A 43,699-nucleotide genomic window follows, 5' to 3' on the forward strand; every position below is an offset into this window, starting at 1 on the left:
GGCGGGTCATGGCGTCGGCTCCGAGGCCGGGCAGTCCGAAGGTGATCCAGATGCGCTGGGCGGCGCCCAGGAGCCAGGCGGCGCGCCCGCCGTCACCCGCGGCGGCGGCGACCCGTGCGAGCTGGTCGATGGCGAGGACGCTGCCGACCACGTCGCGCAGTTGCCATTTGACCTCCAGCGACGCCCTGGCCGCCTCGGCCGCCCCGGCGACCTCGCCCCGGTTGAAAAGGGCGAGGGAGAGAACGTAGTCGCAGAGCGAACGCTGGGACAGCTCGCCACAGGCCTCGCAGCGGAGACGGGCCTCCCGCAGGATCTCCACCGCCTCGTCGAAGTCGCCGCCGAAGGTGGCCGCCATGGCGAGGAGCAGGGGGATGGACGGCCCTCTCACGGAATCCGGGTCCGCCTCCCGGAACTTGACCGCTCCCTCCAGCGCGTACGCCCGCGCGCCGCCGAGGTCGGCGGTGAACAGGCAACTGCCGGCGAGGCGAAGGTAGGCGTTCGCCTCGGCGTCGGCGTCGCCGTACCGCCGCGCGTTCTCGAGGCACTCCTCGGCCCGGCTGCGGGCCAGGACCATGTCCCCCTGGATGAGCGCGAGGTGGGCGACGGCCCAGAGAGGCTTGGATCTGGCCGGGTTGGGGCCGGGACAGGCGGCCAGCGCGCGGTCGAGGTAGTAGCGGCCCTCCCGGATGAGGCCCAGATGACACCAGAGCACCCACAGGGCCCCGCTCAGCTCCAGGGCGGCCCGATGGTTGCCGGCGGTGAGACAGCGGTTGAGGGCCGTACGGAGGTTGGGGAGCTCCTTGTGCGCCCAGTAGGCCCATTCGAGCTGGCGCGGGCCGTACCACTCGGCGTCCATGCGGCGGGCGGTGGACAGGTAGTGGTCACGGTGCCGGCGGATCATGAGATTGCCCTCGCCGAGCTCGTTCAGCCAGTCACGCCCGTAGTCCCTGATGGTGTCGAGCATGCGGTAGTGATCGCCCACCCGCGCGAGAACGGACTTCGTCGCGAGCGAGGAGAGCACGGCGGGCACGTCGGGCAGGCGTTCGTCCTGGCAGACGCCGCAGGCGGACTCGACGTCGAAGGCACCCGCGAAGACCGACAGCCGGGCCCAGAGCAGGCGTTCGGCGGGAGTGCACAGCTCGTGACTCCAGCCCGCGGCGGTGCGCAGCGTGTAGTGGCGGATGAGGAGGCCGTCACCGTCGGCCAGCAGCTTGAACCGGTCGTCGAGCTGGTCGGCGAGCTGGATCGCGGACAGGCCGCGCATGTGGCTGGCCGCCAGCTCGATGGCGAGCGGCACGCCGTCGAGCCTGCGGCAGAGCCTGGCGACGGCCATCATGGCCCGTTCGTCCGTGCGCAGCCCGGGGGCCACGGCCTTCGCGCGGTCCAGGAAGAGACTCATCGCGTCGTAGCCGGCGAGGTCGGCGGTCTCGGGCGGCGGGACGGGAAAGGGGTTGACGACCATGACGACCTCCAGGGGGAGGCCGAGCTCCTGGCGGCTGGTGGCGATGATCCGGATGTCGGGCGCATCGGTCAGGATGGAGACGATCAGGTCGCTGCAGGGGCCGACCAGGTGCTCGCAGGTGTCGAGGACCAGGAGCAGGCGCCGCTCGGCGAGGAACTCGGTGAGCGCCTCAAGGACCGAGTGTCCGGACTGCAGGTGCAGGCCCAGCAGCCCGGCGATGCGGCCGGCGAGCAGATCACCGTTGGTCTCCGGTGACAGCTCGACCACCCAGACGCCGTCGGGATAGTCCTTCCGCGCGTTCTGCGCGGCCTTCAGGGCCAGGCGCGTCTTACCGACTCCGCCGGAGCCGTGCAGGGTGAGCAGACGTGTCCGGGCGAGGAGCTTCCCGATCTCCTCCAGCTCATCGGCACGGCCGACGAAACTGCTCATCTCAGCCGGAAGGTTCCCGCGCGAGGTCAAGAAAAGGCCCCCTGGAGTGCGTGTTCCACCGCGGCTCGAAGACCGATCATCCCTCCCTCTTCGTTCAGCCGCTCGAACTCCGCCCTGCCCATCCGGCCGCGCAACCTCAGCTCCGCCTTGCGGAGCAGGGTCGTGATCATGGGCGAACGGCTGGGCGGGACCTCGGCGGTCTCCCAGGCGGCCTGGGCCGCGCCGAACATGGTCGCGGCGAACGTGTCGTTCGCGTCGGTCTCCGCGATCACGACGAACACCTCGAGCGCCTCCATGAGGGAGATCGTGTCTCCGAACAGCCGGGCGCCCCGGAGAGCTCCGCGGGCGGCCACGACGGCGGAGGCGGTGTTGCCGAGAAGGTGCTCGGCCTGGCCGAGGAGAAGGTCCAGGCGGATGAGGGTCCAGTAGTCGCCGCAGGACTCGCAGAGCTCGCGGCCCTCCTCGAGGACGGACACGGCCTGGTCGTTACGGCCCGTGAGCATCATGGCGGTGGCCACGACCGTGTAGGTGGGCAGGAAGCCGGGGAAGACGTTGCCGGTCGAGCGGTGGCGCACCCTGGCGTGCTGAATGAGCTGAAGGGCCTCCACCACATCGCCCCTGACGACCGCCAGGTGGGCCTGGAACTGGCTGACGTAGGCCGTGGCATAGCCGTCGGCGTCCTCGGCGGCGCACTCGGTGAGAATGCTCTCCGCCCGGTCGAGGTCGCCGCGCTGGATCGAGACCCAGGCGTGCACCCACAGTGCCTTGACCCGCTCGGGGCTGGGGGTGTGGTCGAGATCCAGACCACGCTGGAGAAGATCGTCCCCGGGGGCCTGCATGCCGCAGCACGCCCACAAAAACCACAGGTTGCCGACCAGGTCGAGGCCCTTGCGGTATTCCTCGGGCCGGGAGTAGCAGTATTCGATGGCCCCGCGCATGTTGGCGCATTCGAGCACCAGCCTCCGGTACCACTCGAGCTGCCTGCCCTGCCAGCTCATCTCGGCGCGGGCGGACAGGCCGAGGAAGTGGTCGCGGTGGCGCCGCCCCGTCTCCTCCGTCTCGCCGAGGCGCTCCAGCCAGACGGCGCCGAACTCGCGGACGGTGTTGAGCAGGCGGTAGCGGACGCCGCCCTCACCCTCCTCGCGGGCGAGGATCGACTTGTCGAGCAGGCCGAGCAGGGCGTCGAGAACCTCCTCGGAGCCGAGGACGCCGCCGGAGCAGACGCCTTCCGCGGCTTCGAGGTCGAAGGTGCCGGAGAAGACCGACGCCCGAGCCCACAGGAGGCGCTCCTGCGGACTGCAGAGCTCGTGGCTCCAGCCGTAGGCGGCGCGCATCGAACCGTGCCGCCGGGTGCCGGGTGCGGTGGCGAAGATGTCGGCCTCCCCCGGATCGGGACCGGCCGCGGCAAGCTCGATCGCCAGGGGGAGGTTGTCGAGCCGTTTGCAGAGCTCCTCCGGGTCCGTCCCGATGAGCCGGCTGCCGGCGAGAATGGTGAGCAGGTGGGCGGCGTCGGCGTCGGACAGGCCTCCGACCGGGTAGAGGTGCTCGCCGGGCAGCCCCAGCCGCTGCCTGCTGGTGCTCAGGACGCGCAGTCCCTCGACCGACCGCAGCAGCAGACCGATCAGGACGCCCACGGCGCCGACGACGCGGTCGCAGGTGTCGAGGACGATCACGCTGCGGCGCGGGACGAGCTCGTCGATCAGGGATCGCAGCACGGGCACGTCCGGCTGCCTGCGAACGCCGATCGTGTCGGCGAGCATGCCGGTCAGGGCCTCCAGGTCCGCCGAAGCCTCGGACAGCTCGACGACATGGACGTCTCCCGGGAGTTCGTGTTCCAGGGCACGGGCCAGGCGCAGCGCCATACAGGTCTTCCCGGCGCCGGCGGGACCGGTCAGCGTGACGTGGCGCACCCTTTCGAGCAGGGTGGAGACGTCGGCCAGCTCGGTTTTCCTGCCGACGAAGACATCCGCTCTCATGGCAGCCCCTGCGTCGTCCTGACTACACGTGCACCTACGGTCGCACGTAGGCAGTGCCCACTGAAACCCCGTTGCTCACATTTCCTGCGATAAGACTTAACCTGTAATGGGATTCGCACTCCTGCTGTAATGCGAGTCACGCTCCTGATTTTCATGAATGAAACACAATCTGTGACATGTACGGCGCTCTTGCGCACGGAAATTCGGTGGAAACCGGCAGGGGCCACTCATTCGGCTCCGGAGTCGAAACTCCGTGTGATCGAGAAATCGCCGAAGACCGCCCCGTCGAATTCCTCTGGCTGGAGCCCCAGGCCCCGGCTCTGGAAAGCATGCCGGCGCCCTCCCTCATCGACGAGGTCTCCTCTCGATCTTCCCACCTCGCGAACGAACCGTCAGGTTGAGACCAAAAATTGTCAGCGCACGTCAGACCTGCGGCACCATGTTGAAATGCCACGTCCCCTCAGAGAGCTGCCCAAGGCTCACCTGCATCTGCACTTCACCGGCTCGATGCGGCACTCGACCCTGATCGATCTCGCCCGCGAGCAGAACCTGCATCTGCCGGACGCGCTGGAGGACGACTGGCCACCCCGGCTGCGGGCGACCGACGAGCGGGGCTGGTTCAGGTTCCAGAGGCTGTACGACATCGCACGGTCGAGCCTCCAGCGGGAAAGCGACGTCTACCGGCTGTTGCGCGAGGCCGCCGAGGACGAGGCGGCGGAGGGGTCGGGCTGGCTGGAGATCCAGATCGACCCGTCCGGATACGCGCAGAGGTTCGGCGGGCTCACCTCGACCATGGAGCTGATGCTCGACGCGGCGCACAGAGCCGCCGATCACGCACAGATAGGCGTCGCGGTCGTGGTGGCCGCTAACCGGACCCGCCATCCCCTCGACGCCAAGACGCTCGCCCGCCTCGCCACGCACTACATGGACCAGGGTGTCGTCGGGTTCGGGCTCTCCAACGACGAGCGCCGCGGCCGGGCCCGCGACTTCGACGGGGCCTTCCGGCTCGCCAAGCGGGCGGGGCTGCTGTCCCTGCCGCACGGCGGGGAGTTGCTGGGCGCCGAGAGCGTGGCCGAATGCGTGGACGTGCTGAGCGCGGACCGGGTGGGGCACGGCGTCCGGGCGGCCGAGTCGCCGCGGCTGATGGAGAAGCTCGCCCGCCGGCAGATCACGTGCGAGGTCTGCCCGACCTCCAACGTCGGGCTCGGAGTGGCGGCGAGCGCCGAGGAGGTGCCGCTGCGGAGGCTGTTCGACGCGGGCGTGCCGATCGCGCTGGGCGCCGACGACCCGCTGCTGTTCGGAGAGCGACTGCTGCCCCAGTACGAGCTGGCCCGGCAGGTGTACGGCTTCTCCGACGCGGAGCTGGCCGAGCTGGCCCGGCAGTCGGTCCGGGCGTCGGCGGCCCCGGAGTCCGTGCGCAAGGACCTCCTGCAGGGGATCGACGACTGGCTGGCGTCAGAGGGCTGAGCGGGCGATCTCCAGAGCTCCCTGGAGGTCACCGACGCCCTCCAGGCGCAGGCCGACCCCCTTCTGCTGCCAGATGAGGGTGGGATCGGCCAGGCGGGCGCGGGCCGGGGCCTCGCCACCGCCCCGGGGAAGGTAGGTCAGACCGTGCTTGGCCGGAATCCACCACGCCTGCGAGGTGCCCAGGTTGACCTGGTCCGGCCAGGGTGGTCCCAGCTCCTTGCGGAACGCGACCTCAAGGACGCCGTCGTACTCGTCCAGCCTGACGCCCGGCCAGAACAGCGACACCACCCGGCCGCCGTCGCTCACCCTGACCTCGGAGGGCTCGCCCAGCCGGGACGGGACGGAGATCGCGAACGCCACCTGCTCGCGGGCCTGCTCCAGGGTGACCCTCCGCTCTCCCGGCAGCGGGCTCGGCACCCCTGACGGCAGCGGCCCGGGGTCGCCGATCCTGAGCTCGACCCCGGCGAACCGCAGGACCTCCACGACCGCGGCCCTTCCCGCGGGCGTCGCGCCGAAGAACAGGGCGAGGAGGATCGCGACGACGGAGACGATCGCCCGCCTCCGCGGGCGGGCACCGGGCCTCAGCGCGCGCCATGCCCGCCGTACCGGCGCGGGCCGGTCCGCGCCCTCGACCGATCCGAGCCGTGCCCGTACGGCCCCCGCGACCGGTGCGGGCGGCCCGTCCGCGCCCGGGAGCGACTCGAGGCGTGCCCGTACGGCCCGCGCCACCTCGGCGGGGGGCGGGGACGGGACGTCGAGGGTCTCCCCGAGGGCGAGGAGCCCGGCTTCGAGATCGTCAGATGAGGTCACGTGCCACCCCCTCACGCAGGCGGGCCAGTCCGCGGAAGGTCCGCGACTTGACGGTACCGATCGGAAGGTCGAGCACCTGGGCGGTCTCGGCCTCGGACAGCTGAAGGAAGTACCGGCAGACGACGGCCTGACGTTCCCGCTCGGGCAGCGTGCGCACCGCTTCGAGGAGCCGGCTCCGCCGATCGGTCGCGACGGCCGCGTCCTCGGGAACCTCGCCCTTCGCGGGATCGACCTCGGTGAGCTTCACGACGAGCTCGGCCCGACGGCCCCGTGAACGGGTCAGATTGTGGGTCTCGTTGGCCACGATCCGCAGCAGCCAGGGGCGGAACGGCGCGCCACGGCGGAAGGTGGCCAGGTGGCGGTAGGCCTTGACGAACGCCTCCTGGACGACGTCCTCGGCCTCGTCCCCGGCGCCGAGCATGGACGCGGTGCGGTGCGCGAGCGCGCTGTAGCGGGTGACCAGCGCCTCGTAGGCGTCCAGGTCACCGGCCAGAGAGCGGGCTATCGCCTCATCGTCGTCCGTCGGGGCTCCTTCGCGGATGTCGTGACAGATTTCACCGCACGGGAGCACGTAAAGGGAAGACCATCGGAACCCACAGAATTCGCAAAGGCCATGAAGACGTCGAAGTCCATGAGGTCCGTGGAACCTCCATCGATGCCCGTAAAATCCGTGGATTCCGTGGGATCCGTGAGCTCCGTGGAGTCCGTGGAGTCCGTGGAGCCCGTGAGCTCCGTGGAGCCCGTGAGCTCCGTGGAAGTCCGTGAAGCCGGCGGAAGCCCTCGGTGGGCCTCTCGAAGCCGTCAGCCGAGGGCGTAGGCCATCGCGGAGTCGAGGTCGTCATCGTGGCCCTCGGCGAAGATCGCGTCATAGGCGTCGTCGCCGAGCAGTTGCCTGGCCGTGCGCTCGGCCACCGTCCTCGGCTCCGACACGCTCTTCGAGCCGAGGCCCCGCAGCCCGAACGTGTCACACAGCCGCGCCGCCGATCCCTGGAGTCTGGCCGTACGGTGGCCGTCGCCCTCGACCGCGGCGATCACCGCGAGCTGGTCCAGCGCCAACGCCACGCCGGCGGCGTCGCGGAGCCGCCATTTGACGTCGAGCGACTGCCGGGCCGCCACCGCCGCCTCGGCGGCGCGGCCGAGGCCGAGCTGGGCGATGGAGAGCACGTAGTCGCCGCAGGCGCGGACCCAGAGCTCGCCGCGCGCGTCGCAGAGCCGCTGTACCTCCTCCAGCACGGAGACGACCCTGGCGAACTCGCCGCGCCATGTCGCGGCCGTGGCCAGGGTTACCAGGGCGATCGGCTCATCGACGGTCACGGCTTCGGCCTTCCTGAAGTATTCGCGTACGAGATCGACGGCGGGCTCGACCTCGTCGAGAGAACCGGCGAACAGGGAACGGCGGGCCAGGCGGAGCTGAGCGTGCCCGGCCGCCGCGTAGTCGCCCCAGTCGAGTGCCGCGGACAGCGCCGCCTCGGCCCGGAGCCGGCCGAGCTCCAGCTCACCCCGGGCGATGGCCACGCAGCCGTCGGTCCACAGGAGTCTGGGCAGCCCGGGATCGGTGACGGGCGCGGCGTCGATGGCCCGCTTCATGTAGTAGCGCCCCTCCCTCAACCGGCCCAGGCAGAACCAGAGGATCCAGAGCGTCCCCGCGAGCTCGATGGACAGCGAGGTGGACGGGGAGTCGGAGTCGAGCGCGAGACGGAGGTTGGTGACCGAGAAATTCAGGCGGTCCGCCCACTCCTCCTGCCGGGGGCCGTACCAGTCGGCGTCGGCCTGGCGGGCCAGGTCGAGGTAGTAGTAGCGGTGCCGCCGGGTCAGGCGCTCCTCGTCGTCGAGCCGGGCGAGCTGCTCCCTGCCGTGGTCCCTGACCGTTCCCGGCTGCCGGTAGCCGCCGGGAACCCGGATGAGAAGCGACTTCTCCACGAGGTCGGCCAGGAGGTCACGCACGTTGACCAGGCGCCGGTCGCCGCACACCCACACGGCGGCCGCCGCGTCGAAGTCTCCCGCGAAGACCGACAGCCGGGCCCAGAGCAGGCGCTCCTCGGGGCCGCACAGCTCGTGGCTCCAACTGATCGCGGTACGCAGGGTCCAGTGGCGGGTGAGCAGTGCCCGATCGTCGTACAGGGCGTCGAACCGTTCCTCCAGGTGGTCGGCGAGCCGCTCCACCGTCATGGTCTTCAGCCGCCCGGCGGCCAGCTCGATGGCGAGCGGGATGCCGTCCAGCCGCCGGCAGATCCTCGCCGCGGCCGCCAGGGTCGCCTCGTCCGCCTTCAGGCCCGGCACCGCGGCCCCGGCCCGGTCGAGGAAGAACCGGAGCGCGTCGTTCGCGGTCGGCGTCCCGGCCTCCGGTTCGGGCGTCTCGAACGGCTCGACGGGCAGCGGCGTCTCCTGCGGCAGTTCGAGGGTCTGGCGGGAGGTCACGACGATCCGCACGCCGGGGGCGGCGGCCAGGATCTCGGCGACCAAACCGCGGCAGGCGGCCAGGAGATGCTCACAGCCGTCGAGGAGCAACAGCAACCTCTTGTCCGCGAGAAACTCGACGAGCACCTCGATCTGCGACCGCGCCGACTGCTCGCGGAGGCCGAGGACCGCCGCGACCGTGTGGGCGAGCAGGTCGCCGTTGTGCTCACCCGACAGTTCCACCAGCCAGGCGCCGGCCGGATAGGAGTCGCGGCACCGCTCCGCGGCCTTCACCGCGATCCGTGACTTGCCGACGCCTCCGGAGCCGGTGACCGTGATCAGCGATGTCCCGGGCAGGAGCTTCAGCAGCCGTCGCACCTCGCGCTCGTGACCGATGAAGCCGCTCGTCTCCGCGGGGAGGTTCCCGCGCCACCATGGAACCTGTGCCATCGGCTCGCGCTCCTTCCACCTGGTGGAAATACCACTTTGGAGGAATCGCACCTTCTCAGCATCACGAAGCGGTCGGCGGACCGCCCACGGGTGGGGTTTCCTCCTCCTCCAGTGCAAATCTGACCGCCGCATCTAGGTCGGATTTCCCCCCGCGCGCCGTGAAACTCGAGAATTACGACTTTTTGACAGACAACATGGCAGATTCGCCAATCAAAGCCAGAACGGGCAAATCCAGGCGCTCGATCCCCGGCACGGACCAGGCACGGCGAACCGCCGCCCGTGGCGTTCCCTCCTGACAACTTCCCCGCGATCGCCGGTACTCCGCCCGCTCTGCGCCCGGCGACCCCCCGTGTCCCGCCAAACAGAAGAAAGCGCATAAGAATCGACGAACACCGATGAAAGGGAAATGGTTCGCAATCTCCTCGGAGTGCGCGTTCCCACCGAGGGTGACCGACCTTCTAGACGTCCCGGATCCAGGCCACCGCGGCAGATGATTCCATGATCAGTCCCTGGGCGAAGGCGTGGTCGTAGCAGGCGTCGCCGATCAGGGCCCTGGCCTCGGTCTCGGTGTGCTCCCGAGCGGCCTGAAGTCCGTACGGATCGCGCCGGGACTGTTCCGGAGCGATCTCCCGCCGGACCGCCTCGGGCCGCCGGTCCACGCCGCCTCGCGACTGCTCCGCGTCCGTCCGCATCCGCTGTGCCACGCCGAGCAGACCGGCGGCCCTCCGGCCGTCACCGCGGGCCGTGGCGATGGCGGCGAGCTGATCGGCCATCATGGCGCTGCCCGTCACGTCGCCCAGACGCCACTTCACATCGAGTGCCGCCCGCGCGTAGACGTCGGCCGCGTCGAACTCCCCCCGGCCGAGTTCGGTGAGCGACCGGGCTTGATCACCGTTGGACCTCGCCCACAGCTCACCGCGTTCCGCGCACCTCCCCCACTGCCGCACGAGCACCTCCACGGCCCGGCCGGGCTCACCCCGGGCGTCGAGCACCGCCGCCAGTGTCACCTCAGCGACGGGCAGCCCGATGTGGGAGTGGACCGCCCGCTCGAACAGCTCCGCCGACTCGGTGGCCAGGCGCTCGGCCTCGTCGAGGTCTCCGCGGGCGAGGGCGACGGCGGCGGCGCACCGCCTGGCGCATCCCGCGGCGGCGAGGTCTCCGTCCGCCATCGCGGCCGCGTAGGCCTCGCCCGCCCGCTTTCCGGCCGCGACCGTGTCGCCCGCGTCGAGTGCCGTCCACGCGCGCACCCACAGAGCCTTGGTCCGTCCCGGGCTCGGCTCCGGGTGCCGATCCAGCGTCCGGTCCAGGTAGTGGCGGCCCTGCTCCGCCTGGCCCAGGCAGCACCAGACGAACCAGAGCGCCGTCACCAGGTCGAACCCCTCATCGTGATCGAGGATCGCCTTCAGGTTCGGCAGTTCGCGGTGAGCCCAGTCGGCCCACTGCGGCTGGCGTGGGCCGTACCACTCCGCCTCCGCCCGGCGCGCCTGCGTCAGATAGTGGTCGCGGTGCCGCCGGACGAAGGCCTCCTCCTCGCCCAGCCTCCGCAGCCACTCCCTGCCGTAGTCGCGGATCGTGGCGAGCATCCGGTAGCGCGGCCCCTCGGCGATCAGGATCGACCTGTCCGCGAGCCGGGCCGGCTCGAACCCGGTGAGCCGCTCGTCGGCGCACACCACCCGCGCGTCGTCGGCGTCGAACCACCCGGCGAAGACCGACAGGCGAGCCCAGAGCAGACGCTCCTCCGCCGTGCACAGCTCATGGCTCCAGCCGACCGCGGTGCGCATGGTCTGGTGGCGCGCGAACGGAGTACGGCTCCCGCCGACGAGCAGCGCGAAGCGGTCGTCCAGCCGTTCGGCGATCTGCTGTGGCGACAGAGCCCGCAACCGCCGGGCGGCGAGTTCGATGGCGAGCGGGATGCCGTCCAGCAGGCGGCAGACCCGTGCCACCGCCTCCGGATCGAGGCTGAGACCGGGAACCAGCGCGTGAGCCCGCTCGGTGAACAGGCGCACCGCATCCGTGCCGGCGCCCCCTGTCTCGGGCACGGGCAGCGGTTCGACCGGGAAGAGCCGCTCTCCGGGCAACCCGAGCGGCCGGCGGCTGGTCACGAGCACCCGCGCGTGCGGGGCGTCCGCCAGGACACGGCGCAGCAGCGCGGCGCAGGCGTCGATCAGGTGATCGCAGGTGTCCAGGATCAGCATCAGATGTTTGTCCGCGAGAAAGTCGGCCAGCACCTCGCTCTGGGGCCGGACCGCCTGCTCGCGCAGGCCGAGCACCGCGGCGATGTCGTGCCCGACCAGGTCGCCGTTCTGCTGGGCGGAGAGCTCGACCACCCACGCCCCGTCGGCGAAGGAGTCGCGGAGACGGCCCGCCGTCCTGATCGCCAGCCTGGTCTTGCCCACACCGGCGACCCCGGTGACGGTCACCAACGGTGATCTGCCGACCAGTGCGGCGAGTTCGTCGAGCTCACGCCGCCGCCCGACCAGACTGCTCGTCTCCGCCGGGACGTTACCCCGGCGTACGCGTGTCTCCACCACCGAATTTCCAGCCCCTCCGCTGAGGTGGCAAGCCAATCACGGAACCGGTCACACATCCGATGCGATCGGATACCACTGGTTACGGATCTTTCTCCTCCAGTGCATATTTCACCGCAAGTGCCAGGTCAAGCCCTCGCCCCTGAGTGAAAAAGGTGTCGAACTCTCCCCCACCGAGAACCTTGACGGCCTGGATCACAGCCCGTTCGCGGATCCTGATGAAGGTCGGCGAACCGAGCTGCGGTAGCCCCGAGGAGTCCATGATGGCCTGGGCGGCGCCCAGGAGCCGGGCCGCCTTCGCGGCGGACCCCGCCATCACCGCGGCCGTCACCGTCACCGTCACGGCGGCCGTCGCCGTCACCGTGGCCCAGGCGATCAGCTCGACACAGGCGACGGTCAGGATCAGGTCGTCGAAAAGCCGCGCTCCGGTGAGTGCCGCCCTGGCGTGACCGAGTGCCCTGGGCGTACTGCCCCTGGAGTGTTCGGCCCAGGCGAAGACGTACTCCATCTGGGCCAGGCTCCACTTCTCGCCGTGTGCCTCGCAGAGCGCCTGCCCCTCGGACAGCTTCGCCACGCTCTCCTCCAGCCTGCCCGCCGCCAGCAGGCTCAGCGCCGCCAGCGTGTAACAGGGCAGCTGCCCGGAGAGCACGTCGCCCCTGGCCACGTGCCAGGCCATGGCCTCGCCCAGCAGCTTGCCCGCCCGGGGGAACTCCCGCCGCATGAGAGCGAACATGCCCTCCAACTGGATGACGTAGCCGGTGGCGCTCCCCTCGGGATCCTCGGCGCGGCATCGGGCGAGCCGCTCCTGCGCGACGTCGAGCTCACCCTGGAGCCCGGCCACCCAGGCGCAGATCCACAGCGCCCTGGTCCGCTCCGGGCTGGGCCGGGGATCCGCCCGCAGCGCCGCCTCCAGATAGTGGCGACCCTCCCGCTGCATGCCACAGCAGATCCAGAGGAACCACAGGGAGCCGGCCAGGTCCAGACCCGCCCGGGACCACTCGGGGTCGTCCAGGCACAGTTCGAACACCTTGCGGAAGTTGCGCCGCTCGGCACGCATCCGCCCGTACCACTCCACCTGCCGCTCGGACCACTCCGCGGCGTGCCGCCCGGCCAGGCGGAGATAGTGGTCACGGTGGCGGCTCCGGATCTCGTCGACCTCGCCGAGCCGGAGCAGCCACGTGGCGCCGAACTCCCTGACGGTGTCGAGCATGCGGAACCGTACGCCGGTGGAATGCTCCTCCCGCTGCACCAGCGACTTGTCGACCAGACCGGTCAGCGCTTCGAGCACCGTCTCGGCCGGGAGCGGCCCGCCCGCGCAGACCCACTCGGTGGCCTCCAGGTCGAACCCGGAGGCGAACGCCGACAGTCGCGCCCACAGCAGTCGCTCGGCGGGCGTGCACAGCTCGTGGCTCCAGCCCATCGCCGCGCGCAACGACTCGTGCCGAGCCGGTCCGCGGACCCCGGTCAGCAGGCGGTAGCGGTCTTCCAGCTGCCGGGTGAGCTGCTCCGGCGAGCGGGTGCGCAGCTGTACGGCCGCCATCTCGATCGCCAGCGGGATGCCTTCGAGCTTCTCGCAGAGCCGCGCCATGTCGCCCGCACTTCCGGATATATCCGCATCCGCGCCCCCGCCCGTGCCGCCGGGCGGGCCCGCGCTCCGGGACGGGACCATGCGGTCGCGCAGCAGGGCCACCGCCTCCTCGACCGGGAGCGGCGGGACGGGGTAGACGTGCTCGCCGGACACCCCGAGCGGCTGGCGGCTGGTGGCCAGGACCCGGAGGCCGGGCGCGCCGCGCAACAGGGTGTCGACCAGCGAGGCGACCGCGTCGACCAGGTGCTCGCAGGCGTCCAGGATGAGCAGCGCCGTGCGCGGCCTCATCCACTCCACCAGCACCTCCTCCTGCTCCCTGGCGGACTGGTCGGCCACGCCGAGGTCGCCGGCCACCGTCTCCGGCAGTAAATACGGATCGGTCAGGCAGGCCAGCTCGACCATCCAGAGGCCGTCGGGAAACTCCGCCCCGACCTCCTCGGCCACCCGGCTCGCCAGGCGCGTCTTGCCGATGCCCCCGAGTCCGATGAGGGTGACCAGGCGAGACTCTCTCAGCAGGCTAACCAGCCGTGCGGTCTCCGCCGGCCGGCCGACAAAGGTAGTTTCCATGGGGGTGCCCATGCTAGGCCGCGACGCTCCGTCTGGGGGCCGCTCCGCCCGAACCGCCACTAGACTCTGGCTGTCCATAGCCGTGGCCCTCGCGCCACGCTTTCCGTGAGCGAGCTGGACGGAACCGCATGTCTGGGTATGACCGCGTAGTGCAACCCGCGGCCGGTGACGAGGCCCTGGAAAACCACCTCGGTGGGGACGAGGCCAAGAACTACCGGCAGTACGAGCTCGACATGGTCGCCCCGCACGTGGGCCGGTCCATGCTGGAGATCGGCTCTGGGCTGGGCCACTTCGCCGAGGCCTTCCTGCCCCGCCTTGACCGGCTCGTGGCCAGCGACTTCGATCCCTACTGCGTGGAGCAGCTCAAGAAGCGCTTCGCCGGTCGTGACGACATCGACGTGCTGCAGTTCGGCCTGCCGACCGAGATCCCGATCGGCGACAAGGTCGACACCGTCGTGATGATGAACGTCCTGGAGCACATCGAGGAAGACGTCGAGGCGCTGCGGTCCCTCGCCAAGGTCACCGTCCCCGGCGGCCGGATCATCATCTGGGTCCCGGGCTACATGCAGCTGTACGGAGACTTCGACCGCAAGGTCGGCCACGTCACGCGTTACACCCCCGCCACCCTGCGCAGCACGGTCTCCAAGGCGGGCCTCGACATCGACGTGCTCAAGCCGATCAACTTCCTGGGCGGCATCGCCTGGTGGGTCGCCGTCCGCCGCGGCGGCGTCGGCTACCCCGACCCCCGCCTGGTCAAGATCTACGACCGCACGGTGGTCCCCCTGACGCGCCTCATCGAGCGCTTCATCCGCCCGCCCTTCGGACAGACGGTCTTCTGCGTGGCCCGCGTCCCCGAATAGCTCCGAGCAACACCGCCGACACGAGGCGCCGCTCACGAACGGCCGGGAACAGGCCGTGAGCGGCGCCTCGCGTCGGTTGTGCCCCCCTGAGATTTCCGGGCCTCTTCTTCGTTCTCAGGGAATTCCCAGGCTTCTCCTTCGAGGATCCCAGCGCGAGACGGTTGTCTGATCAGCGTCTCCCGTTGGGAAACACCCTTGAAGGAGCTTGATGAAGAAGAAACTCGCCATCGGCGTCGGGGCCGTCACGGCGGCGGTGCTGCTGATGGGCTCCTCCGCCTGGGCCACCCAGTCGGACACCGGGTCGGCCGCCCTCGCGTCGGACGGCGTGACCACGACCGCCAACCGGCCTCCGAAGGCGAACGGCAAGCCGCGCAAGCCCAAGGCGCGCTCCCGGATGGTGGGAATCCACGGGCAGGCCACGGTCGGCGGCAAGGACGCGAAGTTCGTCAACCGCACCTGGCAGCGAGGCGTGATCACCGCCAAGGGCGAGAGCTCACTGACCGTCAAGAGCAAGGACGGGGTCACCTGGACCTGGAACATCGACCAGGCCACCAAGATCCATAAGCTTGGCGCGCGCGCCGATCTCTCCAAGCTGGTCGCCGGGTCCGCGGGGTCCGCTGGAGACAAGGTCTTTGTGATCGGCACCGCGACCTCCTCCAACCCCACGGCGGCCTCGGTGTTCGCACCCCGTAAGGCCGCCGCGCCAGCCACCCAGGAACCACCGATCACCGGGAGCTGATCGGGAAGCGGTGGGGTCACCAAAGACGCGGTGACCCCACCGCTTCATGGCATTTTCATGACATCCATCCAGCCAAAAGTGATGTTCATGCAGGAAGCGGCGGTTTTCGCGTGGGAACGAATGGGCGAGAATTAGTCCTCCATGGACGAAAACGCCATCCTCGTCGTCGAGGACGACCCCAACATCCGCGACATCGTCGAGGTCGCCCTGCGCTTTCACGGGTTCCGGGTGACGGGCGTGGAGACCGGCGATGACGCCCTCACCGAGGTGGACCGCGATCCTCCCGCGCTGATCGTGCTGGACGTGATGCTTCCCGGCATCGACGGATTCGAGGTGTGCCGCAGGATCCGAGCGGCGGGCAAGCACATTCCCGTGATCTTCTTGACCGCCAGGGACACCCCCACCGACACCGTGCGCGGCCTCACGCTGGGCGGGGACGACTACGTCGCCAAGCCTTTTTCCGTCGAGGCTCTCGTCGCCCGCGTCCGGGCGGTGCTCCGCCGGACCGCCCTCTCCGACGAGCCGGGGAGCGGCGTGCTCCGGGTGGCGGACCTGGAACTCGACGAGTCACGGTGGGAGGTGCGGCGCGCCGGAGTTCCCGTGGACCTCTCCCCCACCGAGTTCCGCCTGCTCGCCTTCCTGATGGAGCATCCCGGCCTGGTGCTGACAAAGCGTCAGCTGCTGGAACACGTCTGGGGCTACGAGGGCTCCTCCCAGGTCGTCGAGACCTATATCTCCTACCTGCGCCGCAAGCTGGATCCGCTCGGCCCACCCCTGATCCACACCCAGCGCGGGGTCGGCTACGCGCTGCGCCCGCCCCAGGCCCCCTGATGTCGCTCAGGGCACGCCTGCTCGCGGGCCTGCTCGCGGTGAGCACGATCCTGCTGGTCATGCTGTCCAGCGTGAGCGTCCTCGTCCTGCGCGAGCACCTGCTCGAAAGGATCGACGTACAGCTGCGGGCGGCCACCGCGACCGCCGCCCAGAAGATCGCCGCGGCCCCCAACGGGCGGCTCGCGCTGACGCTGACCGGATCCACCTACGCGGTGGCCTCGATGAACCTCGGCACCGGGCGGACCCGGCTGGTCAACGGCGACGCCCCGGAGGCGGCGGCCGTACCGGGGCTGGTCGAGACCCTCGGCCTCGGCCGGATGAGGGATCACGCCGCGAGGCAGGACCGGTTCACCCTCGCCCCTTCGAGCGGCTACCCCATGATCGCGAGGGTCTCCGAGACCAAACAGGGCAACCGGTTGGTGATCGTCGCCGTTCCGCTGGAGTCGGTCGACGCGCCGGTCCGCCAGCTCGTCATCGCCGAGCTCCTCACCGGCGGCGTGCTCATCCTGCTGCTCGCCCTCATCGGCCGCGCCCTGATCACCAGGGGGCTCTCCCCGCTGGCGCGGATAGCGGTTGCCGCCCACGGCATGGCCGGCAACGGCGACCTGTCGGTCCGCATGCCCGAGGGCTCCTCGGAGATCGGGCGGCTCGGGACGGCCGTGAACCTCCTGCTCGACCGGATCGCGGAGGCCTTCAGGGACCGCTGGGCGTCGGAGGACCGCGTCCGGCGCTTCGCCGCCGACGCCTCGCACGAGCTCCGTACCCCGCTGTCCACCATCCGGGGATACGCGGAGCTCTACAGGACCGGCGCGCTGAGCACCGAGGACCTGCCCAGGATCATGGGCAGAATCGAGAGCGAGGCGACACGGATGGGCGATCTCGTCAGCCAGATGCTCGAACTCGCCCGCCTGGACCGGAACGCGGCGCTGGAGCCGTCGGAGACCGATCTGGCCGCGGTCGTCCGCGACGTGAGCGCGGACCACACGGCGATCGATCCGGGGTCACCGATCGTCGTCGACGCTCCGGACGCGCTGTCCGCCACCGTCGACGAGGCACGGGTCCGCCAGATCCTCGTCAATCTTCTGGCCAACGTGCGGGCTCACACTCCCCGGGGCACCACGGCCACCGTACGGCTCGCGCAGACGCCGGTCGGCGGCGTGCTGATCGAGGTCTCCGACGACGGGCCGGGAATGTCCGGCGATCAGGTGGCCAGGGCCTTCGACCGCTTCCAGCGGGGCGAGGAGCGGCTGCCGGGCAGCGCCGGACTCGGGCTGTCGATCGTCAAGGCGATCACCGACGCGCACGGCGGCCGTTGCTGGATCACCTCCGCCCCCGGCGAGGGCACCTCCGTCCAGGTTGAACTCCCTCGGCGTCAACGTCTTCCCGGACCGGCCACCTGGGCATAATCCCGGCATCATCCGCCCAAGGAGGTCCCGATGACCGATTACGCCAAGGCACGCGAGGTCGCCGAGCAGGCCAGAGAGAAGGAATGGTCCCGTCCCAGCTTCGGCAAACAGCTCTTCCTGGGAAACTTCCGCCTCGATCTGGTCCATCCCGCGCCCGCCCTGCCCGAGGCCGAGACCAAGCGGGGGGAGGAGTTCCTCCGGACGCTGCGGCGGTTCCTGGAGACCCAGGTGGATCCGGCCCTGATCGAGCGGACCTCGCAGGTGCCCGACGAGGTGGTCAAGGGGCTCGCCGAACTCGGCGCGTTCGGCATCACCACCGACGAGGAGTACGGCGGGCTGGGGCTCAGCCACCTCGACTACGGCCGGGCGTTGATGCTGGTCGGGTCGTACAGCCCGGCGCTCAGCACGCTGCTCTCGGCACACCAGTCGATCGGGGTGCCGCAGCCGCTGAAACAGTTCGGCACCCCGGAGCAGAAGCAGAGATTCCTGCCCCGCTGCGCGAAGGGAGAGGTGTCGGCCTTCCTGCTGACCGAGCCCGACGTCGGCTCCGACCCGGCGAGGCTCGCCACCACCGCGGTGCGGGACGGCGACGACTACGTGCTGAACGGTGTGAAGCTGTGGACGACCAACGGGGTCGTCGCGGGCCTGCTGGTCGTCATGGCCCGCACCGGCACGGGGATCTCGGCCTTTGTCGTCGAGGCCGACAGTCCCGGGATCACCGTCGAACGGCGCAACGCGTTCATGGGCCTGCGCGGCATCGAGAACGGCGTGACCAGGTTCCACGACGTCCGCGTCCCGGCCGCGAACCTGATCGGCCGCGAGGGCCAGGGCCTGAAGATCGCGCTGACCACGCTCAACACCGGACGACTCTCGCTGCCCGCCGTCTGCGCGGGCAACGCGAAGTGGGCGGTGAAGATCGCCAGGGAGTGGAGCAACGAGCGGGTGCAGTGGGGGCACCGGGTCGGCGAGCACGAGGCGGTGGCGCGGAAGATCGCCTTCATCGCCGGCACGGCCTACGCCCTTGAGGCGGTGATGGACCTGTCCTGCCGCCTGGCCGACGACGAGAGCAACGACATCAGGATCGAGGCGGCGCTCGCCAAGCTGTACGCGTCGGAGATGGCCTGGAGGGTGGCCGACGAGCTGGTCCAGATCCGTGGCGGGCGCGGCTACGAGACGGCCGCGTCGCTGGCCGCCCGGGGCGAGCGCGGGGTCCCCGCCGAGCAGGTGCTGCGGGACGTGCGGATCAACCGGATCTTCGAGGGGTCCACCGAGATCATGCACCTGCTGATCGCCCGCGAGGCGGTTGACGCGCACCTGACGGTGGCCGGCGAGCTCATCGACCCGTCGCTGGACAACAGGACCAAGGCCCGCGCCGCGGTGAAGGCGGGCGGGTTCTACGCGCGCTGGCTGCCGACGCTGGTCGCGGGCTCGGGCAACCGGCCCGGCTCCTACACGGAGTTCGGCCCGCTCGCCCAGCACCTGCGCTACGTCGAGAGGACCAGCCGTAAGCTCGCCCGCTCCACCTTCTACGGCATGTCCCGCTGGCAGGGAAAGCTCGAACACCGGCAGGGGTTCCTCGGCCGGATCGTGGACGTGGGCGCGGAGCTGTTCGCGATCACCGCGACGTGCATCCGAGCCCACGAGGAGTCCGCCGACCTGGGGCTCAGGCCCGTCGAGATCGCCGACACCTTCTGTCACCAGGCCAGACTCCGCGCCGACGCACTGTTCGACCGACTGTGGGACAACAGCGACTCACGCGACGTACGACTGTCGCGTTACCTGCTCCAGGGCCGCTACACGTTCCTGGAGGAGGGCATCCTCGACCCCTCGATAGAGGGACCGTGGATCGCCGCCGCCGAACCCGGCCCGTCGACCGCGGAGAACGTGCACCGGCCGATCCACTGAGGAGGCGCGGGTACGGCGCGCACACGCGTGCCGTACCCGCCCTTTCCTCGTTCCCTGTCCGAACTCGACACCGGTTCGGACAGGTCCGGGCTTCATAGTGGTCGAAGGCGACTTCGCTCTCACCGATTCGGAGCGCTCCTCAAGCATTCAGTGGTTGTCGGCGACGGCTGCCAGACGGCCGACGTCACGGAACCGACCAATCGGATCTCCGGCCGAGGCTTTCCGGCGGGAACCTGCGTGGGCGACCTTCCGTAAAGCCTGAAACCCAGGAGGACTTGCCTCTGAACCTTGGTGCCCGCGTGAAGAGCCGCAACAGGGCGGCACCTGAAAACCAGCAGGATCCTCAGTGCGGCAGAAGACGGCCCGTCCTCCGAAGAGGGCCGGGCCGTCTTGGTCCCCTACCGCTGGATCGCGTGTCCGCGACGCATCCGACCGGGGAAGCAGAAACCACACTCAACTCCCCGAACCGAGTTCACGTCCGAACCAACGTCCGCGTTCGCCTCCACGCCGAAGCCCGCATCCCTATCGGTGGCCCCTGCTCACGCCGAGACTCCTGTCCGCACCGACTATCCGCACAGGCGGACTCCGTCCGCGTTCGCAAGAAAATAAATAGGTTGCACCGCTCGAAGGGCCGTCGTACGGTCTTCTCATGTGGATTAACTCCTAAGAGCCGGCGTCGATCAGCCTCGCTGATCCGCCCGCACTCAGCGTTCTGGCCCGTTCGTCTGACGCGGCAGCTGAGTTTCCGACCCGGGATTTCGCCGCGTCGTCACAATCTTCAAGGAGTCCATATGCGAATTCATGCCGGTAAAAAGCGCAGCGGTAAGGGCAAGACCACCAAGACCCACACCCCGTTGCCCGAGCGAAACATGCCTCCGGAAGCGCCTCGGCACATGCCGATGCCGCGCACGCCGTCGAGGCCTACCCAGCAGCCGCGCCGGATTCCCGGCAAGGGCGGTCGCTGAGAAGAAATGCCCCGGTCCCGAAAAACGCCAATTCAGGGCCGGGGCATTTCTGTACGTCGCTTCGCTCACAGGCGTTCGCCCACGACCGCCTCATTCACAGGTGTTCGCTCACAGGCGTTCACTCATGAGCGCTTCGCTCACAGGCGTTCACTCATGAGCGCTTCACTCACGAGCGCTTCGCTACAGGCGCTCGATGATGGTGACGTTGGCCTGGCCACCGCCCTCGCACATCGTCTGCAGGCCGTACCGGCCTCCGGTGCGCTCCAGCTCGTGCAGGAGTTTGGTCATCAGGATCGCGCCGGTTCCGCCCAGCGGGTGGCCCAGGGCGATCGCGCCGCCGTTCGGGTTGACCTTGGCGGGGTCGGCGCCGATGTCCTTGATCCACGCCAGCGGCACCGGGGCGAACGCCTCGTTGATCTCGGTGACGTCGATGTCGTCGATGGACAGGCCGGACCTCTTCAGCGCCTTCTGCGTCGCCGGGATCGGCGCGGTCAGCATGTAGACCGGGTCGTCGCCGGTGAGCGCCAGGGTGACGATGCGGGCGCGGGGGGTCAGGTTGTGGTCGCGGACCGCCTGCTCGGAGGCGATCAGGAGCGCGCCGGAGCCGTCGGAGATCTGCGAGGAGGTGGCGGCCGTGATGCGGCCTCCGTCCCGCAGCGTCTTCAGCGACGCCAGCTTCTCCAGCGTGCTGTCCGCGCGCGGGCCCTCGTCGTCCTCGACGCCGTTGAGCGGGGCGATCTGGTCCTTGAAGTAGCCGTTCGCGATGGCCTTGGCCGCCCGCTGGTGGCTCTCGAAGGCGAATCGATCGAGCTCCTCGCGCTCCAGCCCCCACTTCTCACACATGAGCTCGGCGCCCCGGAACTGGGAGATCTCCTGCTTGCCGTACCGCTCCACCCATCCGGCACCGAACGGGAAGGGCATGCCCTTCTCCATCGCGGCGCTGATCGAGGAGCCCATCGGCACGATGCTCATGGACTCCACACCCGCGGCCACGACGAGGTCCTGGGTGCCGGAGAGCACGCCCTGGGCCGCGAAGTGGATCGACTGCTGGGAGGAGCCGCACTGGCGGTCGATGGTCACACCGGCCACGTTTTCCGGCAGACCCGCCGACAGCCACGCGTTGCGCGCGATGTCCATGCTCTGCGGGCCGAACTGCATGACGCAGCCCATGATCACGTCTTCCACCGCGGACGGATCGACTCCCGTACGGTCGATCAGCGCCTTGAGGGTGTGCGCGGCCAGGTCAGTGGGGTGGACGGTGGACAGGCCGCCCTTCTTCTTACCGACCGGGGTGCGAACCGCCCCGACGATGTACGCCTCTGCCACAGTGCCTCCTGCTTATGAAACCGAGCATTGTTCGGTTACTAAGAGGCTACAACAGAACCTTTGTCGTGTCCTGTCCACAACGGTCGACTGTGATCGAGCACATCGGCCGGCCGTCGGGCACCCCCTCCGGCCGGACGGCGAGGTGCTGTCCCCACAGGCCGGCCGGTGATGGCCGGGGCCTCGTCTTCTACGGGCCGGCGGTGAGCCGCGCGGTGATGGCCGGACCTTCGTCGTGGATCCAGGCTTCGGCCCGGGGCAGGCGGTCCTTCACGCCCTCGTCCCAGAAACGCTTGAACACCGGGTCGATCTCGGCGGCGGCGCGCATGTTGACGTGGAAACGGTGGATCATGGTGGTCGCCAGGGGAATCAGGGCGTGGCGCTGGCCCGCGTTCATGCCGTAGGCGTCGGCGAACACGGCGACCCGGTGAGGGATGTCGAGATCCGCGAAGGCGGGCGACCTGTCCTTCGGGTGCAGCAGCGGCGCCCAGTAGTAGACGGCGTTGGCGATGTCGTAGATCCTCGTGGTCGGCTTGGCGAGATCGAAGTCGATGAGAGCCGCGGGCAGCCCGTCGCGGAAGACGACGTTGCCTGGGCAGTAGTCGCGGTGGCTGACCACCGGGGGCTCGTCGTCGGGCGTCGAACTCGCGCCCTGCGTCCCGGGAATCCCTCCCCAGGTCGCGTCCGCGGGCGGCGTCCAGCCCTGGGCGGCGTCGTGGAGCCGGCGAATGAGCCGTGCGAGCTCGACCAGGACCTCTTCGCCCGCCGTGTCCGGCGGGAGTGGTTCGCGGGGAACGTCTCCGGGGACGAACGAGAGCATCTCGCGACCCTGGTCATCAAGGCCGAGGGGGATCGGGGCACCCTCGAAGCCCGCGGCACGCAGGTGCGCCAGGTATGCCTGGATCGTCATGGTGAAGGGCCGGACCGGGCGCCGGACGGTGTCTCCCACGCGCACGATTCCCTGCGTGACGCCGTCACCGACCAGCGGCACCTCGTCCTGCCGGTCGACGTCACGATCCAGGTCTGCCATGGGGCTCCTCTGCCGGTTGCGGTGATTGCCGGTATCCGGGGTGGACGCCCGGGGTGAGGCCCTGCTGGGCGGCGATGGCTTCGAGCAGCTCGGCGAGCTGTGCGCGCTGGGTGTCGTCGAGCGCGGCGCAGATCTCCGCCTCATGCGCGGAGCCGAGCGTGCGCATCTCGCTCATCACGTGCGTGCCCTCGGCGGTGAGATGCAGCGCGTGGTTGCGGCGGTCTCGCACATTCCGCCGTCGTTCGATGAGCCCCTTGCGCTCCAGACCGTCGACCAGTGCGACGACCCGGCTCGGCACGACTCCCAGTTCTTCGGCCAGGGACTGCTGGCTGCGCCCCGGCTGGACGGCGACCATGCGCAGGAGCCCGACATCGGCGGGGACCACCCCGAGTTCGCTGATCCGCTCGGCGAACCGCGCCGAGGCATGGGCGCCCACCTGCGCGAGCAGGAACGCCGTCCCCCTCGGCCGAAGCCGCGACGCCGATCCGGCCTCGCCGCCGGGCTGCCGTTGTGTGGTCATGCGCCGATGGTAGTGGCAGAGAATGGTTCCGTGCTATGAATAGTTCACCCAAGAGAACGGAATTAAAATGCTCAGCGAAGCCAGTGACAGCCCGCCGCACTACCCGGACCTCATCGGCAGAGTCGCGCTGGTGACCGGCGGCTCACGAGGGATCGGAGCGGCGACCTGCCACGCCCTGGCGGCGAACGGGGTCAGCGTCGCGGTGAACGGCCGTGACCTGGCGGCGATCGACGTGGTCGTCGCAGAGATCACGGCAGGCGGAGGCACGGCGGTGGCGGCGCCCGGCGACGTCACCGACGAGGCCGCGGTGCGGGACGTGCGCGACACGGTCGAGCACGCGCTGGGACCGGTGGAGATCCTCGCGGCGTTCGCCGGCGGTCTGGGCGCCCCGACGCCCACAGCCCAACTCGGACTCGATCAGTGGCGCGCGGTCATCGAGTCCGACCTGACCTCGGTGTATCTGACGGTGGCGGCCTTCCTGCCCACCATGATCGAGCGGGGCAAGGGGTCGATCATCACCATGTCCTCCACGGCAGGCCGCCAACCGGGCGGCGCGAACGCCGCGTACGCCGCGGCGAAGGCCGGCGTGGTGATGTTCACCAAGCACCTGGCGAACGAGGTCGGCAGGCACGGCATCCGGGCCAACTGCCTGGCCCCCTCCGCTGTGCTCAACGAGCGTATGCGACGGTTCATGTCCGCCGGGCAACTCGACGAGCTGGCCACGGCCTTCCCCCTCGGCCGCATCGGACAGCCCGACGACATCGCCCAGGCCGCGCTGTATCTCGCCTCGGACGCGTCGTCCTGGGTCACCGGGGTCACCCTCGACCTGACCGGTGGGCGGGTGATGATGTGACAGCCGTCGAGCGCACCCCGCGGCAGAACGAGGCCGGACCACCGCTGGGGATCCTCGCCGTGGTGTTCACGGCGCTGTTCCTCGCCGGGATCATCATCAGCACGGTCATGGCGGGCGGCGTCACCTTCCCGTCGCCCTTCGGCTCCTCGGCCGAGATCCTGGCCTACTTCCACGACCATCAGAGCGCCGTACAGGTCAGCGCGTTCCTGCAGTTCGGCGCCTCGGTCCCGATGGCGATCTACGCGGCCACCGCCTCGGCCCGCCTGCACAACCTCGGCATCCGGGCGCCCGGTGCCACCATCGCCCTGGCGGGCGGCCTGCTGGCCGCCGGCATGCTGGCCCTGTCCGCGCTGTTCGGCTGGGTGCTCTCGCGTCCGGAGGTCCTTACCGAGTCCGCCGTGGTCCGAGCCCTGCAGGACCTCGCCTTCGTCACCGGCGGCGCCGGGCACGTCGTCTTCCTCGGCCTGCTCGTCGCGGGCATCGCCGTACCGGGTCTGCTGGCCGGTCTGCTGCCGCGTCCGCTGGCGTTCGCCGGCCTGGCCATCGCCGTCATCGCCGAGCTTTCCACGCTCACCCTGCTTGTCTCCGGCGCGGCCGTGCTGCTGCCCGTGGCCCGTTTCACCTCCCTGGTCTGGCTCATCGCCGCCGGTTTCCTGCTGCCCCGCAGCAGAGCCGGCAGGACCGGTTCCCGCAGGCAAGCACGTAAGGACGCCGCCGTATGAACACCGCACTGACCGAACGGCTTGTACGCTTCCAGCACCCCGAGAAGGTCCTGGGATATCTGGGAGGGCTGGACGACGACCGCATCGCCGCTCTGTACGGACTGGATTCGGGCTCCTACCGGCAGATCCGCCGATCTCACGATGAGCAGGCACATCGCGCGGCGACGGAGCTGCTCGACGATCCCGAGTTCGCGGGAAAGGTGGACCGGCTGCCTTTCGCGCCCGGTCAGCGCGTCGTGGCCGTTGGCGAGAGCATCACCGATGACCTGCTGTCGTGGTTCGAGATCCTGCGCCACGTCCTTGACCTCCGGCGTCCCGCCGACGGCATCGTCCTGACGAACATGGCGGTCTCCGGGCAGACCACCACCCAGGCCCTGACCACGCTGCCCGGGCTGTCCTTCCAACGCCCGGACTGGGTGCTGTGCATGCTCGGCGGCAACGACGCCCAGCGTCTCGGATCGGCCGACGGACCGACCCTGGTCAGCCTCGCCGAAACCGAACGCAACCTACGCGCCCTGCGCGATCTCATCACGGAGCGAACCCCGGCGCGATGGGTGGGGCTCACCCCGACCAGGGTGGACGAGACCCGTGTCAGGGCCTACCAGCCCTTCCAGCGAGCGGGGATCACCTGGGTCAATCGTGACATCGATGCCATCGGGACGTTTCTGAACGCGCAACCGGACCCCGTGGTCGACACCCGGCCCGTCATCGCCGGACAGGCTGGAGAGCGGTTTCACCTCGACGATGGCCTGCACCTCTCCCTCGCCGGCCAGCAGGCCCTGACCGCCGCCCTGGTCGACACCCTCACGGACCGACCCTGAAACGGACGTCGAGGCTCCCGGCGCTGCCCCGCAACGGGACTCAGAGAAAGGGCGGCGGCCGATCGATATGGCACCGAACCCGGCGGCGAGCGCCGCGGCCGAACCGCCGGAGGAGCCGCCTCCGCATCGCTACGCCTCATCTTCCCGCTCACCGCCGCGCACCAGCGGGCAGGGATCGTCGCCGGAATCTACGTCGTCGCGTACGTCGCGTTCGGTCTGCCCGTTGTCATCGCCGGCCAACTCGCCGCCCCGCTCGGCCTGGTGTCGACGGTCGCCTGGTACGGAGCGGTGACCGTGCTCCTGGCGCTCGTCGGCCTCGTCGCGCAGCGTTCGCTGCTCGGCCGGAGCGATACGGGCCGCCTCAATCCAACGGTCGCCTCGAATGGATCGTGAAGCTTGATCGGCGGCTGAGCGGAGACCGCCCGGGACCACGCCTCAGACAGAAGCTTCCCCAAACTTCCGCATAACTCCCTAATGTTATCTGAATAGGGTAGTTTAGAGAATGTATTGGTGCGCTGCGAGGGGGGTCGGGTGTCTCAACCGCCGTATTCGGTCGAGCAGGTGGCGAACCTGCTCGGCCTCCATGTCAAGACGGTGCGCACCTACGTGCGGGATGGACGGCTGAAAGCGGTCCGCATCGGCAAGCAGTACCGGATCGCCCGCGAGGACCTGGACGCCTTCACCGGCCACCCGGTGGAACCACCCGCCGCCGAGACGGCCGGACGCCGGCGCCACCTCGACGTGTCCAGCATCGTGCAGATCGACGCGATCGGCCCCGAGGAGATGAACCGCCTGAGCACCATGCTCATGGCCCTCACCGCAGGCGGCCCCCACGACGACGGACGCCTGCGCATCGAGACGATCTACGACGAGGAGCGGGCCCGCATGAAAATCATCGTGCTGGGCGGCCTGGACAGCAGCGTCGAGTTGCTCACAATCATCAACAAGCTGGCGAAGGACCGGCCGTGACCGGCATTCACTCCTCCGCCGAAGGCGCCCGCACCCTCGAAAAGCACCGTCGCGACTTCCTGGAGCGGTGGCCGGCACCCGGCGAGCCCGCCCCCTGGCGCGCATGGTCGCGTTCGCAGGCAGGTGCGCCCGCATGCCATTGACGCGGAGCCGACCATGTGGAGGGGACCTGCGATGAGCCTCGACCTGACGCCGCACCAGGCGATCGCCGAGCGCATGATCGAGATCCCCGCCGGGGAGATCGTCCTGCGGGACGAGGGCACGGAGAGGAGGTGGAAGGTCGAGGTCGGGGCCTTCCGGCTGGCGCCGTATCCCGTGACCCGCGAGCTGTACCGCGCCGTTCACGGCGAGGCGCCCACGAGCTCGGCGGGGCCGCGGACGCCGGTGACCGAGATCTCCTGGAAGGAGGCCGTCCGGTTCTGCAACCTGCTCTCGCAGGCGACGGGCCTCCAGCCCTGCTACTCGATGGGCGACAACCCCGACGATCCCGACGCGCAGGACGTGCTCCTCGACGGGAAGGCCGACGGCTATCGCCTCCCGTCCGAGGCGGAGTGGGAGTACGCCTGCAGGGCCGGGACCTCCGGTGTCCGCTACGGAGAGCTGGACGAGATCGCCTGGTATCGCGGCAACTCCGGCGGCGAGGTGCACGACGTCGCGACCAGGGCGCCGAACGCGTGGGGCCTCTACGACATGATCGGCAACGCGTGGGAGTGGTGCTGGGACGTCTACGATCCCGAGGTCTACGGCCCGTACCGCGTGTTCCGCGGCGGAGGTGCGTACGACCCGCCCCGAGGATGCCGGGCGTCGTGCCGCCGCAAGAGCCACCCGACCTTCCGCGTCGACGACCTCGGATTCCGGCTCGCCCGATCGCGGTGAGCGGGAAACACACCAGACCGGTGGCCGTGAGCGGAAAAGGCATCAGACCGGTGGCCGTAAGCGAGAAACGCACCAGACCGGTGGCCGTAAGCGGGAAACGCACCAGGCCGGTGGCCGTAAGCGGGAAACGCACCAGACCGGGCTCTGCCTCCCCGCCGAGGACGACGCGACGCACCACGGCCCGAACGCGGCGACGATCCCGGCCGGGCACCGGGAGCCCGGGCGACGGGTCACCGGTGGCCGGCCTTTAGCTGTTTCACAACGCGTAGCTGTTTCACAACGCGGAGGGGGGAGGCGGGCGCTCGCCGCCGGGGCCGCGCACGTGCAGTATGTCGCCCTGGCGGGCGATCTCGACGTCGAGGCGGTCCGCGTCGGCCAGCTCCTTGCCGAGGACGTCGAGCTCGTTGTCCGTACGGCCCGGCGCGTGGTGGGTCAGGACCAGGCGGCGGGCCCGGCAGCGATCGGCGAAGGCCAGCGCGTCCGCCACGGTGGAATGGCCATAGGCATCGGCCGTCGCCTGCTCGGCGGAGAGAAACTGGGCGTCGTGCAGGAGCACGTCGACCCCGGCGGCGAGCTCCCGCGCCGCCGCCGACCCCAGCTGGGGAGAGTGGTCGGGAAGGTAGGCCACCGAGACCCCGTCGCCCTCTACCCGGATTCCGTGGGTGATCCCGCCCTTGTGCGTGATCTCGGCCCGGCGCACCGTGAAACCCTCGATGACGGCCGGTTCCGTCGTCGCGGGGAGAAACCGCCACGTCCCGAGCAGGCCGTCAGGACCGATCGGGAAGTGCGGCGGCGACATGACCCGGGCGAGCAGCTCGCGGGGGGACGGGCTTGACGGTTCGTGGGAGGACGCGTTCCCAGACAGGTGGGGCGACGTGCTTCCTGGCGGGTGGGGGGACGAGCTTCCCGGGAGGTGAAGATCGACGCGGGCGTCGGGGCGGTCCAGAGAGGGACAGAACGGCAGGCCCTGCAGATGGTCCCAGTGCAGGTGCGTCAGCAGGATCGAGCCGCGGAACGCGGCCCCGCCGAGCAGGTCGGGGAGCCCCCGCAGGCCGGTGCCCGCGTCGAGGATCAGCGCGGGGACATCGGAGTCGTCCGGCAGTACGGCGACGCAGCTGGTGTGCCCGCCGTACCGGACGAACGCGGGACCGGGAGCGGGGGTCGATCCCCGGACCCCGAGCAGGACGAGCCTCACGTGAGGGATTCCTCACGCCGGTGACCTTCGGCAAGACGCGCCAGGGCGGCCTTGTCGATGATGTGCGCGGGTGCCTCGGCGACCCGGATCGGCGTCAGCGCCGTCAGCGTCGCCGTACGGCGTCCGCCCTCCAGCACCGCGCGCTCGCCGAGGATGGCGCCGGGGCCGAGCTCCGGAAGCCGGCGTCCGTCGACCTCGACGGAGAGCACGCCGTCGAGAAGGAGGAACAGCGCGTCGCCCGGGTCCCCCTGGCGGATCAGGGCCTCCCCCGCGGCCAGGGACCGGATCGTCGGCCTGTGGCCGCCACGCATGATCAGCGTCGACATCTCACGTTCCAGGGCGGTCTCGGCGGCGGTGACCAGGACCGGGGAATCCTCGTCTCCCCACGGCGTACGGTGCGCGCCCTCCTGGCCGGCCCACGCCTCGAAGTCGGTGACCCCCGCCTTCTGCGCCAGCACGCCGTCGGCCCCGTAGACCCAGTGCCGGGGGAACGGGCTCGCGCCCTCCAGCGTCGAGGAGGCGTGGCCGTCGGCGTGCAGTGTCAGAGCGAGCGTCGTCCACACCAGCGGGGACTGCAGCCGCATGTACGGCGGACGCGAGATCCTGCGCGGGAACGGCATCGCCGTACGACCTCCGGCGGTCTGCGTGAAACGTATCCAGCCGTCGCCGATCTCGGGTTCCGGGCGCAGGTCCGGCAGGCTGAAGGCGGTGAACGTCACGCCGAGCGGGCCCAGACGCATGGTCGTCGCCCCCATGACCAGGCCGCCGTCGACGCCGTGACCGGTCAGGCGGCCGTCGGTGAACTCCGCCCAGGCGGTCAGGCGGTTGGCGAAGCGGAAACCGTCGGCTCCGCGCAGGGCCTCCAGGTCGCCGACCTTGTCCGGGGGCGGGTCGTCGTAGTGCGCGATCCCCACGGTGAACGCGGGCCTGGTGTAGCCCTTGACGGCCTCGGACGGAATCCAGGACAGGGACGTCACCTGCGACTCGACGCGCATGGTTCCCCTCCAGGGGAGATCGTTACCCGCCGGCGCGGGATCCATGACACGACCGTAGAAACCGCGGCGCGCTCGAACCAGGGCGTCACCCTGCGAACACGAGGGGGTGCCAGCACCCCTCAACCGTCGTCCCAGCACCCTTCACGCGAGATCCGTCCCGATATGTAATTCAACTCGTGGATCGCATCACGTTGGTGCTGGCCGACGACAATCTGATCGTCCGTGAAGGCGTGCGCGCACTCCTGGGCCGCGACGCCGCGCTGGAGGTCGTCGGGCTGGCCGCCGACTACGACGAGCTGGTGGAGAGCGCCGTACGGCTGCGCCCCCAGGTCATCGTGACCGACATCAGGATGCCTCCCACCTTCCAGGACGAGGGCATCGAGGCGGCCCGCGAGATCCGCAGGCACCTGCCGGGCACGGGTGTGGTCGTGCTCAGCCAGTACGACGATCCGGAGTACGCGATCCGGCTCCTCGACGACGGGGCCGCGGGGTACGCCTACCTGCTCAAGGACCGCGTCTCCGACGCCGGGCTCCTGGGCCGCGCGATCCGCGAGGTCGCCACCGGCGGTTCCATGATCGACCCGCTGATCGTCCAGGAGCTCGTCGTTCCCGCGCGCAACGAGGGCGAGCTCTCGGCCGCCGAGGAGGATCTGCTCCGCCAGGTCGCGGAGGGACGCCCGGTGAAGGCCATCGCCGCCTCGGCGGGAGAGACCCCGGAAACGGTGAACGCCGCCATCGAGCAGCTCTTCCTCGACCTGGCCAAGGGCGCGACCGCGGGCCGTCAGGGCGCGCTCCGCCGGCTGCGCATGCTGCACACGGCGATCCTCCGCCGCGAGGAGCAGGGCGAGACCCTCTCACGCCTGCTGCCCAGCGGCCTCGCCGACAAGCTGCTCCGCGACCGGGGCGCGATCTCCCGGACCGAACGCCTCGTCGTCACCGTGCTCATGTCCGATGTCCGCGGCTACTCGGCGATCGCCGAGAGAACCGATCCCGCGGTGCTCGCCGGCCAGCTCAACGCCCACCGCCGCGCGATGAACGCCGCGATCCTCAACGCGGGCGGCACCGTCATGCAGTACGTCGGGGACGCGGTGATGGCCGTGTTCGGGGCGCCCGACCCGTCGCCCGAGCACGCCGAGCAGGCCATCCGCACCGCCTGCGACATGCACGTACGGCAACGCGCCCTGGACGCCGAGTGGGCGCTCGACGGTCTGGCCCCCTTCGGGCTGGGCATCGGACTGTGCACCGGCGAGGTGGCGGCGGCCCTGCTCGGAAGCGACGAGCGGGTCGAGTACACCCTCGTGGGGGACACCGTGAACCTCGCCCAGCGCATGCAGGACCTGGCCCGGCCCGCGGGCCGCACGGCCGCGGCCGAGGCGACCGTCCAGGCCGGCGGCGGCGCGTGGCCGTGGAAACCTCTCGGCGCCCAATCGGTGAAAGGCCGTTCCGCCCCCGTCAACGTCTATCACCTAGAGGTGACCCGATGACCACCACCGATGTCACGGCAACGCCCCCCGAGGACGCCGTGGAGGCGCTCGCCGTACGGGTCCGAGGGGCCAAGCGGACGTTCGCCGCGGAGCTCGCCCCCGTCCGCGCGCTGCGCGGCGTCGACCTGGACGTGCGCAACGGCGAGTTCGTGGCCGTCATGGGCCCGTCCGGCTGCGGCAAGTCCACGCTGCTCAACATCGTCGCCGGGCTCGACACGGTCGACGAGGGCACGGTCGAGGTCGCCGGCGAGCGCGTCGACAACCGCGACGAGAACTGGCTCGCGCGTTTCCGGCGGCACCACGTCGGCTTCGTCTTCCAGTTCTTCAACCTGCTCGACGGCGTGTCCGCGCTGGACAACCTGATCATGCCGGGCGTGCTCGCGGGGATGAAACGGCGGGCCGCGGAGTCGCGGGCACGCGACCTGCTCGACCTGCTCGGCCTCGGCGACCGCACGCGCCAGGTGCCCGCGGTGCTGTCCGGCGGCCAGCGGCAGCGGCTCGCGATCGCCCGTGCCCTGGTCAACGAGCCGACACTGCTGCTCGCCGACGAGCCGACCGGCGCGCTGGACAGCGAGGGCGGCATGGAGGTCCTGGAGCTGTTCCGGCGGCTCCACGACGACGGTCAGACGATCATCATGGTGACGCACTCCCCGGACGTCGCCGCGGGTGCCGGACGGGCGGTTCTCATGCGCGACGGCCGGGTCGAGCCATGACCGCCACCGGACACCGGACCGGCGGCGCTCACACACGACAGCCGGGCAGAGCCATAACCGCCACCGGACACCGGACGGACGGTGCTCACACGATGGTCGGGCGGAGCCATGACCGCCACCGAACGAGCGGTTCTCACACGCGACAGCCGGACGAAGCCATGACCGCCACCGGACGGGCAGCCCTCACGTGCGACAGCTGGGCGGAACCATGACCGTCACCGGACACCGGACGGGCAGTGCCCATGCGCTACGGCCGGGAACCATGGCGATCGCCGCCGCCTGGCTGCGGTTGGAACTGCGGCGGCGCCTGCGCCCCCTCCTCGTTCTGGCGCTGCTCGTGGGCCTGGCGACCGCCACGATCCTGACCGCCGTCGCCGGGGCGAGGCGGGGCGAGAGCGCGGTCGAACGGCTGCGCGCCGTGACCCTGCCGGCCGACGCCGTCGTCCTGCCCAACGACTCCGCGTTCGACTGGAACAAGATCCGCGCGCTGCCCGGCGTCGCGGCGGTGGCCGGGTTCGCCGTCGCGCCCTTTTTCGTCGAGGAGCTTCCCGGCTACGCGGGCTACCTCCCGCCCGCGGACGGCGAGGCGATGAGGACCGTCGAACGGCCGGTGGTCCTGGAGGGACGTCTGCCCGATCCCTCCCGCACCGACGAGGTCGTGATCAGCGGAAGATTCTCCGGCTCGTACGGTCTCGGCGTCGGGGACGCGCTCACCCTTCGCCTCATGACCGTGGCGGAGGCCGGCGACCCCAACTTCGGCGGCGTCCCGCACGGCCCTCGCGTGCCGGCCCGCATCGTCGGCGTCATCCGTTCCCCGTGGTACTCCGACGCGGTGGGAGGCAGGGGTGACATGCACCCCTCGGCCGGGCTCTTCGTGGCCTACCCGAAGAACTTCCTCGGCGCCGGCACGTACGGCTTCGCCAACGCGCTGGTCCGCCTCGACCGGGGAGAGAACGGGCTGTCCGCCTTCCGCAAAAGCCTGAGCGAGGTCACCGGGCGGACCGACATCGAGATCTGGAACGGCGCCGACAACGCCCGGCGCAGCCAGCGGGTCAACACCTACGAGAGCCTGGCGCTCGGCGTGTTCGCGCTGGCCGCCCTGGTCGCCGCGCTGGTTCTCGTGGGCCAGTCGGTGGCCCGCTACGCCACGGCCAACGTGAGCGATCTCCAGGTCCTGCGTGCCTCCGGCATCACCACCCCGCAGGTCATGGCCGCCGCTTCCGCCGGACCGTTCCTCGCCTCGGTCGCGGGCGCCTCCGCAGGAGTCGGCGGTGCCGTGCTGGGCTCCCTGTGGATGCCGATCGGCGCCGCCTCCCTGCTCGAACCCACGCCGGGACTCGACGTCGACGGACCCGTGCTCGCCGCGGGCTGGGTGATCGTGCCCCTCCTGGTCCTGGCCGGAGCCCTCGCGGCCGCACGGCTCGCGATCGCCGCGGCGCGCTCGGAGGCGCCGCCCCGGCGGTCCGCCGTCGCCCGCGCCGTGGCCCGCCTCGGGCTGCCCGTGCCCCTGGTGATCGGCACCCGCTTCGCCCTGGAACCCGGGCGCGGGCGCACCTCGGTTCCGGTACGGCCCGCGCTGTTCGGCGCGGTCGCCGGGGTGCTCGGGGTGCTGGCCTCCTTCACCTTCGCCGCGGGCGTGGCGGACGCGGCCGGCAATCCCGCCAGGTTCGGCCAGACCTTCCAGGTCGCGACCTACTTCGGCGAGGGCGGCCAGGACTGGGCGCCCGCGGAACAGGCCATGGCCGTCATCGCCCGGGACCCGGACGTCCTCAGTGTGAACGACGCCCGGGTCTCGGTCGCCGAGGCGCACACCACCTCGAACCCCGACGCCAACGACCCGAACCTCAGCACGGATGACAACCCGAACCCCGGCACGGGTAACAACCCGAACCCCGGCACGAGTGACGACCCGAACCCCGACGCGGATGACAACCCGAACCCCGGCACGAGTGACGACCCGAACCCCGACGCGGATGACGTCTCGGTCACCGTGTACAGCTATCACCCCGTCGGTGCCCCGTTCCCCGTCGTCCTGGTCTCGGGCCGGATGCCGGAGTCCTCCGGCGAGATCGTCCTCGCCCCCACCAGCGCGCGCGACCTGCGGGCCGACATCGGCTCGGCCGTACGGCTGGCAGGCAGTACGGCGCCGCGCGACCTGCGCGTCACCGGGATCGGCTTCGTGCCGCACGGCTCGCACAACGACTACGACGCCGGAGCGTGGACCAGCGCGGACGGATTCCACGCGCTGTTCGGCGCGGACTTCAAGTATCACCAGTCGCTGATCGCCCTGCGACCCGGCGCGGACATGGACGCCCTCCGGGTCCGCCTCACAACGGCCGTGAAGGCGATCAAGGATGGCGAGAAGGTCGCCTTCGGCACGCAGGACCCGCCCACCCAGCTCGCCGAGGTCCAGGACATGCGGATCCTGCCCCTCTTCCTCGGCGGCTTCCTGGCGCTCCTGGCGGTGGGAGCGGTGGGCCACGCACTGGCGACGGCCATCCGCCGGCGGCGCCACGAGATCGCGGTCATGCGCGCGCTCGGCCTGACCCGCACGCAGTCGCGCTGGGTCGTGGTCACGCAGGCCTCGCTGCTCGCGCTGGTCGGTCTCGCCTTCGGCGTGCCCCTCGGCCTGGCGCTCGGCCGCACGCTGTGGCGCGTCGTGGCCGACCACACGCCCCTGTTCTACCAACCCCCGGTCGCCCTGTGGGCTCTGCTGCTGGTCGGCCCCGGTGCGCTGCTGGTCGCCAACCTGCTGGCGGCCTGGCCCAGCCGCCTCGTCACGCGGTTCGGCGTCGGCCAGACCCTACGAGCGGAGTGACCGATCATGATCGTGACAGTCACCTGGTTCCGGCTGGAGCTGCGGCGGCGCTGGCGCTCCCTGGTGGTGCTCGCGCTGCTCGTGGCCTTCGCCACCGCGACCGTCCTGGCCTCGGTCGCGGGCGCCCGCCGCGGCGGCACCGCGGTCGACAGGCTCGCCGCCCTGACGCTGCCCGCCACCGTCGCCGTGCTCCCCAACGAGCCCGGATTCGACTGGGCCGGGATCCGGGCGCTCCCGCAGGTCGAGGCGCTCACGGAGTTTCCCGTGTCGGGCTTCGGCGTGGACGGCATCTCCAACTCGGAGGAGGTGTCGGCGTTCCCTCCGGTCGACGACGAACTCCTGCGGACCATCGAACGGCCCGTCGTCCTCGAAGGACGGCTACCCGACCCCACCCGGATCGACGAGGTCGTGGTCAGCTCGCGGTTCCCCGCCACCTACCACCGGGGGGTGGGCGACAGGCTGACCCTGCGCCTGATGTCGGTGGAGCAGGCCGGAAGCGACGACTTCGATCCCTCCGGCAGCGACCCGCTGCTCGGTCCCTCGGTTCCCGTCACGATCGTCGGCGTCATCCGCTCGACGTGGTTCGCCGAGAAGCTCGGGGACAGAGGCGGCGTGCTCCCCTCGGCCGCGCTGTTCGCCAGGTATCACGCGAACATCGTCGGCCCCAAGGGGTACATCAACGCCCTGGTCCGGCTGAAGGGCGGCGAGGCAGCGATCCCCGCCTTCCGCGAAGGACTCGTCCGCGCCTCGAAGCGCTCGGACATCGACATGTGGAACATCGAGATGAAGATCATCGCACCGTCTCGCCAGGTCGCCCACTTCGAGGCCGCCTCCCTGCTCGCCTTCGGGCTTGCCGCACTGGCCGCGGCGATCGTGCTGATCGGCCAGTCGGTGGCCCGGTACACGGCCGCGACCATGGCCGACCTGCAGGTGCTGCGCGCCGTGGGGTTGACACCGCGACAGGCGGTCGTCGCGGCGTCGGCCGGGCCGTTCCTCGCCGCGCTCGCCGGGACCACTCTCGGGATCGTGTCCGCCGCGGCCGCCTCCACGTGGATGCCGATCGGTGCGGCGGCCCTGCTCGAACCCCATCCCGGTTTCGACGTCGACTGGCTGATCCTGGGGACGGGCTGGGCACTGATCCTCGCCCTCGTCCTGGCCGGATCGGCGGCCTCGGCCGCCCTCGCGCTGGTCGCGACGCGTGGCAGGATCTCGGGACGCCGCTCCGGGGTGGCGCTGGCGGCGGCCCGCGCGGGCCTGCCGGTCCCGATCGTGATCGGCGCCCGCTTCGCCCTGGAGCCGGGGCGCGGCAAAAGCGCGGTCCCGGTCCGCCCGGCCCTGGTGGGGGCCATAGCCGGGGTCGTCGGGGTGCTCGCCGCGTTCACCTTCTCCGCCGGTGTTCGCGACGCGACCGAGAACCCGGCCAGGTTCGGACAGACCCACCAATTGGAGATCTTCCTCGGCTTCAACAACGAGGACTTCGTGCCGTCGTACCGGCAGATGCTGGAGACGGTGGCCCGCGACCCGGCCGTTCAGGCGGTCAACGACGCGAGGATCGCGGTGGCGGAGGCTGAGGTACCGGCGACGAGGACGGCGACCGGGGCTGGGGCGGAGAAATCCAGGAGCGCACCGGTCACCGTCTACACCTACGACCCGGTGGGCGGACCGCTGCCCGTGGTGCTTTTCGAAGGCCGGATGCCGGCGACGCCGGAAGAGATCGTCCTCGGGCCGTCGAGCGCGGACGCCCTCGGCGTCGCCGTCGGCGGCAGGGTCCCGATGGGCGGCGGTCCCACGCCGGTGCCGATGACGGTCACCGGCATCGGCTTCATGCCGGAGGGCCCGCACAACGGCTATGCCGATGGGGGCTGGGTCATCCCGGCCGGGTACGACCGGCTCTTCGCCGGGGCCCACTTCGCGTTCAAGTTCCACGGCGCGGAGATCGCCCTGCGTCCCGGGACCGACCTCGCCGCCGTGAAACGGCGGCTGGAGTCCGCCACCGCTCCGCCCGGGGGCGGGGGCCTGCCGTTCACCGACCCTCTGCCGCTCCCGCAGGTGGCGCAGATCCGTGACGTCCAGTCCCTGCCGGTCCTGCTCGCCGGGTTCCTCGCACTGCTCGCCGTGGGGGCGGTCGGCCACGCGCTGGCGACCACCGTACGGCGGAGGCGGCACGAGGTGGCCGTGCTGCGCGCGCTGGGCATGACCCGTCCACAGGCCCGCTGGATGGTGGTCACCCAGGCCACGCTGCTGGCGGTCGTGGGGCTGCTCTTCGGGGTGCCGCTCGGCGTGGCGTTCGGCCGCACCCTGTGGAGGATCGTCGCGGACATCGCCCCGCTGGTGTACGTACCGCCGCTGGCCCTGTGGGCGCTGCTCCTGGCCGGACCGGTGACCCTCCTGCTCGCCAACCTTCTGGCGGCCTGGCCTGGCAGCGTCGCCACCCGGCTGCGCATCGGCCACGTCCTGCGAACGGAGTGAACGATGGTCCTCGCATCCGCCGTCGTGGCCGCCGCCTGGGCGCTCGTCGCCTTCGGCATTCTGCTGACCGGCAGGCCCACGCTGGCACGGGCGTCGGGCCTCATCGCCGTGGCCCAGGCCGCGGCGGGCATCTGGCCCGCCTGCGCTCCGCTCGCGGTCGCCGCCTGGCTGGCCTGCGGGCTCGGTCTTCCCGACGGCGTCCTCGGCTCGTGGCCGCGCCGGACCCTCGCGGCGGGGGCCGCGGTCGCCGGGCTCGGCTGGACGGCCGGGCTGCTCGCCACCGGTACGGCCCCGGACCGGGGACCGCTCATCGCGGCCGCGCTGGGAGCGTGCGCCGTCGCCCTCGGGGCGGTGGCGCTACGCTGCCCGAAAGCACCGGCCGCACGCCGTCGCACGCTGCAGTGGGTCGCCGCCGCGGCCGTCGTGACCGCGGCGTCGGACGCCGTGCTGATCGCGCTGAACATGCTGCTCGGCACCCCCGGCGAGCTGCTCCCATGGGTCCTCGCGGCCCTGGTCGTGATGCCGGCGGGACTCCTTCTCAGCCAGCTCCCGGCGACGTCCAGGCTCGCCGAGCAGGCGCTGGTCGAGGCCGTGGTCGTCGCCGGGCTGGCCATGCTGGTGGTCTCGGTCTACCTGGTCGTGATCATCGGACTCGCCCGCTCCCCCGTCGGTCCCGAGCGCGAGGTTCTGGTGGCCAGCGTCGTCGCGGCCCTGACGGCCGTCGTGCTGGCGCTGCCCCTGCGGTTCCGGCTGGTGTCGTTCGGCCAGTCCCTGCTGGGCAGGCGCGGCCAGACCCCGGAGGAGGCGCTGGCCTCCTTCGGCGCGCGGATGAGCCGTGCCGTCCCCTTCGACGAACTGCTGCTCCAGCTGGTGGAGTCGCTCCGGGCCACCCTCGGCCCGGCGGGGGCGGAGGTCTGGGTCGGAACCGACGGCCTCCTGCACAGGACCGTGAGCGTGCCCGAACGGCCCGGCGGGCAGATCACCCTCAGCGACAAGGAACGTCTCGTCGTCGGCCGTACCCGGATCGGCGGACCCGCCTGGATGGGGGTCTGGCTGCCCGGCCTGCTCGCCGGCCACCCGCAGGAGGCGCCGGTACGGGTGGCCCCGGCCGCGCACCTGGGAGACCTGCTCGGGCTGCTCGTGGTGAGGCGGACGCCCGAGGGGCTCGACTTCACCGAGGAGGACGACCGGGTGCTCATCGAACTCGCCCGGCAGGTCGGGCTCGCCCTGCACAACATGCGGCTGGACTCGGCACTCCAGGCGTCGCTGGAGGAGCTGCGCCAGCGCAACGAGGAACTGCAGGCCTCACGCCTGAGGATCGTCACCGCGGCGGACGCCTCCCGCCGGGCCATCGAACGCGACCTGCACGACGGCGCGCAGCAACACCTTGTCACCCTCTCCGTCAAGCTTGGCCTGGCCCGCGAGATCATCAAAGAGGACCCGGCCCTGGCCGCAGAGCTACTCGAGGAGTTGCACAGCGACGTGCAGAACACCAACGCGACATTTCGCGAACTCGCCCACGGGATCTACCCGCCGCTCCTGCGCAACCACGGCCTGGGCGAGGCCATGCGCTCCGTCACCCGGAGGGTGTCCCTGCCCTACCAGGTCGACGTGGACCTTCCCCGCCGATATCCGGAGGAGATCGAGGCCGCCGTCTACTTCTGCTGCCTGGAGGCCATCCAGAACGCGGGCAAGCACGCGGGACCCGACGCCTCCATCGAGGTGCGGATCCACGCGGACAGCGAGATGCTGCGCTTCTCGGTCTCCGACGACGGCCTCGGTTTCGCCGCCGGAACCGGCGAGGGGCACGGCTTCGTGAACATGACCGACCGCCTCGGCGCGATCGGCGGCCTGCTGTTCGTCGAGTCCGAGCGGAGTGCGGGCACGACGGTCCGCGGGGAGATCCCGGTCGGGGACGCCCCATGAGCCGGGCCGACGGTTTCGACGCCGTCGTGGTCGGTTCGGGCCCCAACGGGCTGGTCGCCGCCGTCACCATGGCGGAAGCGGGACGGCGCGTCCTGCTGGTGGAGGCCGCCGACCGGTTCGGCGGCGGGCTGCGCACGGAGGAGCTCACACTTCCCGGATTCCACCACGACGTCTGCGCCACCGTGCTGCCTCTCGCACTGGCCTCCCCGGCGTTCCGGGAACTGGACCTGGAGAAGGGCACGGTGGAGTGGGCGCATCCCCCCGTTCCCGCCGCCCATCCCCTGGACGGGCGCTCCGCCGTACTCATCCATCGAGATCTGGACCGCACCGCGCGCTCGCTCGGACGGGACGCGGCGGCCTGGCGGGCCACCGTGGGCGCGACCTCCCGAGGAGGCAGCCGGCTGGTCGACACCCTGCTCTCCCCGCTGGCTCTGCCCAGGGCTCCGCTGCGTGCGGCCCGCTTCGCGGCAGCGGGCGCGCTGCCCCTGACCTGGCTCGCCCGCTCCGCGTTCCGCACCACGGAGGCTCGCGCGGCCCTCGCGGGCATGGCCGCCCACTCGATGCTCGATCTCCGCGCGCCCATCACCGCCGGCTACGGCCTGCTCCTGGCGGCCCTGGCCCACCAGGTCGGCTGGCCGGTGGTCCGGGGCGGTTCGCAGGTGCTCGCCGACGCCCTCGTCGCCCGTATCGTGCGGAGCGGCGGGGAGGTCGTCTCCGGCCAGACCGTCCGCAGCCTGGACGAGCTTCCCGACGCCGCCTCGGTCCTTCTCGACCTCACACCGCGCCAGGTGGTCGCCGTGGCGGGTCACAGGCTGCCTCAGGGCTACCGTCGGCGGCTGGAACGCTACCGGTACGGGCCCGGCGTCTTCAAAATCGACTGGGCGCTCTCGGGTCCCGTCCCCTGGATCGACCCGGCCGTGGCCGGCGCCGGCACCGTCCACCTCGGCGGCACCCTGGAGGAGATCGCCGCGAGCGAGGCGACGGTCGCGCGGGGAGGGCATCCCGAACGTCCGTACGTCCTGCTCGTCCAGCCCTGCGTGGCCGACGGCACGCGCGCGCCCGCCGGGTCGCACGTCCTGTGGTCCTACTGCCACGTGCCGAACGGCTCCGGGATGGACATGACCGGGGCGATCGAAGCCCAGATCGAACGGTTCGCACCGGGATTCCGCGACCTTGTCCTGGCGCGGAGCGTGATGGGCCCGGCGGCCATGGAGGCGCACAACGCCAACCTGGTCGGCGGCGACATCGGGGGCGGCTCGGCGCGGCTGAGCCAGTTCGTGGGCCGACCGGCCTATTCGCCTCATCCGTGGGCGACCCCGGTGCCCGGGCTCTACCTGTGCTCGGCGAGCACTCCGCCCGGCGCGGGCGTTCACGGCATGGGCGGCCGTCAGGCGGCCCGGCTCGCACTCAGGAGGGCGGGTTCCATGGCGGAGTGAGGTCCGTCCTGTAGCCACTTTTTTGTGGGTACTTGTCGGCGGGCCGGGGCGGCCTGAAGCTTGGTCGTGGGCGGCCTGCGGGTCGTCAGATCCAGATGAGACGGGGAGGTTGGCGGTGCATCAGGAGACCGGTTCGAACTCGGCCAGCTTCTCCAGGCGGCGGTGGCCCCAATCGGAAAGCGGCGCCAGCGCTTCGGAGAGTTCGCGGCCGAACGCGGTCAGGGAATACACGGTTTTCAGTGGCCGCACATCGTGCACCTCCCGGTGGACCAGTCCGTCGGTCTCCATCTCCCGGAGTGTCTGAGTCAGCACCTTCTCGGTGAGGCCCGGCAGCCGCCGGCGCAGCTCGCCGGGACGGTGCGGACCGGATTCCAGGAGCCAGAGCAGAATCGTCTTCCACTTGCCGTCGATCACGGCGATCGCGGCGGTCACTCCGCAGACATTGGGGTCCTGGGCCCGGCTACGCGTCATCTCATCCCATCTCATCGCCATGTGCTCATTCGTCGTGAGGAGTTGAAGCATGACCTCGTCCACCGAACAGTCTGCCGTCACCGTGCTCGGTCTGGGGCCGATGGGCCGGGCCCTGGCCGGCGCCTTCCTGGACGCCGGCCTGCGGACCACGGTCTGGAATCGGACGCCGGGCAAGGATCGGGAATTGGTCGAGCGGGGTGCGGTCGGCGCCCGATCACCCGAAACGGCGGTCGCCGCAAGCAGGTTGACCGTGGTCTGCGTGGTGAACTACGACGCGGCGGACGCCATCGTGCGGCGCGGCGCGGTCACCGACGCGCTCAAGGGGCGCACCGTGGTGAACCTGACCGCCGACGTCCCCGACCGGGCCCGGAGCACCGCGACCTGGGCCGCCGAGCACGGCATCGAATACCTGGACGGCGCGATCATGACGCCGACCACGACCATCGGGACCCCGGCCGCGACGTTCCTCTACAGCGGCCCCGAGGAGCTTTACCGCCGGCACCGGCCGGTGCTGGACGCCTTGGGTGGCACCCACACTCACCTCGGTGAGGAAATCGGCCGGGCGGCCGCATACGACGTCGCCTTGCTCGACATCTTCTGGACCGCGATGGCGGGTTATGCGCACGCACTGGCGGTGGCGAGGGCCGAGGGGATCACCGCCCGGGAGCTGGCACCGTTCGCCAGAGGCATCGGCACGATCCTTCCGCCGATCTTTGAGCAGGAGGCGGAGGAAGTGGACAGCGGGAGGTTCTCCGGTGAGGGCAATCCGATCACCTCGGCGGTGTCGTCCATGGCCCATATCGTCCACATCTCCGAGGCCCATGGCATCGACGCGGGTGTGATGCGTGCGGCCGAAGGCCTGGCGCGCCGCGCCATCGGACGGGGTCACGGCGCGGACGGGTTCCTCCGGATCACCGAGATCCTGAACCCTCGCTGAGGAGATCCTCCCGTGGCGTCCTGTGGGGCGAATACTGCAACGGCCTCATCGACCGGACGCTTCTCCCCCGATCTCTCGCACTCGGACGGATGAGATCCAGCGGCGCCGGAGTGAGGTCGTCCTGGCGGACACAGACCACGGCGCCACGGGTCTCGCGCTCAGACGGGCAGGGCCCGCAGCACCGCCGGGGTGAGATCGTCCTTGCGGACATAGGCCACGGCGCCGCAGGTCCCCGCGTCCGGGGGAAGGTCCTCCACCGCGTAGGTCGACAGCAGCACGATCGTGATCTCGGGTGCGTGGGCGAGGATGCGGCGGGTCGCCTCGATCCCGCTGATGCCGGGAAGGTTGATGTCCATCAGGATCATGCCGGGTCGGGCCGCCGTGGCCATCTCGAAGGCGTCCTCACCGCTAGCCGCCTCGCCCACCACGCGCCACCCGGGCAGGAGGCGGACGAGGGAGCGCGCAACCGACCGGAACGGGGCCTGGTCGTCCACGATAAGCACGTCAACCGTGGACGCCGTCACGATGGCCATTCGCCTTTCCCCAACGCTGTCACCTCTTCAGTCTTCCCCAACCCCAGACGCACTCCAAGGGTGTGACCACCACGGTCCCGGCGTGCCAGCACCCCGTACGGATGATCACATGGCCACCGTTCCACCTGGGCGGACGGATCCGTGCCGGTGGTCAGGGGGACGGACGGATGCGTGCCCGCACTTGATGCCGACGGCTGTCGGGCGGCTGTCACACCTGGACGGACGGGTGCTCACCGATCGTCGCGGGACTGCTGTCACACCTGGGCGGACAGGTAGAGCAGCACCGCCATGACCCGGCGGTTGATGTCCGGTTCGGGACCGAGGCCGAGCTTGGGAAACAGGGTGTTGATGTGTTTCTCCACCGCCCGCTCGGTGAGGGAAAGCGCCATTCCCACGGCCGCGTTGCTCTTGCCCTGCGCGATGTGGGCCAGCACCTCGCGCTCCCTCGGGGTCAGGCCGGCAAGGGGCGAGGACCGCGCGTGGATCGAGTCGGCGACCAGAGCCTCGACCACGGCGGGGTCGATGACCGAACCGCCCCTGGCCACCGAGCGAACCGCCTCGATCAGCTCGCGGGGGTCGCTGAGCCGTTCCTTGAGCAGATAGGCCCGCCCGGCGCTGCCGGAGGCGAGCAACGGCGTCGCGTACGCGGGCTCGGCATATTGGGAGAGCACCACCACTCCGGTGCCCGGGTGGGTCTGATGGAGCCGGATGGCCGCCTGGATCCCCTCGTCGGTGAACGTGGGCGGCATCCGGATATCGGTCACCACCACGTCGGGGACGTGCTCGCCGACCGCCGTCAGCAGGCCGGGCAGGTCGGCGCAGGTGGCGACCACCTCAAGGTCGTCTCGCAGGTCGAGCACCCGCCGCACGCCCTCCCGCACCAGCAGGGAGTCCTCCGCGATGACGATCCGTATGACCACGGACGCAGCCTAACCGCATGACCACGGGCAACCCATCACTTTTCGTCCACCGTGCGCGCGGACGCGTGAACGCCGCCAACCAGCCCGCTCGGATCCCTCTCCCACCGGGCAGACCCGGGGCCTTCCCCGTCGTCTACCGTGCGCGGACGCCGTCCACGGGCCTGCCTCCGGCCCACCCGGATCCCTTTCCCACCGGGTAGATCCGCGACCCGCTCGGCCCGCCCTGACCGCGTGGACCCGTGACCGTTCCCCATCGGCCCGCCCTGACCGCGTGGACCCGTGACCGTTCCCCATCGGCCCGCCCTGAC

33 protein-coding genes (1 of these 33 running past the window's edge) are annotated in these 43,699 nt (G+C 70.7%); 18 read left to right on the plus strand and 15 right to left on the minus strand.

All coding sequences use genetic code 11. The features are described 5' to 3' along the window. Both CHC08_RS27130 and CHC08_RS27135 read right to left on the minus strand, forming a co-directional pair. On the minus strand, positions 1-1,891 hold the 5' portion of the coding sequence (locus CHC08_RS27130) for an ATP-binding protein (protein ID WP_089210198.1). The gene continues 131 nt to the left of window position 1, outside the view; the window shows 1,891 of its 2,022 coding nt (coding positions 1-1,891); it begins with the start codon at positions 1,889-1,891; its stop codon lies off the left edge, out of view. Between the two features lie 26 nt (positions 1,892-1,917). Then, positions 1,918-3,867 carry an ATP-binding protein gene (locus CHC08_RS27135; RefSeq protein ID WP_089210199.1) on the minus strand — a complete coding sequence of 650 codons (1,950 nt, stop codon included), beginning with the start codon at positions 3,865-3,867 and terminating at the stop codon, positions 1,918-1,920. A gap of 447 nt (positions 3,868-4,314) precedes the next feature. Here CHC08_RS27135 and CHC08_RS27140 point away from each other — a divergent pair, with 447 nt between their 5' ends. Then, entirely contained in the window at positions 4,315-5,334 is a 1,020-nt protein-coding gene (locus tag CHC08_RS27140; protein WP_089210200.1) for an adenosine deaminase, read from the plus strand. Here the strand turns inward: CHC08_RS27140 and CHC08_RS27145 are convergent. From CHC08_RS27145 to CHC08_RS27165, 5 genes are all read right to left on the minus strand, one after another. After that, positions 5,323-6,144 (minus strand): hypothetical protein, encoded by an 822-nt coding sequence (locus CHC08_RS27145; RefSeq protein ID WP_089210201.1) that lies wholly within the window; start codon positions 6,142-6,144, stop codon positions 5,323-5,325. The two genes, CHC08_RS27140 and CHC08_RS27145, sit on opposite strands and share 12 nt — an antisense overlap. Then, positions 6,131-6,715: an RNA polymerase sigma factor gene (locus CHC08_RS27150; protein WP_089210202.1), complete on the minus strand. Its 585-nt coding sequence runs from the start codon at positions 6,713-6,715 to the stop codon at positions 6,131-6,133. The genes CHC08_RS27145 and CHC08_RS27150 overlap by 14 nt, the downstream gene beginning before the upstream one ends. 230 nt (positions 6,716-6,945) lie before the next feature. Continuing rightward, positions 6,946-8,991, minus strand: a complete 2,046-nt coding sequence (locus CHC08_RS27155; RefSeq protein WP_089210203.1) for an ATP-binding protein — start codon at positions 8,989-8,991, stop codon at positions 6,946-6,948. A gap of 458 nt (positions 8,992-9,449) precedes the next feature. Beyond that, a complete protein-coding gene (locus CHC08_RS27160) occupies positions 9,450-11,522 on the minus strand; it encodes an ATP-binding protein (protein ID WP_089210204.1) in 2,073 nt (690 codons plus the stop codon). A 79-nt stretch (positions 11,523-11,601) separates the two neighbouring features. Beyond that, the gene (locus tag CHC08_RS27165; protein WP_179282230.1) at positions 11,602-13,674 is read right to left on the minus strand and encodes an ATP-binding protein; all 2,073 of its coding nucleotides are present in this window, start codon (positions 13,672-13,674) and stop codon (positions 11,602-11,604) included. 149 nt (positions 13,675-13,823) lie between these two features. Here CHC08_RS27165 and CHC08_RS27170 point away from each other — a divergent pair, with 149 nt between their 5' ends. The 5 genes from CHC08_RS27170 to CHC08_RS27190 all read left to right on the plus strand — a co-directional run bounded on the left by CHC08_RS27170 (position 13,824) and on the right by CHC08_RS27190 (position 19,415). Next, the gene (locus tag CHC08_RS27170) at positions 13,824-14,534 is read left to right on the plus strand and encodes a class I SAM-dependent methyltransferase (RefSeq protein ID WP_245878597.1); all 711 of its coding nucleotides are present in this window, start codon (positions 13,824-13,826) and stop codon (positions 14,532-14,534) included. A gap of 208 nt (positions 14,535-14,742) precedes the next feature. Continuing rightward, the gene (locus CHC08_RS27175) at positions 14,743-15,273 is read left to right on the plus strand and encodes a hypothetical protein (RefSeq protein ID WP_089210207.1); all 531 of its coding nucleotides are present in this window, start codon (positions 14,743-14,745) and stop codon (positions 15,271-15,273) included. Positions 15,274-15,414: 141 nt separating this feature from the next. Next, positions 15,415-16,104 (plus strand): response regulator transcription factor, encoded by a 690-nt coding sequence (locus tag CHC08_RS27180; RefSeq protein ID WP_089210208.1) that lies wholly within the window; start codon positions 15,415-15,417, stop codon positions 16,102-16,104. Beyond that, positions 16,104-17,510 (plus strand): sensor histidine kinase, encoded by a 1,407-nt coding sequence (locus CHC08_RS27185; protein ID WP_089210209.1) that lies wholly within the window; start codon positions 16,104-16,106, stop codon positions 17,508-17,510. Before CHC08_RS27180 ends, CHC08_RS27185 begins: the two co-directional genes overlap by 1 nt. Before the next feature lie 30 nt (positions 17,511-17,540). Further along, positions 17,541-19,415, plus strand: coding sequence for an acyl-CoA dehydrogenase family protein (locus CHC08_RS27190; RefSeq protein WP_089210210.1), 1,875 nt, complete (start codon positions 17,541-17,543; stop codon positions 19,413-19,415). A 1,145-nt stretch (positions 19,416-20,560) separates the two neighbouring features. Here the strand turns inward: CHC08_RS27190 and CHC08_RS27195 are convergent. The 3 genes from CHC08_RS27195 to CHC08_RS27205 form a co-directional block, all read right to left on the minus strand. Continuing rightward, positions 20,561-21,706, minus strand: a complete 1,146-nt coding sequence (locus tag CHC08_RS27195) for an acetyl-CoA C-acetyltransferase (protein WP_089210211.1) — start codon at positions 21,704-21,706, stop codon at positions 20,561-20,563. A gap of 187 nt (positions 21,707-21,893) precedes the next feature. Beyond that, positions 21,894-22,733, minus strand: coding sequence for a phosphotransferase enzyme family protein (locus tag CHC08_RS27200; protein ID WP_089210212.1), 840 nt, complete (start codon positions 22,731-22,733; stop codon positions 21,894-21,896). After that, on the minus strand, positions 22,714-23,253 hold the full coding sequence (locus CHC08_RS27205) for a MarR family winged helix-turn-helix transcriptional regulator (RefSeq protein ID WP_089210213.1): 540 nt from the start codon (positions 23,251-23,253) through the stop codon (positions 22,714-22,716). Before CHC08_RS27205 ends, CHC08_RS27200 begins: the two co-directional genes overlap by 20 nt. A gap of 67 nt (positions 23,254-23,320) precedes the next feature. On the opposite strand from CHC08_RS27205, the gene CHC08_RS27210 reads away from it, so the two are divergent. The 5 genes from CHC08_RS27210 to CHC08_RS27235 all read left to right on the plus strand — a co-directional run bounded on the left by CHC08_RS27210 (position 23,321) and on the right by CHC08_RS27235 (position 27,494). Continuing rightward, entirely contained in the window at positions 23,321-24,106 is a 786-nt protein-coding gene (locus CHC08_RS27210) for an SDR family NAD(P)-dependent oxidoreductase (RefSeq protein ID WP_089210214.1), read from the plus strand. Then, positions 24,103-24,828, plus strand: a complete 726-nt coding sequence (locus CHC08_RS27215; protein WP_089210215.1) for a hypothetical protein — start codon at positions 24,103-24,105, stop codon at positions 24,826-24,828. Before CHC08_RS27210 ends, CHC08_RS27215 begins: the two co-directional genes overlap by 4 nt. Beyond that, positions 24,825-25,649 (plus strand): SGNH/GDSL hydrolase family protein, encoded by an 825-nt coding sequence (locus tag CHC08_RS27220; RefSeq protein ID WP_089210216.1) that lies wholly within the window; start codon positions 24,825-24,827, stop codon positions 25,647-25,649. The genes CHC08_RS27215 and CHC08_RS27220 overlap by 4 nt, the downstream gene beginning before the upstream one ends. A gap of 531 nt (positions 25,650-26,180) precedes the next feature. Next, the gene (locus CHC08_RS27230; RefSeq protein ID WP_089210218.1) at positions 26,181-26,618 is read left to right on the plus strand and encodes a helix-turn-helix domain-containing protein; all 438 of its coding nucleotides are present in this window, start codon (positions 26,181-26,183) and stop codon (positions 26,616-26,618) included. 174 nt (positions 26,619-26,792) lie between these two features. Beyond that, complete coding sequence (locus CHC08_RS27235; RefSeq protein ID WP_089210219.1) at positions 26,793-27,494, plus strand: formylglycine-generating enzyme family protein; 702 nt, start codon at positions 26,793-26,795, stop codon at positions 27,492-27,494. A 274-nt stretch (positions 27,495-27,768) separates the two neighbouring features. On the opposite strand, the gene CHC08_RS27240 is transcribed toward CHC08_RS27235, so the two are convergent. Continuing rightward, complete coding sequence (locus tag CHC08_RS27240) at positions 27,769-28,689, minus strand: MBL fold metallo-hydrolase (RefSeq protein WP_179282231.1); 921 nt, start codon at positions 28,687-28,689, stop codon at positions 27,769-27,771. Then, complete coding sequence (locus CHC08_RS27245) at positions 28,686-29,729, minus strand: cyclic nucleotide-binding domain-containing protein (protein ID WP_089210221.1); 1,044 nt, start codon at positions 29,727-29,729, stop codon at positions 28,686-28,688. The genes CHC08_RS27240 and CHC08_RS27245 overlap by 4 nt, the downstream gene beginning before the upstream one ends. A gap of 131 nt (positions 29,730-29,860) precedes the next feature. Here CHC08_RS27245 and CHC08_RS27250 point away from each other — a divergent pair, with 131 nt between their 5' ends. The 6 genes from CHC08_RS27250 to CHC08_RS27275 all read left to right on the plus strand — a co-directional run bounded on the left by CHC08_RS27250 (position 29,861) and on the right by CHC08_RS27275 (position 40,530). Then, on the plus strand, positions 29,861-31,168 hold the full coding sequence (locus CHC08_RS27250) for an adenylate/guanylate cyclase domain-containing protein (RefSeq protein ID WP_218825505.1): 1,308 nt from the start codon (positions 29,861-29,863) through the stop codon (positions 31,166-31,168). Beyond that, entirely contained in the window at positions 31,165-31,881 is a 717-nt protein-coding gene (locus CHC08_RS27255; RefSeq protein WP_089210222.1) for an ABC transporter ATP-binding protein, read from the plus strand. The genes CHC08_RS27250 and CHC08_RS27255 overlap by 4 nt, the downstream gene beginning before the upstream one ends. A 208-nt stretch (positions 31,882-32,089) precedes the next feature. Beyond that, positions 32,090-34,699: an ABC transporter permease gene (locus CHC08_RS27260; RefSeq protein ID WP_143653364.1), complete on the plus strand. Its 2,610-nt coding sequence runs from the start codon at positions 32,090-32,092 to the stop codon at positions 34,697-34,699. Positions 34,700-34,705: 6 nt separating this feature from the next. Then, positions 34,706-37,168: an ABC transporter permease gene (locus CHC08_RS27265; RefSeq protein WP_089210224.1), complete on the plus strand. Its 2,463-nt coding sequence runs from the start codon at positions 34,706-34,708 to the stop codon at positions 37,166-37,168. 3 nt (positions 37,169-37,171) lie between these two features. Beyond that, a complete protein-coding gene (locus CHC08_RS27270) occupies positions 37,172-39,094 on the plus strand; it encodes a GAF domain-containing sensor histidine kinase (protein ID WP_089210225.1) in 1,923 nt (640 codons plus the stop codon). Next, entirely contained in the window at positions 39,091-40,530 is a 1,440-nt protein-coding gene (locus tag CHC08_RS27275; protein ID WP_089210226.1) for a phytoene desaturase family protein, read from the plus strand. Before CHC08_RS27270 ends, CHC08_RS27275 begins: the two co-directional genes overlap by 4 nt. Positions 40,531-40,650: 120 nt before the next feature. Here CHC08_RS27275 and CHC08_RS27280 read toward each other — a convergent pair whose 3' ends face one another. Next, positions 40,651-40,962, minus strand: a complete 312-nt coding sequence (locus CHC08_RS27280; RefSeq protein WP_420823588.1) for a winged helix-turn-helix transcriptional regulator — start codon at positions 40,960-40,962, stop codon at positions 40,651-40,653. Between the two features lie 88 nt (positions 40,963-41,050). Between CHC08_RS27280 and CHC08_RS27285 the strand changes: the two genes are divergently transcribed. Next, a complete protein-coding gene (locus CHC08_RS27285; protein ID WP_089210227.1) occupies positions 41,051-41,938 on the plus strand; it encodes an NAD(P)-dependent oxidoreductase in 888 nt (295 codons plus the stop codon). Between the two features lie 158 nt (positions 41,939-42,096). On the opposite strand, the gene CHC08_RS27290 is transcribed toward CHC08_RS27285, so the two are convergent. Continuing rightward, the gene (locus tag CHC08_RS27290) at positions 42,097-42,471 is read right to left on the minus strand and encodes a response regulator (RefSeq protein ID WP_089210228.1); all 375 of its coding nucleotides are present in this window, start codon (positions 42,469-42,471) and stop codon (positions 42,097-42,099) included. 254 nt (positions 42,472-42,725) lie between these two features. Next, entirely contained in the window at positions 42,726-43,385 is a 660-nt protein-coding gene (locus tag CHC08_RS27295) for a response regulator transcription factor (protein WP_218825508.1), read from the minus strand. Positions 43,386-43,699 lie beyond the last annotated feature (314 nt).

The sequence above is a fragment of the Streptosporangium subroseum genome (assembly GCF_900188345.1).
GTDB lineage: Bacteria > Actinomycetota > Actinomycetes > Streptosporangiales > Streptosporangiaceae > Streptosporangium > Streptosporangium subroseum.

Excerpts from the sequence above, each read along its gene's own strand:
- CHC08_RS27135 (WP_089210199.1), bottom strand. The coding sequence starts at position 3,867 with ATGAGAGCGGATGTCTTCGTCGGCAGGAAAACCGAGCTGGCCGACGTC.
- CHC08_RS27140 (WP_089210200.1), top strand. The coding sequence starts at position 4,315 with ATGCCACGTCCCCTCAGAGAGCTGCCCAAGGCTCACCTGCATCTGCAC.
- CHC08_RS27155 (WP_089210203.1), bottom strand. The coding sequence starts at position 8,991 with ATGGCACAGGTTCCATGGTGGCGCGGGAACCTCCCCGCGGAGACGAGC.
- CHC08_RS27165 (WP_179282230.1), bottom strand. The coding sequence starts at position 13,674 with ATGGAAACTACCTTTGTCGGCCGGCCGGCGGAGACCGCACGGCTGGTT.
- CHC08_RS27175 (WP_089210207.1), top strand. The coding sequence starts at position 14,743 with ATGAAGAAGAAACTCGCCATCGGCGTCGGGGCCGTCACGGCGGCGGTG.
- CHC08_RS27180 (WP_089210208.1), top strand. The coding sequence starts at position 15,415 with ATGGACGAAAACGCCATCCTCGTCGTCGAGGACGACCCCAACATCCGC.
- CHC08_RS27185 (WP_089210209.1), top strand. The coding sequence starts at position 16,104 with ATGTCGCTCAGGGCACGCCTGCTCGCGGGCCTGCTCGCGGTGAGCACG.
- CHC08_RS27190 (WP_089210210.1), top strand. The coding sequence starts at position 17,541 with ATGACCGATTACGCCAAGGCACGCGAGGTCGCCGAGCAGGCCAGAGAG.
- CHC08_RS27200 (WP_089210212.1), bottom strand. The coding sequence starts at position 22,733 with ATGGCAGACCTGGATCGTGACGTCGACCGGCAGGACGAGGTGCCGCTG.
- CHC08_RS27205 (WP_089210213.1), bottom strand. The coding sequence starts at position 23,253 with ATGACCACACAACGGCAGCCCGGCGGCGAGGCCGGATCGGCGTCGCGG.
- CHC08_RS27210 (WP_089210214.1), top strand. The coding sequence starts at position 23,321 with ATGCTCAGCGAAGCCAGTGACAGCCCGCCGCACTACCCGGACCTCATC.
- CHC08_RS27220 (WP_089210216.1), top strand. The coding sequence starts at position 24,825 with ATGAACACCGCACTGACCGAACGGCTTGTACGCTTCCAGCACCCCGAG.
- CHC08_RS27235 (WP_089210219.1), top strand. The coding sequence starts at position 26,793 with ATGAGCCTCGACCTGACGCCGCACCAGGCGATCGCCGAGCGCATGATC.
- CHC08_RS27245 (WP_089210221.1), bottom strand. The coding sequence starts at position 29,729 with ATGGATCCCGCGCCGGCGGGTAACGATCTCCCCTGGAGGGGAACCATG.
- CHC08_RS27255 (WP_089210222.1), top strand. The coding sequence starts at position 31,165 with ATGACCACCACCGATGTCACGGCAACGCCCCCCGAGGACGCCGTGGAG.
- CHC08_RS27260 (WP_143653364.1), top strand. The coding sequence starts at position 32,090 with ATGACCGTCACCGGACACCGGACGGGCAGTGCCCATGCGCTACGGCCG.
- CHC08_RS27265 (WP_089210224.1), top strand. The coding sequence starts at position 34,706 with ATGATCGTGACAGTCACCTGGTTCCGGCTGGAGCTGCGGCGGCGCTGG.
- CHC08_RS27270 (WP_089210225.1), top strand. The coding sequence starts at position 37,172 with ATGGTCCTCGCATCCGCCGTCGTGGCCGCCGCCTGGGCGCTCGTCGCC.
- CHC08_RS27275 (WP_089210226.1), top strand. The coding sequence starts at position 39,091 with ATGAGCCGGGCCGACGGTTTCGACGCCGTCGTGGTCGGTTCGGGCCCC.
- CHC08_RS27285 (WP_089210227.1), top strand. The coding sequence starts at position 41,051 with ATGACCTCGTCCACCGAACAGTCTGCCGTCACCGTGCTCGGTCTGGGG.
- CHC08_RS27290 (WP_089210228.1), bottom strand. The coding sequence starts at position 42,471 with ATGGCCATCGTGACGGCGTCCACGGTTGACGTGCTTATCGTGGACGAC.